Source organism: Pseudomonas sp. NY8896 (genome assembly GCF_039634505.1).
In genome coordinates this window covers 1,744,716-1,802,386 of record NZ_CP132350.1, presented here as the reverse complement: position 1 = coordinate 1,802,386, position 57,671 = coordinate 1,744,716, and the positions used below count along the sequence as shown (strand labels likewise).

At 59.3% G+C, this 57,671-nt stretch carries 47 protein-coding genes and 6 pseudogenes (2 of these 53 cut by a window edge); 21 read left to right on the top strand and 32 right to left on the bottom strand.

The annotated features are described in order from the left end of the window. The 12 genes from Q9451_RS08035 to Q9451_RS07980 form a co-directional block, all read left to right on the top strand. Positions 1 to 361: the 3' portion of a PFL_4703 family integrating conjugative element protein gene (locus tag Q9451_RS08035; protein ID WP_012205984.1), read on the top strand. 332 nt of this gene lie to the left of the window's left edge; the window shows 361 of its 693 coding nt (coding positions 333–693); its start codon lies beyond the left edge, outside the window; the stop codon is at positions 359 to 361. Between the two features lie 5 nt (positions 362 to 366). After that, on the top strand, positions 367 to 1,296 hold the full coding sequence (locus Q9451_RS08030) for a TIGR03749 family integrating conjugative element protein (protein ID WP_026383919.1): 930 nt from the start codon (positions 367 to 369) through the stop codon (positions 1,294 to 1,296). Continuing rightward, entirely contained in the window at positions 1,286 to 2,695 is a 1,410-nt protein-coding gene (locus Q9451_RS08025; RefSeq protein ID WP_012205986.1) for a TIGR03752 family integrating conjugative element protein, read from the top strand. Before Q9451_RS08030 ends, Q9451_RS08025 begins: the two co-directional genes overlap by 11 nt. Continuing rightward, positions 2,676 to 3,125 (top strand): TIGR03751 family conjugal transfer lipoprotein, encoded by a 450-nt coding sequence (locus Q9451_RS08020; RefSeq protein WP_012205987.1) that lies wholly within the window; start codon positions 2,676 to 2,678, stop codon positions 3,123 to 3,125. Before Q9451_RS08025 ends, Q9451_RS08020 begins: the two co-directional genes overlap by 20 nt. Further along, positions 3,125 to 6,034: a conjugative transfer ATPase gene (locus tag Q9451_RS08015; RefSeq protein WP_033936266.1), complete on the top strand. Its 2,910-nt coding sequence runs from the start codon at positions 3,125 to 3,127 to the stop codon at positions 6,032 to 6,034. The genes Q9451_RS08020 and Q9451_RS08015 overlap by 1 nt, the downstream gene beginning before the upstream one ends. A gap of 15 nt (positions 6,035 to 6,049) precedes the next feature. Next, a complete protein-coding gene (locus Q9451_RS08010; RefSeq protein ID WP_026383921.1) occupies positions 6,050 to 6,814 on the top strand; it encodes a thioredoxin domain-containing protein in 765 nt (254 codons plus the stop codon). 185 nt (positions 6,815 to 6,999) lie between these two features. Then, positions 7,000 to 7,494 (top strand): DNA repair protein RadC, encoded by a 495-nt coding sequence (radC, locus tag Q9451_RS08005; protein WP_026383922.1) that lies wholly within the window; start codon positions 7,000 to 7,002, stop codon positions 7,492 to 7,494. 144 nt (positions 7,495 to 7,638) lie between these two features. After that, positions 7,639 to 8,085 (top strand): TIGR03757 family integrating conjugative element protein, encoded by a 447-nt coding sequence (locus tag Q9451_RS08000; RefSeq protein WP_026383923.1) that lies wholly within the window; start codon positions 7,639 to 7,641, stop codon positions 8,083 to 8,085. Next, a complete protein-coding gene (locus Q9451_RS07995) occupies positions 8,082 to 9,029 on the top strand; it encodes a TIGR03756 family integrating conjugative element protein (RefSeq protein ID WP_026383924.1) in 948 nt (315 codons plus the stop codon). Before Q9451_RS08000 ends, Q9451_RS07995 begins: the two co-directional genes overlap by 4 nt. A gap of 10 nt (positions 9,030 to 9,039) precedes the next feature. Then, positions 9,040 to 10,458, top strand: coding sequence for an integrating conjugative element protein (locus tag Q9451_RS07990; protein ID WP_033936267.1), 1,419 nt, complete (start codon positions 9,040 to 9,042; stop codon positions 10,456 to 10,458). Continuing rightward, a complete protein-coding gene (locus tag Q9451_RS07985; RefSeq protein ID WP_014596088.1) occupies positions 10,455 to 10,826 on the top strand; it encodes a hypothetical protein in 372 nt (123 codons plus the stop codon). The genes Q9451_RS07990 and Q9451_RS07985 overlap by 4 nt, the downstream gene beginning before the upstream one ends. Positions 10,827 to 10,838: 12 nt before the next feature. Next, positions 10,839 to 12,356, top strand: a complete 1,518-nt coding sequence (locus Q9451_RS07980; RefSeq protein WP_023124768.1) for a conjugal transfer protein TraG N-terminal domain-containing protein — start codon at positions 10,839 to 10,841, stop codon at positions 12,354 to 12,356. A gap of 19 nt (positions 12,357 to 12,375) precedes the next feature. On the opposite strand, the gene Q9451_RS07975 is transcribed toward Q9451_RS07980, so the two are convergent. Genes Q9451_RS07975 through Q9451_RS07965 form a run of 3 tightly spaced genes read right to left on the bottom strand, consistent with a single transcriptional unit; the run spans position 12,376 to position 13,553 of the window. Continuing rightward, entirely contained in the window at positions 12,376 to 12,750 is a 375-nt protein-coding gene (locus Q9451_RS07975) for a DUF3742 family protein (RefSeq protein WP_014596086.1), read from the bottom strand. A gap of 27 nt (positions 12,751 to 12,777) precedes the next feature. Beyond that, complete coding sequence (locus Q9451_RS07970) at positions 12,778 to 13,236, bottom strand: type II toxin-antitoxin system YhaV family toxin (RefSeq protein ID WP_023124769.1); 459 nt, start codon at positions 13,234 to 13,236, stop codon at positions 12,778 to 12,780. Further along, the gene (locus tag Q9451_RS07965; RefSeq protein WP_014596084.1) at positions 13,236 to 13,553 is read right to left on the bottom strand and encodes a type II toxin-antitoxin system PrlF family antitoxin; all 318 of its coding nucleotides are present in this window, start codon (positions 13,551 to 13,553) and stop codon (positions 13,236 to 13,238) included. The genes Q9451_RS07970 and Q9451_RS07965 overlap by 1 nt, the downstream gene beginning before the upstream one ends. Before the next feature lie 307 nt (positions 13,554 to 13,860). On the opposite strand from Q9451_RS07965, the gene mobH reads away from it, so the two are divergent. Beyond that, complete coding sequence (gene mobH / locus Q9451_RS07960; protein WP_026383926.1) at positions 13,861 to 15,717, top strand: MobH family relaxase; 1,857 nt, start codon at positions 13,861 to 13,863, stop codon at positions 15,715 to 15,717. A 30-nt stretch (positions 15,718 to 15,747) separates the two neighbouring features. On the opposite strand, the gene Q9451_RS07955 is transcribed toward mobH, so the two are convergent. The 13 genes and pseudogenes from Q9451_RS07955 to intI1 (Q9451_RS07895) all read right to left on the bottom strand — a co-directional run. Continuing rightward, positions 15,748 to 19,083, bottom strand: coding sequence for a cold shock domain-containing protein (locus tag Q9451_RS07955; protein ID WP_026383927.1), 3,336 nt, complete (start codon positions 19,081 to 19,083; stop codon positions 15,748 to 15,750). Further along, on the bottom strand, positions 19,080 to 21,716 hold the full coding sequence (locus Q9451_RS07950) for a chromosome segregation ATPase (protein WP_008265595.1): 2,637 nt from the start codon (positions 21,714 to 21,716) through the stop codon (positions 19,080 to 19,082). The genes Q9451_RS07955 and Q9451_RS07950 overlap by 4 nt, the downstream gene beginning before the upstream one ends. A 2-nt stretch (positions 21,717 to 21,718) precedes the next feature. Beyond that, positions 21,719 to 23,659, bottom strand: a complete 1,941-nt coding sequence (locus Q9451_RS07945) for a hypothetical protein (protein WP_199870679.1) — start codon at positions 23,657 to 23,659, stop codon at positions 21,719 to 21,721. Next, complete coding sequence (locus Q9451_RS07940) at positions 23,653 to 27,009, bottom strand: ATP-binding protein (RefSeq protein WP_026383930.1); 3,357 nt, start codon at positions 27,007 to 27,009, stop codon at positions 23,653 to 23,655. The genes Q9451_RS07945 and Q9451_RS07940 overlap by 7 nt, the downstream gene beginning before the upstream one ends. Then, positions 27,006 to 28,349, bottom strand: a complete 1,344-nt coding sequence (locus Q9451_RS07935; protein ID WP_026383931.1) for a serine/threonine protein kinase — start codon at positions 28,347 to 28,349, stop codon at positions 27,006 to 27,008. Before Q9451_RS07935 ends, Q9451_RS07940 begins: the two co-directional genes overlap by 4 nt. Beyond that, positions 28,342 to 29,058, bottom strand: a complete 717-nt coding sequence (locus Q9451_RS07930; RefSeq protein ID WP_023124773.1) for a PP2C family serine/threonine-protein phosphatase — start codon at positions 29,056 to 29,058, stop codon at positions 28,342 to 28,344. Before Q9451_RS07930 ends, Q9451_RS07935 begins: the two co-directional genes overlap by 8 nt. Beyond that, positions 29,055 to 29,543, bottom strand: coding sequence for a hypothetical protein (locus Q9451_RS07925; protein ID WP_026383932.1), 489 nt, complete (start codon positions 29,541 to 29,543; stop codon positions 29,055 to 29,057). Before Q9451_RS07925 ends, Q9451_RS07930 begins: the two co-directional genes overlap by 4 nt. Beyond that, positions 29,540 to 31,303 carry a DUF1887 family CARF protein gene (locus tag Q9451_RS07920; protein ID WP_033936268.1) on the bottom strand — a complete coding sequence of 588 codons (1,764 nt, stop codon included), beginning with the start codon at positions 31,301 to 31,303 and terminating at the stop codon, positions 29,540 to 29,542. The genes Q9451_RS07925 and Q9451_RS07920 overlap by 4 nt, the downstream gene beginning before the upstream one ends. Continuing rightward, the gene (locus Q9451_RS07915; RefSeq protein ID WP_223717143.1) at positions 31,300 to 33,495 is read right to left on the bottom strand and encodes an FtsK/SpoIIIE domain-containing protein; all 2,196 of its coding nucleotides are present in this window, start codon (positions 33,493 to 33,495) and stop codon (positions 31,300 to 31,302) included. The genes Q9451_RS07920 and Q9451_RS07915 overlap by 4 nt, the downstream gene beginning before the upstream one ends. Before the next feature lie 258 nt (positions 33,496 to 33,753). Beyond that, a pseudogene (gene intI1, locus Q9451_RS07910) lies at positions 33,754 to 34,359 on the bottom strand (class 1 integron integrase IntI1); the annotation flags it as partial. Between the two features lie 245 nt (positions 34,360 to 34,604). Then, positions 34,605 to 36,089, bottom strand: a complete 1,485-nt coding sequence (locus tag Q9451_RS07905) for an IS91 family transposase (RefSeq protein ID WP_022742855.1) — start codon at positions 36,087 to 36,089, stop codon at positions 34,605 to 34,607. A gap of 274 nt (positions 36,090 to 36,363) precedes the next feature. Next, positions 36,364 to 36,714: pseudogene (locus Q9451_RS07900) on the bottom strand (TCP-1/cpn60 chaperonin family protein); the annotation flags it as partial. Positions 36,715 to 36,717: 3 nt separating this feature from the next. After that, positions 36,718 to 37,017 (bottom strand): annotated as a pseudogene (gene intI1, locus Q9451_RS07895) (class 1 integron integrase IntI1); the annotation flags it as partial. Between the two features lie 145 nt (positions 37,018 to 37,162). Here intI1 (Q9451_RS07895) and aadB point away from each other — a divergent pair. Beyond that, positions 37,163 to 37,696 (top strand): aminoglycoside nucleotidyltransferase ANT(2'')-Ia, encoded by a 534-nt coding sequence (gene aadB, locus Q9451_RS07890; protein WP_000381802.1) that lies wholly within the window; start codon positions 37,163 to 37,165, stop codon positions 37,694 to 37,696. Positions 37,697 to 37,964: 268 nt separating this feature from the next. Here the strand turns inward: aadB and Q9451_RS07885 are convergent, their stop codons facing one another. Next, positions 37,965 to 39,008, bottom strand: coding sequence for an IS110-like element ISPpu25 family transposase (locus tag Q9451_RS07885; RefSeq protein WP_076611546.1), 1,044 nt, complete (start codon positions 39,006 to 39,008; stop codon positions 37,965 to 37,967). 183 nt (positions 39,009 to 39,191) lie between these two features. Here Q9451_RS07885 and Q9451_RS07880 point away from each other — a divergent pair, with 183 nt between their 5' ends. The 5 genes and pseudogenes from Q9451_RS07880 to Q9451_RS07860 form a co-directional block, all read left to right on the top strand. Continuing rightward, positions 39,192 to 40,058 (top strand): PSE family carbenicillin-hydrolyzing class A beta-lactamase CARB-2, encoded by an 867-nt coding sequence (locus tag Q9451_RS07880; RefSeq protein ID WP_001931474.1) that lies wholly within the window; start codon positions 39,192 to 39,194, stop codon positions 40,056 to 40,058. A gap of 216 nt (positions 40,059 to 40,274) precedes the next feature. Next, complete coding sequence (locus Q9451_RS07875) at positions 40,275 to 40,622, top strand: quaternary ammonium compound efflux SMR transporter QacE delta 1 (RefSeq protein ID WP_000679427.1); 348 nt, start codon at positions 40,275 to 40,277, stop codon at positions 40,620 to 40,622. Further along, positions 40,616 to 41,455: a sulfonamide-resistant dihydropteroate synthase Sul1 gene (gene sul1, locus Q9451_RS07870; RefSeq protein ID WP_000259031.1), complete on the top strand. Its 840-nt coding sequence runs from the start codon at positions 40,616 to 40,618 to the stop codon at positions 41,453 to 41,455. Before Q9451_RS07875 ends, sul1 begins: the two co-directional genes overlap by 7 nt. Before the next feature lie 127 nt (positions 41,456 to 41,582). Then, positions 41,583 to 42,083, top strand: coding sequence for a GNAT family N-acetyltransferase (locus tag Q9451_RS07865; protein WP_026383934.1), 501 nt, complete (start codon positions 41,583 to 41,585; stop codon positions 42,081 to 42,083). A 506-nt stretch (positions 42,084 to 42,589) separates the two neighbouring features. Further along, positions 42,590 to 42,703, top strand: a pseudogene (locus tag Q9451_RS07860) (IS6 family transposase); the annotation flags it as partial. 12 nt (positions 42,704 to 42,715) lie between these two features. On the opposite strand, the gene Q9451_RS07855 reads toward Q9451_RS07860, so the two are convergent. The 8 genes from Q9451_RS07855 to Q9451_RS07820 form a co-directional block, all read right to left on the bottom strand. Beyond that, positions 42,716 to 45,685 (bottom strand): Tn3 family transposase, encoded by a 2,970-nt coding sequence (locus Q9451_RS07855; RefSeq protein WP_026383935.1) that lies wholly within the window; start codon positions 45,683 to 45,685, stop codon positions 42,716 to 42,718. A 2-nt stretch (positions 45,686 to 45,687) separates the two neighbouring features. Beyond that, positions 45,688 to 46,248, bottom strand: coding sequence for a recombinase family protein (locus Q9451_RS07850; RefSeq protein ID WP_003055107.1), 561 nt, complete (start codon positions 46,246 to 46,248; stop codon positions 45,688 to 45,690). 129 nt (positions 46,249 to 46,377) lie between these two features. Beyond that, positions 46,378 to 47,367 (bottom strand): DUF3330 domain-containing protein, encoded by a 990-nt coding sequence (locus Q9451_RS07845; protein ID WP_010792470.1) that lies wholly within the window; start codon positions 47,365 to 47,367, stop codon positions 46,378 to 46,380. Further along, positions 47,364 to 47,600 carry a broad-spectrum mercury transporter MerE gene (merE, locus tag Q9451_RS07840; protein ID WP_026383936.1) on the bottom strand — a complete coding sequence of 79 codons (237 nt, stop codon included), beginning with the start codon at positions 47,598 to 47,600 and terminating at the stop codon, positions 47,364 to 47,366. Before merE ends, Q9451_RS07845 begins: the two co-directional genes overlap by 4 nt. Further along, entirely contained in the window at positions 47,597 to 47,962 is a 366-nt protein-coding gene (gene merD / locus Q9451_RS07835; RefSeq protein ID WP_003090698.1) for a mercury resistance co-regulator MerD, read from the bottom strand. The genes merE and merD overlap by 4 nt, the downstream gene beginning before the upstream one ends. A gap of 17 nt (positions 47,963 to 47,979) precedes the next feature. Next, entirely contained in the window at positions 47,980 to 49,665 is a 1,686-nt protein-coding gene (gene merA, locus Q9451_RS07830) for a mercury(II) reductase (RefSeq protein WP_003090700.1), read from the bottom strand. Between the two features lie 71 nt (positions 49,666 to 49,736). Beyond that, a complete protein-coding gene (merP, locus tag Q9451_RS07825; protein ID WP_000732290.1) occupies positions 49,737 to 50,012 on the bottom strand; it encodes a mercury resistance system periplasmic binding protein MerP in 276 nt (91 codons plus the stop codon). Positions 50,013 to 50,027: 15 nt separating this feature from the next. Continuing rightward, complete coding sequence (locus Q9451_RS07820; protein WP_001294666.1) at positions 50,028 to 50,378, bottom strand: mercuric transport protein MerT; 351 nt, start codon at positions 50,376 to 50,378, stop codon at positions 50,028 to 50,030. A 71-nt stretch (positions 50,379 to 50,449) separates the two neighbouring features. Between Q9451_RS07820 and Q9451_RS07815 the strand changes: the two genes are divergently transcribed. After that, a complete protein-coding gene (locus Q9451_RS07815; protein WP_000414383.1) occupies positions 50,450 to 50,884 on the top strand; it encodes a mercury resistance transcriptional regulator MerR in 435 nt (144 codons plus the stop codon). 56 nt (positions 50,885 to 50,940) lie between these two features. Beyond that, positions 50,941 to 51,615: pseudogene (locus tag Q9451_RS07810) on the top strand (IS6-like element IS6100 family transposase); the annotation flags it as partial. Positions 51,616 to 51,779: 164 nt separating this feature from the next. Here Q9451_RS07810 and Q9451_RS07805 read toward each other — a convergent pair. The 7 genes and pseudogenes from Q9451_RS07805 to Q9451_RS07775 form a co-directional block, all read right to left on the bottom strand. Continuing rightward, the gene (locus tag Q9451_RS07805) at positions 51,780 to 52,250 is read right to left on the bottom strand and encodes a hypothetical protein (protein WP_242409102.1); all 471 of its coding nucleotides are present in this window, start codon (positions 52,248 to 52,250) and stop codon (positions 51,780 to 51,782) included. Further along, complete coding sequence (locus tag Q9451_RS07800; protein ID WP_033936272.1) at positions 52,247 to 52,477, bottom strand: hypothetical protein; 231 nt, start codon at positions 52,475 to 52,477, stop codon at positions 52,247 to 52,249. Before Q9451_RS07800 ends, Q9451_RS07805 begins: the two co-directional genes overlap by 4 nt. Next, positions 52,470 to 52,814: a hypothetical protein gene (locus Q9451_RS07795; RefSeq protein ID WP_026383939.1), complete on the bottom strand. Its 345-nt coding sequence runs from the start codon at positions 52,812 to 52,814 to the stop codon at positions 52,470 to 52,472. The genes Q9451_RS07800 and Q9451_RS07795 overlap by 8 nt, the downstream gene beginning before the upstream one ends. Beyond that, complete coding sequence (locus tag Q9451_RS07790; protein WP_198580730.1) at positions 52,811 to 54,076, bottom strand: hypothetical protein; 1,266 nt, start codon at positions 54,074 to 54,076, stop codon at positions 52,811 to 52,813. Before Q9451_RS07790 ends, Q9451_RS07795 begins: the two co-directional genes overlap by 4 nt. Positions 54,077 to 54,137: 61 nt before the next feature. Continuing rightward, positions 54,138 to 54,407, bottom strand: coding sequence for a WXG100 family type VII secretion target (locus Q9451_RS07785; protein ID WP_026383941.1), 270 nt, complete (start codon positions 54,405 to 54,407; stop codon positions 54,138 to 54,140). Further along, the gene (locus tag Q9451_RS07780; protein ID WP_026383942.1) at positions 54,407 to 55,141 is read right to left on the bottom strand and encodes a VWA domain-containing protein; all 735 of its coding nucleotides are present in this window, start codon (positions 55,139 to 55,141) and stop codon (positions 54,407 to 54,409) included. Before Q9451_RS07780 ends, Q9451_RS07785 begins: the two co-directional genes overlap by 1 nt. A gap of 211 nt (positions 55,142 to 55,352) precedes the next feature. Further along, positions 55,353 to 57,671, bottom strand: a pseudogene (locus Q9451_RS07775) (type I restriction endonuclease subunit R) (it continues 739 nt past the right edge of the window).

Sequence of the window (57,671 nt, the reverse complement as noted above, 5' to 3'; positions counted from 1 at the left end):
CTACGACTACCGCCGCAGCACCGGCGAACTGCGCCAGCGGGTGCGCGGCATCTACGAAATCCCCGGTCGCAGCTATGGCGACAACCCCACGGCGCGCGTGCGTGTGATCTCCGACCGCGACTGGGTGGTGACGTTGGACATCAGCGCCGACGAGTACTACGGCGCCGAGCAGGTCAAACGCGCCCTGGTGCGCTACCCCGTAAAGGTCGCGCGGGTGGACGTCGATCCCGCACGCAACCCGTTCGGCCTGGTGATCGACTGCTACGAGGGCACGCCCCAGCGCATCAGCGCACCGGAGCCGACGCGCCCGGTGCCTGGTGGCCTGACGCCGCAAGCGCCTCAAGGAGGTAATTCCCCATGAAGCCCATGAAGCATCCTGTACTCGCGCTGCTGGGGCTGCTGGCCGTGGCCGCCGCAGTGGTCGTGTCCCCCGCTGTCCAGGCGGTGGAGATCCTGCGTTGGGAGCGCATGCCGCTGGCGGTGCCGTTGAAGGTCGGCCAGGAGCGCATCGTGTTCATCGACCGAAACGTCCGCGTGGGCGTTCCCGCAGGCGTCGGTGAGCGCTTGCGCGTGCAGAGCGCGGGCGGCGCGGTGTACCTGCGCGCCAGCGAGCCGATCGAGCCCACTCGGCTGCAATTGCAGGACGCCGACACCGGCGCGCTGATCCTGCTCGACATTGCGGCGGAGCCGCCCAAGGACGGCGAAGCCGAGCTGGAACCGGTGCGAATCGTCGAGGGCAACAACTCAACAGCGCGCTATGGCGATCAGCCTGACGGTGCCGATGCGCCCCATGCACGCGCTCAGGAGCAGGCGGGCACCCGGACGGCGCGGCGCGAAACGCCAATCCCCGTCGTGCTGACACGTTTTGCTGCGCAGAACCTCTACGCACCGCTGCGCACCGTGGAAGCCTTGCCAGGCGTCATGCGGGTCAACCTGCGCCGCGACCTCGACCTCGGCACGCTGATGCCGACCTTGCCGGCACGCGCGGTCGCGCTCGCCTCGTGGCGCCTGGAAGACCAGTGGGTCACTGCCGTGCGCCTGACCAACAGTAGCAGCGACTGGATCAGCCTCGACCCGCGCGTGCTGCAAGGGGATTTCCTCACCGCCACCTTCCAGCACGAGGCGCTTGGCCCGCGCGGAACCCCCGAGGACACCACCGTCCTGTACCTGGTGACGCGCGGGCACGGCCTCGCGCAATCGCTGCTGCCGGCGATCCATCGCTTCGACCCCGCTGTGCATCTCCCGCAGCCCAAAGCAGCAGCCAGCGACGACAGGGAGGCCCGCCATGCGCAGTAACGGACTCCTGAAGTGGCTGCTGATCCCCGTGGCCCTGCTGGTGCTGTTTGTCGCCATCCGGCTGTTTTCCGGTGGCGGTGCGTCGGCACCGCCTGTCGCGGATGGCGGCGGCAGGCTTACGCCGGAAGAAATGAAGGCGCTGGGCATCGAGGGTGACACCCCGCGCGACACCGTGGCGACGCTGGTTGCCCAGGTGAAGCAGTTGCGCACCGAGCTTCAGACCGCGCTGTCCGACAACAGGTCGCAGCGTGAGGAGAACCAGCGACTGCGCCAGCGCGAGAACGCCATCGACCAACGCATCAGTTCCGCCCTCGAATCCGAGCGCTCCAACCTGCGCCGCGACCAACAGCAGGCGGCCAGCGCGCGCCAGCAGACCGAGGGGCTGCTCGCTGACCTGCAGCAGCGCCTGGACAGCATCGGCGGGCGTGGCGGCGGCCATGCCGATTTGCCGGTGGGGCTGGGCCTGCGTGACGGCGACGAGGCCGGCATGGAAGGCGGTATGCGCTGGGTGGAGCCGGATGACGCGAAACAAAGCGACGGGCGTGGCAGGTCGAATGGCGGCATAAGCTTCCCCACCAGCTTCGGTTCCGCACAGAGCACGCTGGAAACCACAGCGCAAACCGTGGCGAACGCGGGCGCACGCGCGGCAGGCGTCAAGAGCCCGACGCCCGTCTATACCGTGCCGACCAACTCGACGCTGATGGGGTCGGTGGCGATGACGGCGCTGATTGGCCGCGTGCCGATCGACGGCACGGTGAACGATCCATACCCCTTCAAGGTCTTGGTCGGGCCTGACAATTTGACCGCGAACGGCATCGACATTCCCGATGTGGCCGGGGCCGTGTTCTCCGGCACCGCATCGGGCGACTGGACGCTCTCCTGCGTGCGCGGCCAGGTGCGCAGCATCACCTTCGTGTTCCATGACGGGACCATCCGCACCATCCCCGAGGATCGTGAGGGCAACCAGCAGAACAACCAACAACGCGACGGCCTGGGCTGGATCAGCGACCCGCACGGCATTCCCTGTGTCAGCGGCGAGCGGCGCAGCAATGCGCAGCAGTACCTCGGCACCCAGGCGCTGATCACGGCGGCTGGGGCTGGCGTGGCCTCGCTGATCGAATCCGACAGTGGCAGGGCGTCCTATGTCGGCGCCGACGGCTCCATCGGCAGCGTGGGCATCAGCGGCCAGGAAGCCGTGGGCCGGATTCTCGCCAGCGGCGTCCAGGACATGTCGAGCTGGGTCAACAAGCTCTACGGCCAGGCCTTCGCTGCCGTTTATGTGCAGCCCGGTGCCAAGGTCGCCGTCCACCTCGAAAAACCGCTCGCCATCGACTTCGATCCCGAAGGCCGCAAGGTCGATCACCGCGCAGGAGAAAGCCATGCCCTCGAACTTGAATAGCTGGGCTCAGGGCCTGGCGCTGGCCTTGGCCGTCGCGCTGCTCGGTGGCTGCGCCACCAGCAAGGAAAAGCTGCTGACCCACGGCGACAGCACGATGATGAACATCTGGCAGCAGAACGCCGGCGACGGCGGCGGTGGTGCCGGCCAGGTAGCGCGCAGGCAGTTGCTCGATGCGCGCCAGAGCCTGCGCAGGCCGCTGACCGAGATGGACGTGCAGGCCGCGCCTGCCGAGCAGATGCGCTACACGCGCACGGCGCGCAACGAGGTCTACCGCCAGTTCCAGCGCCTGCCTAACCCCGATCTCGTGATGTACGTGTATCCGCATTTGGCGGGCACCGACCCAGTGCCGATTCCGGGCTATACGACCGTGTTCCCGCTGTACCAGCGCGTGCAGTACGCCATGCCAGGCGAGCGCGTGGAGGATTACTGATGCGCTGGAAACTCCCCAGACCGAAGCCGACCGCGCCGAAGCTGGCCGCATCCGATGCTGACGACGACGAGCAGCCGGACGGCTGGCAACGCCACGTCGAGGCACTGCGCCAGGTCGGCATCCCCGAACCCGGCACGGCGGTGCAAGGCCGCAGGCCGGCGACCCTGGCAGACGAGCAGGCGCTGTACGAGGTCGCGCCGTCGTTCGTGGAACTGCTGCCCTGGGTGGAGTTCCTGGCGCAGTCGAAAGCCATGTTGCTGGAGGACGGGCAATCGGTGGCGGCGTTCTACGAGCTGGTGCCGCTGGGCACCGAAGGCCGGGAACCTGGCTGGCTCGCGCAGGCCCGCGATGCCTTGGAAAACGCGCTGCAGGACAGTTTCGATGAACTGGATGAGAACCCCTGGGTGCTGCAGCTCTACGCTCAGGACGAGCCCAGTTTCGACCAGTACATGCAGACCCTGCGCGACTATGTGCAGCCGCGCGCCCGTGAGACGGCGTTCACCGAGTTCTACCTGCGCTTCTTCGGCCATCACCTGCGCGCGGTGGCCAAGCCGGGCGGTCTGTTCGAGGACACGGTGGTCACACGGCTGCGCTGGCGCGGCCAGACCCGGCGTGTGCGCATGGTGGTCTATCGCCGCGTGACCGGCCAAGGGCAAAACAGCCGCCGCGGGCAGACGCCCGAGCAGATGCTCAATATCGTTTGCGACCGCCTGTGCGGCGGACTGGCGAACGCCGGCATTCAGGCCCGGCGCATGGTGGCTGCGGATGTTCACGACTGGCTGCTGCGCTGGTTCAACCCGCGTCCCACGTTGCTTGGGCCTGGGGCCGAAGACAGGGAGCGCTTCTATGCGCTGGCGCGCTACCCCGACAGTACGGAGGCCGGCGAAGACGGCGAGATCGAATTGGCGAGCGGGCGGGATTTCAGCCAGCGGCTGTTCTTCGGCCAGCCGCGCTCCGACGTGGCGCAGGGCACCTGGCATTTCGACGGCCTGCCGCACCGCGTGCTGATCACCGACCGCCTGCGCATGCCGCCGGGCACAGGGCACCTGACCGGCGAGACACGCAAAGGCGATGCCATCAACACGCTGTTCGACCAGATGCCCGAGGACACCACCCTTTGCCTGACGATGGTCGCCACGCCGCAGGATGTCCTTGAGGCGGACTTGAACCACCTGGCCAAGAAAGCGGTCGGCGAAACCCTGGCGTCGGAGCAGACGCTCAAGGACGTGCATGAAGCCCGTTCCCTGATCGGCAGCGCGCACAAGCTCTATCGCGGCACGCTGGCGTTCTACCTGCGCGGGCGCGATGAGGCGGAACTGGACCGACGCGGCCTGGATCTGGCGAACGTCATGCTCAACGCTGGCCTGCAGCCGGTGCGCGAGGACGACGAGGTGGCACCGCTCAACAGCTACCTGCGCTGGCTGCCGTGCTGCTACAACCCCGGCCAGGATCGGCGCAAGTGGTACACCCAACTGATGTTCGCCCAGCACGCGGCGAACCTCTCGCCGGTGTGGGGCCGCGCCCAGGGTACGGGGCACCCCGGCATCACGATGTTCAACCGCGGCGGCGGGCCGATCACCTTCGACCCGCTCAACCGCCTGGACCGGCAGATGAACGCCCACCTGTTCCTGTTCGGCCCGACGGGTTCGGGCAAGTCGGCGACCCTCAACAACCTCTTGAATCAGGTCACGGCGATCTACCGACCCCGCCTGTTCATTGTCGAGGCCGGCAACAGCTTTGGCTTGTTCAGCGACTTTGCCCGGCGCCTGGGCCTGACCGTGAACCGGGTCAAGCTCGCGCCGGGCTCGGGCGTTACCCTGGCGCCGTTCGCGGATGCGCGCCGGCTGATCGAGACGCCCAGCGACGTGCAGACGCTCGACGCCGATGCCCTGGACGAAGACCTGCCGCCCGATGCTGTGGCCATGGAGGCAGATGAGCAGCGCGACGTACTGGGCGAATTGGAGATCACCGCGAGGCTGATGATCACCGGTGGCGAAGACAAGGAAGAAGCCCGGATGACGCGGGCCGACCGCTCGCTGATCCGTCAGTGCATCCTCGATGCCGCAGAACACTGCCACAGCAAGGATGGCGAGAAGCGCACCGTGCTCACGCGCGATGTGCGCAATGCGCTGCGCACGCGCAGCCAGGACCCGACGCTGCCGGAAATGCGGCGTGTGCGACTGCTGGAGATGGCCGACGCCATGGACATGTTCTGCCAAGGCACGGACGGCGAAATGTTCGACCGCGACGGTTCGCCGTGGCCCGAAGCCGACATCACCCTGGTCGATCTGGCGACCTATGCCCGCGAGGGCTACAACGCGCAGCTCTCCATTGCCTACATCAGCCTGATCAGCACGGTGAACAACATTGCCGAGCGCGATCAGTACCTGGGCCGCCCGATCATCAACGTCACCGACGAAGGGCACATCATCACCAAAAACCCGCTGCTCGCCCCCTACGTGGTGAAGATCACCAAGATGTGGCGCAAGTTGGGGGCCTGGTTCTGGCTCGCCACACAAAACATCGACGACTTGCCGCGCGCCGCAGAGCCCATGCTCAACATGATCGAGTGGTGGATCTGTCTGTCGATGCCGCCCGATGAGGTGGAGAAGATCGCCCGGTTCCGCGAACTCTCGCCTGCGCAGAAGGCGCTGATGCTTTCAGCGCGCAAAGAAGCTGGGAAGTTCACCGAGGGCGTCATCCTCTCCAAGAGCCTGGAAGTGTTGTTCCGGGCCGTGCCACCGAGCCTCTATCTCGCGCTCGCGCAGACCGAACCCGAGGAGAAAGCCGAGCGTTACCAACTCATGCAGCAGCACGGCATCAGTGAACTCGACGCGGCCTTCAAGGTGGCCGAGAAGATCGACCAGGCGCGCGGCATCGAGTCGCCAGCCTTGGGCCTGCCGCAATAGCCGCCGGAGACTGCCGTGAAACCGAAACGTCCTTCCATTCCTATGCCGGTGCAGGCGTTCCGCCGTCGGCGCTCGCGCAAGCGCTGGCCCTGGTTCTTGGCCGCTGGCTTGATCACACTGCTGCTGATCTGGCTCGTGTCCCGCACTCCCAGCGAACCCGCGTCGCTGGCTCCCGCGCCGGTCAGTGCTGCGCAGGTAGCCGGACCTCCCTGGCAGATGGGCAACCCCGAGGGCCGATTCACGCTGACGCTCTATGCCGACCTCGAATGCCCGTTCTGCCGAGCGTACTTCCCGCAGCTCAAGCGCTGGGTGGGCGCCAACGCGGACGTAGCCCTGCAATGGCAGCACCAGCCGCTGGCCGTACACGAACCAGCCGCATCCGCCGAGGCACGCCTGGCAGAGTGCGCCGCCGAAACAGGTGGGCATGCAGCCTTCTGGCAGGCCATCGAATGGGTCTATGCGCACACGCGCAGTGACGGCCTGGGATTGCCCGAGGGTCTGCGCTATCCCGGCCTCAACCCAGCCGTCGAGAAGTGTTTGGCCAGCGAGCGGCCCGTAGCGTTGATTCGCGCTCAGGCCGAGGAAGCCACGAAGGGCGGCGTAACTGCGACGCCATCGCTTCGGCTGCATGATCGTCAGACCGGCCAGGCGATCCTGCTGCAGGGGCCGATCGAAGGCGATGCACTGCTGTCGGCCATGGACATGCTGGCGGCTGAGGATTCGGTCACTTCACCCACTACCGAAATGCCTGCCGACGTCGTCGGCGACATGCCCAGGTAGCCTGCGGTCATTGAGGCTACGGCGCAGCACGCTGCGCTGACCGCTACCCGTTCGCCTCGCATCCTGCCACGAACGATCACCGCAGCAGCGGTGATGGATGCACCTTGTTCCGTTGTTCCATTCCCTGGAGGGCCTGCCCTCCAGGGGCATGTGCGCCCTCCGATTTCCCTGCCTGGAGGTTCGCCATGTCTGTCGTCATCAATGACTCCTGCCTGGAGTCGCTTTCCGATATTTCTGTTCAGAACGAGGACTGGATCGTCCAGCAAGCCATCGTGTTGCTGGAGCGACGGGTTTTCAAAGCAGGGCCACGTCTTGAGCGGCCCGCTGCGGTCAGGGACTACCTTCGCTTGAAGCTGGTCGCCGAGCCCAATGAGATATTCGTCGTCGTGTTCATGAACAGCATGCACGACGTGCTGGCCGTGGAGCCGATGTTCCATGGAACGATCAATGCGACCTCGGTTTATCCGCGTGTCGTGCTGCAGCGAGCGTTGCAACTGAACGCCGCTGCGGTCATCTTCGCCCATCAGCACCCCTCGGGCACCACCGAGCCATCCAATGCGGATCGCTTGCTGACCGAACAGTTGAAGACGGCCTTGGCGCTTATCGACGTGCGGGTACTCGACCATTTTGTGATTGGTCAGGGCGCACCGTACTCATTCGCCGAGTCTGGTCTTTTGTAATCACAGCGGGGGCTTCGGCCTCCGCTTTCTTCCATGCGGCAGCATCGAACAGGTATGCGGGGTGCCCGCGATGCGCATTGTTTGTTGGGGCGGCAGCGGGTTCGCGTTCGACTATGGCTCTGATCAACTTCCAGGGCACGCGACATGCCAGCATCTTTATTCCGCTTCGCATCCGGCTGGCGAACCCTTGGCCTGGCCGTTGCACTGCCGGCATCCTTGGCCGTTTTCAGCCCAACCACCTTCGCCGCCGATGTGGTGGTCGTCACCGACAGCCGCCACCCGGTCAAGACCATGGGTGGGGAACGGCTGATCGAGCTGGATGAAGGCCCGCGCATCGAAGCCGAGCTTTCCGCACAGCTGCCCGCCGATCCTGAGCAGGCCGCGGTCATCGTCAAGCGCCGCCTGAACAACGGCGGTGCCGACCTCCAGCGCCGCATTGCGTCGGCATACCAGGGCGTCGCCGACGCATGGAGCCTGGGTGTCACCAGCATTCCGGCGGTCCTGGTGGATCAGCGTTACGTGGTCTATGGCGAGCCGGACGTGGCCCGTGCCGTCGCGCGCATTGCGCAACACCGGAGGCCGCAGCCATGACCCGACCCTTCGAGCGGATGCGCCGCCTGCGTGCTGGCGTGGCCTCAGTGCTGCTGCTCAGCGCCACGGGCAGCTACGCCCTCAACACCGCAACCATCGTTGGCTCAGTGGCATCGCCAGACTGCCTCGAATACCGCGTCGTCGGCATCTGCTACTGGCTCTACTGCACCTGGACGGGCTGCACGGTGCGCACGTCCATCAAAGTCCGCCACTACATCCCCGATGCGGTCGTCTCCAGCTACAGCAACACCGGCGAGAACCCCTGGGTCGAAGTTCGACCGATGAGCACGCCCAACCCTTCGGCCCAGGCCGGCGGAGACGGCACCACCAACGAAGACCACGAGAACAATCTCGCCAAGTTCAAGAACGCGGATGTCATCGGCCATCCCGGCGTCGAGGTGTTCAACCAGTTCGTCTCATCGTCGGGCTACTTCTGCGAGGGCGCGGGCACGGCGTTCATGCCGTACCTGCTCAGCACCCTGGACACACTGGCCTGGCGCTACAACGTGCCCGAGATGGTCTACCCGGAGGCGCTGATTCCTGGCAGGCGCGAGGTCGGCGCGCGCACCACGATGAACCTCTGGGGCAACGTGTATCCGCGTGGCGGCTTCCTGCACCAGGCCGACGACCACAAGGCCGGCGCCGTGGTGGCCCAGCGCGCTGGCGATGTCGTCACGCGCCGTGGGCAGATTCACGTCTATCAGCCGCTGCTCGCCAACTCGCGGCCCGGCTACTGGCCTGCCGGCGCGCTGATGGAAGGCGATGCCTCGACGGGCAAGTGGCAGGAACTCACGCCCGTCCTGTCCTCGTCCTGCACGGTGTTCCCGCGCAGCGGCTTCCTGACCCAGGCGCAGCAAGGCGACTACGCCTGGGCGCTGTGGCGTCCCTATGCGTGCTGCGAACGCCGGGGGCAAATGTTCCTCGGCAGCGTCGATTTCCAATGAGGGTACGGCGATGAAGCGTCCTGAACTGATGAACCTCTCCCCAAAGGCACGCCGCCTGCTGCGCCCCATGGTATTGGCTCGGGTATCGGCTGGGCTGCTGGCTGGCGGACTCGTTCTTGGCGGCGGCCTGGCGTGGGCGCAGACCGGCTTTCAAACCGGCGGCTCCGTGATCGGCGACGAGGTGATGTATTCGATTGGCGGCGGCAGCGCAGTGTCCATGGGCCGCGCTGCCGGCATGCGCTCGATCGGCGTTGGCGTGGGCTGGAACAGCAACCTGATCTGCGGCGACATGAGCATCCAGACCACGCTGCGCAACCAGCTCAACGGCGTCACCAACGGCTTTCAGCAGATCATGAGCAACGTGATCCAGAGCGCCACCAGCGCGGTGGCATCGCTGCCTGCGCTGATCATCCAGCGCGCCGATCCCGGCCTGTACAACCTGCTGACCAACGGCGTGCTGCAGGCGCGCCTGGATTTCGACCGCTCCAAGCTGACCTGCCGTGCCATGGCCGAGAAGATGGCCGACACGGCGGGCGGACAACTCGGCTGGAGCCAGATGGCCGAAGGCATGGCACTGCGCGATGCGGTGTCGAGCACGGATGCCGTGTCGGCAATTGAACAGGCGGAGACGCGCCGCGGCAACGACGGCGTGCCTTGGGTGGGTGGTAGCAATGCGGGCGGCGCAGGCCAGTCGGCCATCCGCGTGGTCGGCGACGTCACCCGCGCAGGCTACAACCTGGTCAACGGCCGCAGCGTGACCGACACATCGTCCATCGCTGCCGCCAGTTGCGCGAGTCTGTCTTGCCAGACCTGGACCTCGCCACAGCAGGCGACCGAATGGGCCACACGGGTTCTCGGCGAACAGGTGCAGCGCACTTGCGATGCCTGCACCAAGACCGAAACGGTGCCCGGCGTCGGGCTGACGCCGCTGATCCAGGAGGAGTACGAGGCAAAGCTGGAAGCCTTGCAGGAACTGGTCTCGGGAACGCGCAACACCACCTTCGAGAACCTGCGTGCGGCTGGCAGCACCTCGCTGCCCATCACACGCGGCGTCATCGAGGCGCTGCGCGACGAGCCGGATCAAGACCTGCTGGCGCGGCGCCTGGCCTCGGAGGTCGCGCTGGCGTCGGTGCTGGAGAAGGCATTGCTGCTCCAGCGCACCCTGCTGACCGGCAAGAAGGAGCCCAACGTCGCGGCGAACCAGTTGGCGGTCGAGGCCGTGAACCACGAGAGCGACACGCTCGACCAGGAAATCCGCAACCTCAAGACCGAGCTGGAGCTGCGCCGCGAGCTGGCGAACAACTCGCCCATGGCCATCATCCAGCGCCATGGCACACGCGCGGCTGGCTCACGTGGCATCTACGAAGGCGATCCCATTCCCGACCGCCTCGACCGGCTCCAGAAGGGCAATCCGGGAGGCAACCCATGAACCCGTCGCGTGCCAGCTGGCTGCGCCCGCGCTGGCTGTTCAACCGGCGCGCGATGAAGGCGCTGCTGTGGACGGTGTTGCTCGTTGCCGCCGCTGTGGGCGCCAACATCGTCGGCATTTATCTCGTCGGCAGCGTTGCCAACTGGGAGCGGTGGCTGGCGGCCACGGCAGGCTACTTTCTAGTGTGGCGGATGTGCCTGTACGGCGCGACAGCCTACGGCTGGGTCTGGATGCGCCGCCGGCTGCTGGCGCGTGAGGCCCAACGCGGGGCTGATAGGCAGGCGCGACGGCGCCTGCTGCGCAGCGAGATCGCCGGCGTCGCCGCCATTGTGGCGCTGGAAGCCAGCCTGTTGATGCAGGCCGCTTGAAGGGGCGAGGACATGACGCTTTTCACCACCGACTACTTGGAGTACTACCTGACGCTGGTGTCGTGGATCGTCCATAACGGCATCTGGGCCGTGCTGGTGGCGAGCGGCGTATTCGCGCTGCCTTTCATTGCCATCATCGTGCAGGAATGGCTGAAGGCCCGTGCGGAGGGCGCCGACGAAGGCAACAAGGGCGTGCTCTCGGCTGCGCGCATTGAGAACCGGGTGTTCGTCGCCATCGTGGTGGTGATGTTCGCCGGCATCCCATTCATCGACGTGGATCTCAACACCATCCGCTACGACAGCTCGCGCTCGGCCCAATGCCAAGTCAGCGTGCCGCAGCCCACCGATACCGGCTGGTCGCAGTCCTTCAGCACTATCAACAACCAGTCGGCGAAGGTGCCCGTCTGGTGGGCCTTTATGCACACACTCTCGCGAGCAGTGACCGGTGCCTCTGTGGCGGCGATTCCCTGCGGCACCGACTTGCGGCAGATGCGCATGGAGATCGACGCGACGCGCATCGACGACCCGGTATTGGCTCAGGAAGTGGCGGATTTCTCGCGGGACTGCTACGGACCGGCACGCGCCAAGCTCTTCATGCAGCGCCCGGACCTCGATGAGACACAAATGCACGACGTGACCTGGATCGGCTCGCGCTTCTTCACGGACACCGGCGGCTACTACGACAGCTATCGCTCCAGCACACCACGCGATGACTGGCCCTACGACAGCAACCGTGATGCCGGGCTTGCGCAGGTGGCCAGCGGTGGCGGCTATCCGTCCTGCAGGCAGTGGTGGGCCGATGGCAGCAATGGCCTGCGCGCACGCCTGCTGGGGCAGGTAGACCCAAGCCTGCTGAATCGCCTGGCGGGCTGGGCCGGCTTTCTGAGCCGAGCCGAGGTGGACGACTCGGTAATCCGCACCATCGCCTCGCCGCGGCAGCAGAAACTGAACCAGGGCAACGTCTATACGGACTACGGCGGCCAAATCGACAAGACCCTGCCAAACATCGTGACGCGGGCCACGGGCGACGTCGGCATGGCTGTCGGCGCGATTGCCGCGTTTCCCGCCATGGACGTGGTGCGCCAAGCGCTGCCCATGGTGCTCGGCTTGCTCAAGATGGCGCTGGTCATCTGCATCCCGCTGGTGCTGGTTGTGGGCACCTATGACTTGAAGACGGTCGTTACCGTGAGCGTCGTGCAGTTCGCGCTGTTCTTCGTCGATTTCTGGTTCCAGCTCGCGCGCTGGATCGACAGCACCATCCTCGATGCGCTTTATGGCTGGGGCTTCGGCTGGAACCGGCCACACGCCAACTTCGATCCACTGGTGGGGCTGAACAACGCCTTTGGCGACCTGTTGTTGAACTTCGTTATGGGGACGATGTTCATCGTGCTGCCCACCTTTTGGATCGGTGCGCTGACCTGGGCCGGAATCCGCGCTGGAACGATCGCAAACAGTTTCTCAGCAGGTACGAGGGACGCAGGCGCTGCCGGTGGAAAAGGAGCTGGCGCAATGTCAAGGAAGTTGAAGTGACGCACGCTCAAGCCGAGTGTCAGTCATCATCCTTGTACATCTCATGAGATGTGTCGTTGTAGAGATTCGGGTCATAACCCGGTGTCTCTCGAAGTTCTTCCAAGGTGGTAGGAAACTGCAAATGGAACTCTTCGTCTGAATGGCTCTGATTTGCTGCCCATCCCACAGCCACGACACAAACCAACAGCAGTGCCAGCCAGAACGCGGAATAGAGCAGTACACCGAGCACGGCCAGCTTGACCACCCACAACAGCACGGTGGCACCAACTACCGGCACGCCCCTGTACACCAACCAGCTCGACGCCCGCCGTTCGCCACGCGCATAGGCGCGCCATCCACGGCCAAAGCTACGGCCGAGGCGTTCTGCGGTGCTGATGCGGGTCGTCGTGTTCATGGTCGTCACCTGCTATATGTGAAATCACTACTCCAGTTTGCTCCAATCCTGCTTGCTTGCCTGTACCAATGCGCTCCATTCGTCCGGCGGATTCCCGCGCCCGAGCATCTTCTCGAACACGGCATACGGGTCTGATTTGCTTCCCGAAGACCGCAGGGTCTGTTCATCGTTGACCCAGGCGTACACGATGACCTTCGCCTTCGAGTCGTAGCGGAAGAACAGCCGGTATCGCCTTCCGAGCTTGGCCCGCCGCCAGTGGCGATATGCCGGCCCCATGGTGTTGCCTTGCCGGTACTCATCGCGCGCCGGGTCACTCGGTATCACGTCTTGTATCAACTGGGTCAAGGCCCGGAAGAACTTGACGTTGGCGTTCGATCCGAACCCTTCCGGGTCGTTGCCTTGGGCGCGCAGCACAGCCGCGCGCAGCTTCATCAACTGCTCGATCAGGTTGTCGTGGAACAGCAGTGTCCAGCCATGCTGTTGCATCAGATTTCCACGTCCTCATCGAAATCATCGCCCAGGTCCACCTTGTGCCCCGCGTGCTCCAGCATTGTGCGAGCCAGATTCTCGGGCAGGCCGCGCACATTCCGACCCGCTTCAATGTCGCGGGCCAGCAAGGTCAGAAACGCGGCAATGGCCGGGTCCTCGTGCTCGGCATCGGCGCGGGTCACGACGACCTCACTGCCACGAAGCTCGAACGCAAGCTTGCTGCCGGTATCGGCCCCAAGTGCCTGTCGGATGGACTTGGGTAGCGTGATCTGGCCTTTGGAGGTCAGCGTGGCAACTTCGTGAATGGCAGGCATGGCGGCTCTCTTGATCGCAATTCCCGTATTGTAAGGAAATATCCTTACCTCGTCAATGAAAGGTCTCACCGGGGTCCTCCAGCATCCAACAATGAATCTCATCGTAGGGTGGGAACAGCCAGCCTTCCTGCATCAATCCGGCCCCGCCATACCCGCATTGACGGTGGACAACCAATGCTCACCGCTCTATATCCAAAGGCTTCTAAAGGCCAAAGGGCCGAAACGGCAAGGGAATGGGGTGCAAGGGGAAAGGCCCTACCCGAAAAGGCGAAAAGGCCGCCCGCTTGCCCGCCACCAGGACACCCACATGCTCTCTCTGTTCCAGCGGAAACGGCCTCCGGTCGCTGCCGCTCCGTCGCCTGCACCCGTCACCGATCTCCCGAAAGGGCTGCTGCAACCGGAATCGGCCGCATCGCTGCTGGCGACACCGCGCCGGCAGAAGCTGCTGGAACACATCTGGCAGCGCACCTCGCTCTCGCGCAAGCAGTTCGCCGCGCTGTACCGCACGCCGATGGAACGTTATGCCGAGCTGGTCCAGGCCTTCCCGGCCTCCGAGGCGCATCACCACGCCTACCCAGGCGGCATGCTCGACCATGGCCTGGAAATCGTCGCCTACAGCCTGAAACTGCGGCAGTCCCATCTGCTGCCCATCGGCGCCAACCCCGAGGATCAGGCTGCGCAAGCCGAAGCCTGGACCGCTGCCGTCGCCTACGCCGCACTGCTGCACGACATCGGCAAGATCGCCGTCGATCTGCACGTCGAGCTGGCCGACGGCTCGATCTGGCATCCGTGGCACGGCCCGCTGTGCCAGCCATACCGCTTCCGCTACCGAGACGATCGCGAGTACCGGCTCCACAGCGCCGCGACAGGCTTGCTCTACCGGCAACTGCTTGACCGTGAAGTCCTGGATTGGCTCAGCTGCTATCCGTCGCTGTGGGCACCGCTGCTCTACGTCCTGGCCGGGCAGTACGAGCACGCTGGCGTGCTGGGCGAATTGGTGGTGCAGGCCGACCGAGCTTCCGTGGCCCAGGAACTGGGCGGCGATCCCACACGCGCCATGGCCGCGCCCAAGCACGCACTGCAACGCAAGCTGCTCGACGGGCTGCGTTACCTGCTCAAGGAGGAGCTGAAGCTGAACCAACACGAAGCCTCGGATGGCTGGCTCACCGAGGATGGTTTGTGGCTGGTGAGCAAGACGGTCTCGGACAAGCTTCGGGCACATCTGCTGTCCCAAGGCATCGACGGCATCCCAGCGAACAACACCGCCGTGTTCAACGTGCTGCAGGATCACGGCATGTTGCAGCCCACGCCGGACGGCAAAGCGATCTGGCGTGCGACCGTGACCAGTTCCACCGGCTGGAGCCACTCGTTTACGTTGCTACGGCTGGCACCCGCGCTGATCTGGGAATCTGGTGAGCGACCGGCACCGTTCACCGGGACGTTGACGATCGACACGCCCACCGCAGTTGAAGATGTCGAAGCAGGAGCCACCCTTTCTGCGAAAGGCGCGACGTCCGCTTTGGAGAATCCAAACGCTCCGCCAGCGGAGGGTAGTGGCATCACCTCAGCCCCTCCACCCAAGGCCCAGGCCAGCCCCGACGTCATAGCGGACATGCTGGCGATGGTGGGAACGGGAAACTCGCCAACCACAGATCAGGATGTGGAAACCGTCCCGGACGAAGTACCCGCAACTCTCCCCGATGCGACCCAGCCGCCCTTGGCCGCCGCTGCGCCTTCGTCACCGGCCTTCACGTCCTCGACGACACAGCCATCCGGCGAGCACTTCATGGCGTGGCTGAAACATGGCATCGCCACGCGGCGGCTCATCATCAACGATGCGAAAGCGCTGGTGCATACCGTGAGCGACACCGCCTACCTGGTCAGCCCTGGCGTGTTCCAGCGCTATGCGCAGGAACACCCGCAGGTAGGCAAACTGGCCAAACAGGAGAACCTGCAGGATTGGCAGTGGGTGCAGAAGCGCTTCGAGCGACTGCAATTGCATCGCAAGCAACCAAGTGGCCTGAACATCTGGACTTGCGAAGTCACAGGCGCCAGAAAATCGAGGAAGCTACATGGCTATTTACTTATCAAACCAGAAATGGTTTTCGAATTTACGCCTCCAAATAACCCATATATATTTTCAATGAAATTTCCCGGCCTATGAAGATCAAGATATGAAAATCATCTATCAAAATTAAATGGTCTCATCAGTATTTCCATCAGAAACACTAGATATGTGAATAGCGTTCGCACCATCGTCACCAGTGAGGTACAGGCGCAGCGCGTAGAGCAGATCGGGGGTGCGGTCGCCTGAGGGTTTCTGGATGTTGATTTTCACACGGGAGAAGAGCTTGATGTTGGACAGTGTGACAATTTCTGTCACTCGCTCGATTTTCTTGGCCAATTCCTTGGTGATTTTTTGATGCGGCTGAAGGAGAATCTTGATTTCGGGGGTGGATGATGCACGGGTGCGAAGCAGGCCGAGCAGAAGTTCAAGCGGTTCTGTCGTGGCGCGAATCCAGTTGCGAGCAGTCCACTCGTCTTTCCGGGGCGGATATTGCTTGATGTTGAGCATGATGTTCAGAGCATTCAGAATGGACTGCAAGTTGGCGAGGCTGAATTTCTCAACAAACTGCTGCTCTCGCCAGATGGCATAGGCCAAAATACTGAGCGCGTCATTTGACGGATTCGCAACGAGCTGGGATAGCAAATCTTTCTGCCATTGCTGCGAAACATCACCAAGCGCGAAGCCGACGGCTCGCAGGTCACGAATTTTCTGACCCTCAACCTGCCCGGTTATCCACTGAACGCAATTTTCAGGCGCATCCTTGTGCATACAGGCCATTAGAAATCGAATTTCATTCTTTACTTGCTCAGGAATGCCACTCTCGTTCAGCAGGGCAACGAGGTGTTCTCCTCTGGCCTTCATTGCGTCGGCAAACCCTTTCGGACATTCACGGTCTCCAGTCGAGCGCCCATCGCGCCAAACCTGAATGACAGGAAAGTAAAGTCTCTTGCGTATACTGGCAACCAGATTTTTTGCTGATTCTTCGTCAAAGTTTTTCAGACGCACTTCATCTTTGTATCTCGGCCCTGCCACTTTCCAGCCAGAGAATTTCCCATCGCGCTCCTGAAGCTCGAATGAAATTTCTGCCCCCTCAGTGAAGTCGGCGTAGCTCAGTTCATGAACAAAACTGTTCTGATGAATGAATACAGACTCATCGGTGGATTTACATGTAGCAAAGGTAAACTGCCCGCCTATTTTGTCGGTCAGCCACTTTCTGTTTACCGTGCCAGTCGTCCTCTGTTTGGGGCGGATGTAAAAATCACGGTCAAGCTGTTCAATTGCCCTTTCCACCCAGTCCAACAGATCAGAGGTTTTATTACTGTCTTGCTTCGGAAACCGCTGCAACTCCGCCCAATTCATTGGCTGCGGATATTCCGGCGCAGGGGCATCGGTGATTTCTTCCGTGCGTCGCCAGGTAGCGCGGATGGGTGGGAAAGATTTGTCGCGCGGTGTGAAGACGAGTTTATAGGGATCATCCGCGCCGTATTCAAAGGTCAGGTTCAACTCGCAGTCAACCTTGTTTTCCAATGGGAAGGCGGGTGAATCGAGACGAGCAGAGAAACCGAAGTCGTCACCCTTATCGCCGACATAGAGCGGAAACGAGTAATGCGGCCTGCCAGCGGGCAGTGTGAAGAATTCATCAACCGGGATGGTGACGGGTTTACCCCGAATGGGTTTGACTGTCGTTCCGCGCAAAACCAGGTGGAATCGTTGCTGATGTCCATCCTTCATCACTTTGACTGAAAGCTCAGGAATCTGGTCGCGCCAAAGTGGAATATCAGCCACCTGTTGTTGTAAAGCATGTAGATGGATTCCGCCCATAACGGGGCTTTCCATCAAATTGATGCAGAACGCGAAATTCCCGATGTTTGGAATACGCTTCAGGTGTGCTGCCTCAATGAATGGGGGCTTTGCCGGGCGGATCGCATCGTGCCACCGCCCGTTGGCATCCAGCGTGATGATGTCGTAGCCGCTGCCACCTAGCCTTTCTGCTTCCTCGCCAGGGATAACAACCGGCGGGCAACGCTCCCAATAAAAGCCTTTGGTGATGGGAAGACGTTTCGCCAGGTCTTTGTCGCGCTTGGCGATGAGCTTGGTGGCGGTCGTCTTGCCGCCAATGGAATCAACGACGATGATGGCGTAACCCTCGCCCGTGATTTTGGCCGGGTCAGCTTGAGCGAACACGGCCGCCACACTTCGCGGCAACGGCTCGGCATTCGGGAAACGCGCGTTGAGGTTGCGACGGATGACTTCAAGCTCGAAATCGTTGAGAAAGTCAGGCGCAAGCCAGATGAGTGTATCGTTCTTGAACTCTTCGCGTAGCCGAGTAGTGAACGCGCGGGCGGCGGGGTCAAAAAGCTCAGTGGCGTTGTCTTTGGCGAAAAACAGATCTGGCGCAGAAATGGTGGTCGCATCGGGATTCAGCCAAACGGCATCGGAACCAAAGAGTTCGATGTCAACGGTTTCATTTTCGCGCTGCCACCTCTGCCAAAGAAAGGGGGCCGCCAGCGACTGCGCTCCTTTTCCGTCACCACTGGCATAGCGGGGATGCAGGGCTGTGATATCAACACAAATTGGTTCGGCACTCGCGCTTTGTCGCAAATGCCGGGGCATCTTGTACTTCACTTCCTTGAACAAAGGTGGCTTGGAAGTCCACGGAAGAATCTCAAACTTTTCATAATCGAATAGTAACGGTATCTCAGCAAAAAGATGCTTTCCATCAAGCCACATTTGCGCGCATTGCTGCCAAAGGCGCATGGTTTTCTCGCGGACATCCAGTTGAGAAAGGTCGCTGGTGATGTCCTCATCGAGGGTTTGCAGCCAGCGCCATGCATCCCACACGTGACGGTAATCTCGGTGTGCTAGTAGCGTGTTGTTAGGTGGCAGATTTTCCCAATTGCCGATGGCTTGCGCCTCATCAGAACGCAACCATAAGTAGATTTTTGATAGAAGCTCATCCTCTTGACCGAGACAATCACCGCGTAAATCAAGCATTTCCGCAAGGCGAATGGCAAAGGCTTTCAGCAAGCGATTTTCCGGCAGGTCGACGGATTGAAAACGACGCACAGCCTGTATGTAGGGGTTACCTGCCAGTTTTTCCCGAATGGTACGACCCGGACGATTACTCAGCTTAATAAAACTGTTGGCATCCAGTTCACGCACAGCATGAACAGGCAGTAGAGCGTGTTCGCGGCGAGGACTTTCGTTGAGAGAATGAAATAATCGCTCGACAGAAGCGCGGCAGTGTTCCGTTATGCGCCAAAGGCGGTCACGGGTTATCTCACTCGCTTCTGGCTGTGCGACTTTGGCGAGGAACCCTGACAAGGATTTCGGCAGAGCCGCGCCGGTCTTAGGATCGAAATCCGTGATTGAACCAAACCAATTCATTTGCTCAAGCAGTTTTTTGGCAAGTTTTTCTTTGGCACGGAAGTCGGTATAGATTTTTTCCAGAGTAATACTCATTGCTTGGCGTGAATCCTTCCTGCTCTGGCATTTTCTTCAAGTTTCACGCGCAGCTCATCTCGTTGCTCTGGTGTCTTTAAGTTCCACATTTTATGACGCTTGTCTGAATCTGGTTCATCTTTCATAAAAAGGGAGTGTGGCAATTCAGCATTGTCCGAGTCTCGACTGGCCGTGGATCTATCATTGGTTTCCGTGTCACCGACGTTTAGGTAATTTGCCGATTGCCAAATAAACTGACCATAGCCAAGATCACAGGCAAGGTCGAAATCCTCTGTCAGATTGAATGAGTTACTGCCGATTCCTGTAACGAGTTGTCCACGAATCCTGTCCAGGCACTCTGTCTTGCTCTTGCCGCGTGTATCAATACCCCGCAATTTGGGCATGACCTTCTGCACGAGTTGATCCTCGAAGGCGACATGCATAGCTCTGGCAAGCGCATCTTTATCGCGTGCAGCACGGACATCCGGGTAATTGGCCATGTAGTATTCAATGGATTGCCAAACGCGGTGACCGAGGGCACGGCCTGTAACCGCTAAAGAAGCATTGATTGCTTCAATGAATTTTTTGAACGGGCTGACTTGATCGTCGGAGAAGTTGCTGCCCTGTGCTAGCCAACTCTGCCACGACGTTTTGTGTAGCGCCGGGCCTCGATTTTTGTCATCAAGTGGAGCAAGCTTCAGGCGGCGTTTGAGTTCCGTCGGGCGCGGAAAGTTGATGATGATGGAACGGTCAAGCACCTTGTCCGAAAGGGACTTGGTGGTTTCGTCCTGGTTCATCGTCCCTGTCCAGAGTACATTACGACCGAGGGGAAGCTTATAGGGTTCCATGCCGGCGCCAATTTTCACCGGTATGAACGGAACATCATCACCCTTTCTGCCACGCCGCAGTTCTAGCTTGCTCAAAAACTCTGCAAAATAAAGCTCAGGGTGTGCCAGATTCATCTCATCAAGCAGAACAAGACACACTGCGTCCTGCAATCCTGGATAATCTGCTTGTTTCAACGCTTCAATCAGCTCTTTGTCCTTCTCAGGGTCAAGTGCTATTTGCTGATCTGGCGACATACTCTGCCAACGTCTAATGCGCTGTTCATATTGTTCGCGGCCTGATATCTGACTTTGCGCGAGAAAACGCAGCACCGGCTGTGCATCGAATTTATTGTCTATGGAATTGAAAAAGCCCAGCATGGATTCCTGCGAATCCCAATTAGGCTGGACAGACAGCGGCTCGAAATAAATTCCGCCAAAGTGCGAGTAGAGGCGCGGCAGTTCGGATTTTCCGGTTCCGGAAACCCCTGCCAGGACAGTGAGCGGCGACCATTCCGCTGTTTTGAGAGCTGTATGAAAAGCTTTCAAAATACGTGGATTGAAATGTAGTCCGTATGTATCGCAAGCATTACCAATCCCAGTGAGCCAAGTTAGCTCATCGATCTCGTGCTGCACCGGCTGCTTGACCTTATCCACACTGATGTGCGGCATCTCAATTTCTTTGTAGCGAGCGGTAACTTCAGCAGGGCGCTCATAAGCTGCACGCAAACGCTTGAGTTCGGCTTGCGCTTCGTTGGCTGCTCCCTCGAAGATGGATGCCCTTTGCGCCAGAGATTTGTTTTCGGCGTTGAGCTCCGAGCCTTGACGGCGCAGCTCGCCAATTTCAGCGACCGCAGCCTCATTGGTGGAAAGTTGCCGTTCTAACTGGTCTGCCCGTGTTTTCTGATTTTTGGCTTCTGATTCAAGGGCTTGATACCGCTCGCGCATTTCCTCAGTAGGTCGGGTAGCAAGCTCCTCTCGTAGGCGTTTGAGTTCGTCGGCCTGGCTGTTCAGCGCACGCAGAATTTCAGCAGGGTCTTTGCCACCAAGTTGCAACTTTAACTGTTCGAACGCGCCGAGAAGTTCGTCTTGAGTTTTAAACGCCTCGCGCAGTCGAATGTTTTCCTCTTTGGCAGATTGCAGAGCAGCCTCTAGCGATTTTCGGCGATCCTCAACACGCCTCTCAACCTCATCGTCCAGTTGCTCGCTGCGCCTCTGGTTCTGCTGTTCCAGCCGTTGTTCTTTGCGTTCGAGTGTCCGCTCTGAAGTCTCAAGCTCTGCCTGTCTTCCTTCGACTTCGCTTTGCAAGGCGGAGAGTGCGCCTTTTTGTTTCTCAAATTCCGTGCGCTCTGCATTCAACTGCTTTCGAGCGTCACCCTGTTGTTTTGTCCATGCATCGCGCTCTTGGGCGATTTCTGTCCGAATGCGCTCCCGTTCGGCGTTTTCGGCATGGGCAACCGCACCCAGTCGCTTTGCTTTCAGCTCGGAAATTTCAACCTCCAACGCTGAAAGGTTTTTCTCTCGCATCTCGGCAATTGCTCTTTCGCCCTGGGCGCGCTTTTCACGCAGCTCATCATTCAGCGCGGCTCGTTCATCGGCAAAACCTGCATCACACTTTTGCTCAGCCTGCGTGACGGCCTGCTCGCGCTGCGCCAGCTTGGCCTTGTCTTGCTCGATGACTTGACGCTCTGCAGTCGCATCCCTTTCACGTGTAGCCACGGCGGTTTCACGGCTGGCGATTTCGCTTTCCTTGGTGTTTATCCAGCTCTCACGCGCGTTCAAATCGGCAAGCCGCTGGGCTTCGGTGTCGGGTTGGACGGGGCTGTTCATTTTCAAGATTCCATAAGTGTTCTGATAGTTGTGAAAGCAGCTTTGCGAAGCTGTGCGATGTTCTCTTTGGGCAATGGCAGCGGCTCGTTGCCATGCCCACGCCGAGCGATAAGGTTTGCCATATCGCCGATCAAGGACGGCTGCGTGTCATGAATTGCGGCAAGTTCATCAGCATCGCTCACCAGCAACCATGCAAGAACGCAAGCTCCGAGTGTTTGGCTGCCGCCTTGCAGTGTCTGACGCACAGCCGACGTTTTGACGGTGCGCAGGCTCTCAGGTAAGCCCTCGCAGAAACCAGCCTCAGCAGCTTTACTTTCAGCCATGTCTTTGATCTGCCCTTCACAGGTATCAGGCGGCAGCCTGCCTGCCAAAGCTCTCGCAAATGATGACTGGATTGCGGCATAAAGATCGCGAACATAGGCCAAAGAGTCATCCCCGTCATGACACGACTGGAAAAAACGCTCCGCGTGAACCAGCCGGTCTTGCAGGTTTGCGCCCAGGCGGTTGAACAGCTGGTGGCCGAACTCCTCTTGAATGCTGGTACGGGCATCCAGCAGTGCATCACCCTGCTCGTCCTTGTTTGGCGCGGTAGGAGGCGTGTCGGTAAACATGATGTCTGGCACAAGCGCATGAACGACTTCGCGCATGAACGAATCGTCAGTTAGTGCCTGCTGCGGGGCGTCCGCGCCGCCCTTGCCGTGGCCCTTCTCGTTACGTTTGGCGTTGATGGCAAGAAGGCGGTTAATGAGGTCTGAATACGCGACCACAACACGGCGCAAGGGATGCAACGCATCGTCTTGCGCTTGAAGCAGAGCGATCGCGAGAACCGTCTCTTGGAACGCACCACCGTCCTCAAATTCCCGCAGCTTACCTTCCCGAATCGGTCTGAAGCCGTTCGGCGGCGGCTCAAGACCGACGGTTTTCGCGGCCTGCTCAAGCAGGGCGGCGTGCTGGTCTTGCGCAGTGAATTTCAGCCTTTTAATGACGGAATCAACCGGCCGGCGGCAACTGGCATAAAACAGTGCCCATTCGATGGCGGCATGGATTTGGGCGATGGAGCGGAACGGGCTATTCCGCAAGGGGCGCAAATTAGCGACGAGCTTCGGGTAACTTTGCCAGTTGGCGTCGTTGTCGAACGGCTCTTTGACCGTGGCATCCTGCTTTTCTGGACGAGGAGTGCTCAATGACTGCTTCCAACCATGCAGCCACGTGGTCAGGCTTTCCTCCTGCTCAAGCAACTGTTCGAACGATTTTTCGAGAATCAAGGAAAAACCGTTGCCGAATGGGTCGGCGATGCGGAATTCGCCATCGCTTTTCTGGATGGCGATAGGGCAGTCAAGGTGAAGCAGGTCGGGCTCGGCGACTATCGTGATCTGCTGGACTACGGGCATCTTGGTGTCCTTGCCGAACGCAGACGAGCGCTTTTTCATTGCGCGCAAAGTTCTGATTACATCACGCGGCGCGGGTATCGCTTTTCTTTGGACACCATCCCAGCGGATTATCCGGAAGTCTTTGTCCTCGTTTTCCTTTTTCCGCATGGGGTTTGTGTCGTCCAGCCAATGCAGGAAGGGCAGAATTTTTCCAGTGGCGAGTTCGCGGAACAAAAGCGCGGTAACGAATGCCGGGGCACATTCTTCTTCGCGCTCCCGCTCAATGATGGCATGGTGGTCGTCAATCAAGTCCTTGTCTTGCAAACGGAGCAGAACGCTCTTGACCAAATCGACTGGAATGCGGGTTTCATCCGCCAGCGCATCGGCGTTCATCAAGCCGACAGTTTCAAGCAGTTTCAGGATGACGCGTTCAAATGCGTTCAAGCCATCGCCATCGTCAAGAACTCTGGGCAAGGTCACGCGGTATACGTTCACCGGCCACGCGAGGTGGCGAGGCCTGCCGATGATCCCTCCGAAGGGGGCAGGTTTACCGTAATCAAGGAGCTTCAGCATGGCAGCACCACTCCTTGCTCGCGGCATAGTCGAAGGAAATCCACCAGTCCCGGCACAAAGTCCGCCGCGAGTTCACTTTGCAGCAAACCCGTATCGCCAACGACCACCAGTAGCTTCTTCTGACGACTCATCGAGACATTCAGGCGGTTGTAAAGGCAAAGGTGTCCGAACAACCCTGTGGCCTGCTTTTCACGGTCATCGCTCTTGGATTTCCAGTTATGCGGCAGGGTTCGCACCATTGAGAGGAAGACGACATCGAACTCCATGCCCTGGAATGAGTCCACCGTGCCGACGCGGAGTTTTCTCTCGTCGTCCGCGATGCTGCCGAGTTGTCTCTTGATGAGTTCGGCCTGCGCCTTGTAGAACGAAATCACGCCGAACGAGAGGTCTTTGCCTGCATCTGAACTCATCCACGCCTGCAATTGGCGGGCAATAACGGTGGCCTCTGCCGGGCGCGTCCAACTGGTTCCGCTGCGCTGGTGTCTGCCTTTCGCCGCTGGCACGTCCAGCCACACAGCAGGTTTACCGTTTATGCCGGGCAGGTTGTGGGCGAAATCGCTTTCAGGCCGTCCAGAGCCGAATTGTTCCGTCGGATCGAAGCGTTCATAAAAATTGCGGCTGATAAAGCTGCCGAGCAGTGGGTGCATCCGATACTGCTTGTCGAGCGTGACACGGCGGGAGATACCGTCGCCGTCTTCCAGCGTTTTCAAGCGGGTGGCGAACAGATACTGGAACATGGATTTCTTGAGCCAGTCAGTTTCATTCTGTGCCGGTTCGTCGGCCGATGCTGCCTCGCCAGCCTCCATTTGGCGTGCTACCTCCTCATCAATGATATGCGGCAACTGCCGATGGTCGCCCACCAGAATGATGCGCTTGCCTTGCGCCATCGGAACCATCAGGTCGCGGGGTGAAACGCGAGCGGCTTCATCCACGATGACATATTCGTATTCCATGCCTTTCTGGTTTTCATTGACGTCGCGCCCGACAAGCCCTTTGCGCTTTTGCATATCACGATTGACGCTCTGTTGGCTGGTGGCGGCAAAGGCAAAACTGTATTCGGACAGGGCATCTACCATGCCATAGGGGTTGCCTTCCAGTTCGGCCAGAAACTCGGCCAGCGCAGCAGATTTTTTATCCTTAGCCGAATACTCGGCGTTTTTGATGCGTTGTATGGCGAATTCTGCCAATGCAAGCACTGCGTCGTTCTGCTTTTCCACGCGAAAAATCGGTGGAGCGGTGAACCGGGCGAAGAGCCTCTTTTTCAACGCGACCAGGTTGTCCAAAAATGGCGCTGGGCCATCTTCATTGCGCCACAGACTGGCTTTGTCCAGCAGTTTGCGTTCGTCTTCTTCAAGCACATCACGCAGGTCATCCAGTGCGTCCATCGCCCTTTCTGGCCCGTCGTCAGAAAAGCTTTCATGGCGAACACGCAGACGGCGCGCTGCATCAAGCCATTGGGTGGAGCCATCGTTGAGGTTTTCCTCGTGCGCGAGCTTTTTCGCCAAATTCGCCGACCGCCGAGCGCCGTCTTCGCCAAGAATTACACTGCCGAGCGCTGTGATTTTCCCAGCAAGGTTGGCGGCGAGCGCGCGTGACGGGGCTTGGACATATTGCAGGCACAGGTTTTTTATTTCCCGCTCCTGCTCGGCTTCCGCAATCTGGGGATTGCGCTCGCGCAGTTCGGTGGCAAGCGAGCTGCACCAGGCTTCAAGATTGCGCTCGAAGGTGCTGAGATCGTCTTCCGTCGCGCCAGACCGTTTGCCGAATTTCGGCACGGGCAGGCTGTTGAGCGAGAGCCGCTCGATCATGTTTTCCACCGCATCGTGCTGAAAGCCGGTCAGCAGCACTTGGCCTTTGATGTTCGCGCCGCGCTTGTCGGCCATCTCGTTCAGCCGCTCCAGAATGGCGGCGATGACGGTGGTTTTTCCCGTTCCCGGCGGCCCCTGAATAAGCGCGAGATCTGGCGTATTCAGCGCAACCTCAATAGCCCTTTCCTGCATGACGGTTGGCGGATTGCGAAAGACCTTGTTGCGAACGAATGCGGTGAGTGACTGGACTTTTTGCGGCGGGCGGACTTGTGTGATTTGCCCCTGTTCCTCAATCAATAGCCCAAGCTGTGGATTGGCGGAACGGCCTTCCAGAATGGCTTGACGGGCCGCCATACGCCGTTTGATCTGGGTGGTTTCACCGGCCAGCGACAGGATGAGCGTGCCGGATTCCTTGGGCAGAGCCTCGATTTTGAGCGTAAGCACACGGGTTTCCTGGTCAAACCCGACGACATCAAGGTAGGTCTTTCCTTCACGTTGCTCGCGATTTCCGTCGCCCTGCTTGATCTTCTCCGCTTGCTCAATTCCACTTGCAAAATCCTTGAAGCTCAAGCGTTCATATTTCAAATAGTCCGGCAGTTCATCCACCAACTCGACTTCAGGTACGGCACCGTTCCTCAGCGCTTTCAATGCAGAGTCAAGTGCCTGTGAAATGCGAACCGTGACGGTTCCATCCCGCTCCTGAGCCATCTCTGTGAATTGTAAAGCCCCCACTTCGCGCGCTTGCTTGAGCAGCAATTCGCCCTCCATGTCACCAAATTCATCCCACTTTTTCAGGTAGCTGTTGTCGTCTTGGGTAAGAGCGCGCATTTGCGCTTTGGCAAGAGTTTGCACTTGCCCTGCTTGTGTCCAATCGGCAAAACGCAGCCGGCCTTTGGCGAGGCGCAGGGCGCGGTCGGGTTCTTTTTTGGTCCTGGTTATGCGTGTGGCGATGTAGATGGTTTGGCCGCCTGGCATTGCTTTTTCGGTGGCAATGAAGCGGATACCTTCGCCAGTAACACAGAAAGCGTTTATTCGGGTCGGCTCCGCAGCTGCATCGCGTGGCGTGTCCTCGCCGACAGGTTTCAGTTCTTCATCAATCGCCGGGCCAGCAGTCAGGAAGAAAAATGCGTCGTTTCCCTGTTGGAAGCAGCAAAGTTCGCCCAGCCTCTTGTAAAGTGCCTCGCCCTTCGTCCGCATCTTTTCTTGCACATACTCATCCACACCGATTTCAACATCGCCCATTTCCATGCAGACGCCGGTGAAAAAACCGATCTTCAACTCGATGCTGCCATCGGCGGCAGGGTTTTCAAGTTGTGCAAGCAGGGAACGCCCACTGGCAAGTTCAGCGTTGAGGCGGCGGATGTCAACAGCCGCGACGGGGCGAACGAAAACAACCGCGTCTCTCAGGCGGATTTCAAATTCATCTGCGCGGGATAGGCTGGCCTCTACCGAGAATACTGGCTGCTCTTGCAGGGCTTCGACATTGTCAGACCGCTTGATGCGGACAGTTATGATGTTGACAGGAATGTCCTGAAACTTCATTTGCAGGCCTCCACGAACTCAAAGGTGAGGTTGTCCGGGAAAGGCAGCGTGCCCCGCACGGGGACTGCGGTTTTGGCCGCGAAGTTCAGCATGGCTTCGTATGCTGTGTTATCGAAATACTCGAATGAAAACGGGTGAAAAAGCCGCTGCGGAAATCTGAACTCCGTGGCACCACCAGGAATCAGGATTTCCCAACGTGGCGTTTTGACGCGAATGAAAGCCGGGCGCGCCGCGCCACAATACGGGCATTGCGCGTATTCATCGGCGAAATGGCTCATGCCACATTCGAGGCAATCCAGCGACTGGTCCGCCGCCCTCGCAAGCTCCAATATCCAGAACGCCATTGTCGGGCGGCGGTGCGGCAGTTCACGTCCTGCACCGAAAGTTTCCTGAAACAGGCGGCGTAATCCTTCTGTTGCGACTAATACACGGGGCAGGCCTCCAACTCCTTCGTTGGAATCGTCATTTTCGTCATCCACGAAAGGCAAGAAACCAGCGAATGCCTGTTCGTTCAGATCGGTGGCAGTGCCATTGGGCGCAGGGTCGGCATCCCAGCCGTCTTCTTCATCTTCGGGCTCCAGTACTTTCTTGCCAATGAAAGGGTGGCAAAGCGCCAGTAGCTTGAATGTCATCACAGCGAAAGCCCAGCAGTCGGTTCGCGGGCGGGATTGGTCACGGCCCTGCACTACCTCCGGTGCACCGTAGCCCGGCGTATAGACGGACACGCCGCCGCTGGGTAACTCCAGGCGCATATTGTCGGCATCTATGAGCCAGACATCGGTGGTGTCGTCTTCGCCAATGAAAGCGTTGTTGGTGGAAATGTCGCCATAGACCAGTCCCGCGCTGTGCAGGCGGGCGAGGATGGCAGCGCACTTGGCAAGCGCGAGCGAACGGCGGCGGGTGGAGCCAGTTTGTGCGTAATGCAGCAGTCGCAGCGCCAGGTCCTTGTCAGGAATCTTCGTCAGCCATTGGGGCAAGGCTTGGCTTTGATCTTCCAGCTTCTTTTTGCTTCTGCCGTCCAAATCGAAACTGGCGAAGGGCTTCATGCCGCTCAACAGACGCATCACATAGCCCGGCTCGTCGCGCAGGTTGGCGAGTGGCAGGGAAACGGGGATGCGCCGTGGTATGGGCAACAGGCGGACGTGCTGGAAGCGCTCGCGCAGATTGGCGTTTTTGTCCGGCTGGCCGGCTGCGTCCAGCGGCTGCTTGACGGCCAAATCCGCATCCTTGGTGCGATAGACCACGCCTTGTCCACCGCGCGCAAGCTCATCGGCCATCTGATGAACATTGTCGTATTCATCCACAAGTGGCTTCAGAGCCTGGTGTTCGGCGTTACTCATCTGCAACCTCCTCACTGCACAGGCAGGCGAGGGTTTTATCGTCGCTGTGCTTGGGCGTGGGCCAGTTTTCGAGCATCTCGTGGATGCGCCGGTTGGCACTTACCGGCGCGAGGGTTCGATGCGTTTCGGCGAAACTGCTCACAAACCCGTCAGCGTTATCCAAATCGTCAGCCACCCCATCAGTGCAGAGCAATACTGCGATGCACTGCTCCCCCGGCAGCGACAAATACTGCCAGTCTTTGGCGGAGACCTTGGAGGACAGCGCAATGGTGATATTGGAGAAGCCTTGTGTCTTGTTTTCCGACAGCGAAACGACTGATCCATCGGACTTGGCAATAGCGGCAAGTCCGTCGCCAAGCATCCCTAGGTGGATTACGCCATCCAGGCGTAGTGCGAAAAGACAGGTGGCCGCGCAATCGCGAGGTTCCAGCGGAGCAACAAGCCTCAGCCAGTTAGCTTGGATGTTGCTAAACAGCGCGTTGTGTTCGATTTCACCACTGGTGCAACAAGCCCGGGCTGCGAACTCGACGGCGAGACAGGCAGCATGGCTGCCGAAGCTGGAGAAGGGCTTGGAGCCAACCCCGTCGGACACGACGATGCCATCACCCCAAACATGGTGAAACTTCGCCCATGCATCCTGATTTGGCAAACCTTCGGCGATATGGCTCGGGCCGCGAACGCTTGCCCCAAAACTTTTCCAAAGCGTCATGCCCATTCCTCATCCGCCTGCAGCCAGTTATCGAGTACGGCGAGCACTTCTTCTGCGGCAAACACCTTTGCGCCTTTGAGCCCCTTGGAAAGATGCGGGTTGGCATCCGCGCCGATTTGGATGACGCGCAGCGTATCCGGCGGTAGGCCTTCCTGCCAGCGGCTCAGAGTCTTCACGTCGTCTCTTGTCCAGAATCCATCCGTGAGAATCAGAACCTTTCCATCCGGCTCGCTACCCAACAGTTGAACCAGCGCCTCGCCATTGGTGCTTCCATGGCAAACCAGCATTTCCACCGGGAGATCGTCCGTGACGCTCCAGTTCGGGATGCTGCGTGCCTCGCTGCTCCAAGCACAAAGGCGGATTTCCGCCTGTCCATACCCATGCCGCACCCATTGCGCCACGGTCGTGGCCAAGGTTCGCAGGATGAAGGGCTTGCCTCCTTCACTCATGCTGCCGGAGATGTCGCAAACCAAATGGAGCATCATGGCGTTGCCTCACTCGCTTCAGCCCGCTCAGTGATGCTGTTCATCATTGCCGTTATCTGCTCAGAAAGTGATGCACCACTCCAAAGCATCAGCCTGGCATCTTTTATTTTTTTCTTGACCGACTCAGTATTTGGGAGAACACAGCAGGCAACGATACCGCGACCTTCAATTCCTCCGTAGAAGCGCACAAGGTTCTGCAGCTTCATAATCTGCTCTTGCGTTACATTGCCCGCCTTGCATTCCACGATATAAAGCGAATAACCGTCGGTGAATGTGATGTCCAGCTCGTTGTATTCAACACCGAAGCTCGAATAGCCTTTTGACTCTTCTAAATTCAAGTTCAGCTTGACATTGATGCGCAAGTCTTGAATGACTCCAGCATCCTCGTAGGGTTTGCACTGCAAATAAATAAACTCCTCGAACCAGCCGCCAGATAGGTATTTGGCGAAATCAGGCCATTTCTCAAATCTCAGATCTAATCCGTAGCCCTGGACGGATACTGCCTCCATGTCATCCAGCTTGAAATTGAAGCCGTCACGACAAATCTCGAATGGCCTGAATGCATTGTTATAGTCGGTCAGTTCTCTATAAAATCTACGCACCTTGTCACGATGCAGCCAAAGGGTCTCGGTCAGAAGTTGGCGATTTGGCGATATATCCTTCATGAAGGAACTGCCTGCAATCTCCAAACCATCGCTATTCAGGTGCAAAAATGTCTCGATTGAATCAATCTGCCTGATTTTTTCGCGCCGAACACTGTCAATGAATGTGACGCGACGATTCTTGCTGTCAAAATAAAACGGAACAGCGCCCAGTTCACGTGCAGCAGAGAGCGCGCCAGCAAACATCAATTTTGTGCCGCCAGTTAAATTGATTCCAATTCGTGTTTTTTCTGGAAATTGCTTTGCCAGCTCGGTGATTTGTTCGTGAACAGCGCTATCATCCCAGGGGTCAACGGTAAGTTCATGCAGGTCCCGAGAGCCAATAAAGGTTCGCATACATGCAGCAGGGAAGTCTTTTGAGTTGACAAAAATGTGATGCGCCGACTCAAATTGCCGGATGCTCAACAAGGCAGGCATCCGTTGCTCACCAAAAAGATGGAATGTCACATCGAACCCGTTGGAGATGCCTCGGATCGCAGCCTGTTTTGAGCTGTGTCGCTCAAGCCACTCGGCAGGCAACGCTATGACTTCGGGTGCTTTGCCAATGATGGACGATGCTATGAGTCTTTTTTTGAGTTCAGGGTAGCTCAGCGCCGCGAGCGCCCAGACAAAGGCCATCACCGGAGTTCCTGGGCTGAGATAGAGCGTGACGAGCTTTTCACCTGGCTCCTGTTCAACCCCATCCAGCGCCCGCATTGCGCTAGCGTAAATACCTTCGGTGTCGTTGAGCTGGTAAAGTTTCTCGCTATTTAAACGGATCCTTGCGTTGCAGCCCAGGGCGGCGGCTTTCTTTTTCAGCCAGGCTTCAAAATGTTCATGTGCGACAGAGGTATTAGCGAACCTGGAGACAAACTGATTAGTAAGCTTCCAGTCTTTCTCTTGCCCCATGCTTCGTATTGACGCCAATTCAAGCGTGAACGTCTTCTGCGCCTCGATCAATTCGCAGGCATCATTATCCGTCCGGGTGTAACCCAGGATAATGATGTCCGAGTAGGACGCACCCGCAAGGGCGCTCGCAATAGGGCCGTCGGTATTCTCAAACCCCAGAGACGCGCGAAAATCGGTGATTCCATACCACGTGAGCAGAAACCTCTTCATTGAGTGCTTTCCTGAACATATGGCCGGAACCATGTGATGTCATTCGTCATTTTGTTTACGAATACAGCTCGGCTCGGTTTTTCAATACCTTTGAACTTACCAACACCGCCACTCACAAGCGATCCGGCATCGTCTTCGTTCATGCAGTACGCCACGCGCAATTCGAAAAAGGAGAAAAGGTCTTTGCTGGCACTGGCACAGCGCTGCCAACGGTCAACAAAAATAAATACAAACGTCCCCTTTCTTGGGCCGTCCTCGGCGAGACGCTTTAACAAGTCAGCCGGGGTAGGTGGTTCGCCAGGCTTGAGCGATCTAAACGCTGGGGCTGGCTGTAGTGCTTTCTCGGAATCCAGGCCATCGATAATCAATGCTACGCGGCGATTCCCAATATCGTCTGATATCGCTTGAAGTGGTAGCTCGGATATATCGTCGAATATCTTGAGGCGTGCACCGAGCATCTGCGCTGCGGCTGAGAATCCTCCTCCTGGGGGGACCCCGCGCGCGTTGAAGTACACGATTTCATCAAAGCCATCGACGAAAGTCAGACTAAAAAGCGTAGCGGACAGGAGTCCATCGTGAATGTGGTCGTTGTAGCCGCTGAATAGAACATTGAACGCGGATCGACGAGTAAGTGATACCGTCAACGGTTTTGAATCGAATGCGAGATTTTCGCCCAAAAGAAGAGCTTCTTCATGCGCACAAGCTGTCTGATATTCAAAGGGAGACGGCATCTGCGGAAGGAATGCTCCGCTGAAGATTTTGGTTTTTGCAGCCTCCCCAGAAAAAGATGTACGCACTATCAAATTCGTCAACAAATCACGGCGATGCTCGCTTTCTCCGGCGAATGGAATCATGAACTTCACATTGCCGGATTTGGCACCGTTAGCATTGTTGATGATGCCTTCAGGTGGGCTGCGCAGCTCTGCGGCTGCCCAGTTCCCGCCCCCGAGGATCATTGCGGAGTCTTCCTGCCCACAAGCCAGTGCGATACGGCATCCCAACTGGGTGATGATGCTTCCGATTGACTGCGCGTTGATGCCTTTCAAAGTCTGAGTAGCCAGGAGGATGTGAATACCGAACGAGCGCCCCTGTTTCAAGAGCTTCGACAGCAGCTGCTCAGCAGCTTCTGCCACCTGGCGACTTTCTGAGAACAGAATTTGGAACTCATCTATGACTAGCAGAACGCGGGGCAACCGTACCCCGCTTGATTTACGGTATTCGCTGAAATCGTTGACATTTTTTGACTTGAATATGCGTGCACGCGTTTCCAGTTCATCCACAAGATGCCTTAATACAGTGACGCCATATTCAGGGTCACTTTCCGTAGCGACAAGGCGGGCCTGTGGGACTGGGGGCGTTGCGTAAATATTGAACTCAGTCGATTCCTTGTAATCCAGTAGATAAAGATCAAGCTCCTCGGTCGGATATTTCTCGCATAACGTGTGAATCAAAACATGGAGCAGATTGGATTTTCCCGAGCCTGTCTTCCCCGCAAGCAGTACATGATGCTCGGAGTCCGTCGCGCCCAGTCTCAGGGTCGCGAAGTCGCCTGCGGTCGTCCAGCCAATGGGAATATCAAAGCCACCAAGAGTCGTCTCCCCCTTGCCGAAGCTCGTCCAGAGATCAGGCATCGTTTTCTTGAAGCGCGTCTTGGCAGCACAATCTTCAACGAGCTTTGCGAGAAAGCCATCCAGCACATCCTGTCGCGGCCATTGCTCCGGCTGGTATGTGAATGACAGCTCGCCAGCCCCAGCGCGTTGCAACAGATCATTCAGTTGCGTGGTTGAGTTTTTCAGCGTGGCGTTGAGCTTTTCATATCGCCGGTCTTCCATGCGCTGCTCATCAATTGCAATGATGGGCAGCACACCGCAGCGTGGACCGTTTTCGCAAATGCGTCCAAGGAACCAAAGAGATTTTTCCGATATTTGCTCTGGCACATCAAAGAGCAGTACTACCTTGTAAGGCAACGGGGCATCGGGTTGAACTGCGTTGTATTGTGACCAGTTGGATGCCTTGTCATTGAACCGCTGCTGGATCAACTCCTCGATTTCGTCCGTCAGCTTGCCGAGCGCGGCTTCGATTTCGTCCGAACGAGTAAGAACATGACCTTGCGGCACCAATTGCTCAACCTTCAGCAATGGCAGGAATGGCTCGACCGATTGCCCCTGCTGCAGGGGGTCAATCAGTGTCAACTCTATTTGACCTACTGGCAAAGCCTGCAGCAACCGTAACAAGAGACAATGCACGATGTCGTTTTCAGAAGACGGCTGCACTGAACGTCAGAAGCCGACTGCACTATAGCAGCGGAGGGGTTGGATCCATCAGGCAACGACGGGCTGCTGCCGGCCATCAGCGGACGCAGGGAGGACTTTCCGCAACCGGCCGTTCGATGCGGCACCGATGGCCTTCGCGCAGGGGTAGTGAATCCGCCAGGATTGACTTGCGCTGCCCTACCTCTCACTAGTGAGGGGCGGCAGCGCATCAAGCGGTGAGCGCACTCCGGCACCGCCAACTTTCAGCACATGCGTGTAAATCATCGTCGTAGAGACGTCGGAATGGCCGAGCAGATCCTGCACGGTTCGAATGTCGTAACCGCTGCGGAGCAAGGCCGTCGCGAACGAGTGGCGGAGGGTGTGCGGTGTGGCGGGCTTCGTGATGCCTGCTTGTTCTACGGCACGTTTGAAGGCGCGCTGAAAGGTCTGGTCATACATGTGATGGCGACGCACGACACCGCTCCGTGGATCGGTCGAATGCGTGTGCTGCGCAAAAACCCAGAACCACGGCCAGGAATGCCCGGCGCGCGGATACTTCCGCTCAAGGGCGTCGGGAAGCGCAACGCCGCTGCGGCCCTCGGCCTGGTCCTTCAGCCACCATGCCCGTGCACGCGACAGCTGCTCGCGCAGGCTGGGTGCCAAGCTCTCGGGTAACATCAAGGCCCGATCCTTGGAGCCCTTGCCCTCCCGCACGATGATCGTGCCGTGATCGAAATCCAGATCCTTGACCCGCAGTTGCAAACCCTCACTGATCCGCATGCCCGTTCCATACAGAAGCTGGGCGGCGTATAGGAAGTTCAAACGCCCTTTTCGGGCAGTCTGCTGGGTAGGCGGCGGTCGCGCAAGCCCCGTTTTGGGCACGGATCGGACGTCTGTGAGTGGGATTTCGGCATCGCGGGGCCACGCAGCGGCGTTGTCAGCAGCCATGCTTCGCTGATTCCCGACAGCGGGCCGAGCGCCGCCCTGCGGATCGTGGCCGCATCGGCTCGGATTCCGGTTTCGCCGTCGGCTGTGCAGCCGGCAGATCGTCACGCGGCTTGCACTGGCGGCGCGCGCGCTGCGGGCCTGTAGTGCGCTTCTTCCCGCGCGCCGTGCTTCTCGAAGTGGGCGAGGATGGCGCGGATGGCGGTGGGTTCCTCGATGCTGGCGACGATCCGCACGGTGCCACCGCAGTGGACGCAGGCGGTGACGTCGATGGAAAAGACCCGCTTGAGCCGTTGCGCCCAGCTCATCGCACGGCGCTTCTCCTCGGGGCTGCGCGGCGCGTCGTGGGCGCTGACGTCCACTGGCGCCGCATCGCCCGCAGGCCGCTTGCCGCGCCCCGAGGGCGTCAGCTGCGCACGCAGGTTTGCATTCGGGGCGAATACGCCGTGGAAGCGGGTGAGATGCGCGCGAGGTGGCGGGACCAGCGCCGCCAGCTTGGCGATGAAATCCACCGGATCCCATTCCACATGCGTGGTGCCATTGCGCCACGGGGTCTTGAGCTGGTAACGCACCCTGCCCTGGAGCGCTATCGACAGCCGCTTCTCGCTGATCGCCGGGCGCGTGATGTAGCGGCACAGCTTTTCCAGCTTGTGGCTTTCGTGTGCTTCGGCCGCCACGCCGGCATGCAGTGAGAAGCCGCCGACCTTGCCGGCTTCGCCCTCCAGCGAACCGGCGTCACCGGGCAGCGTTTGCAGCGTGACGACCTTGCAGCCAGCGTCGCGGCCGGTGGCGATGCGGTAGGTGATCGAACTCATCCGCAGCCCATCCATGCTGTCGTCGCCTGCAGCGCTGTCTGCCAGGAAGGCCGATTCGCCCTCCCCTTCGAGCCAGCCTTTGCGCGTCAGGTGCCGACACACCCGGTGCGCGATGGTAGCTGCCAGCTGGGTCAACTGCGCGGTGGTGGGCGCACGGGCGCGGTGCAGGCGCAGTTCGCGCCGCGGCAGCTCGGTGGCTTCCACGTACACGCCGTCGAGCCACAGCATGTGGAAGTGGATGTTCAGGTTCAGCGCGCTGCCGAAACGCTGGATCAGCGTCACCGCGCCGCACTGGGCGCTGGCGCGGTCGATGCCGGCTTGATCGGCCAACCAGCCGGCGATCACGCGCTGCACGATGCCCAGCACCGGGCCAATGGCTTCTGGCTTGCTGGCGAACAGGAAACGCAAGGGGTACGGAAAGCTCAGCACCCATTGCCGCACAGGCCGCGGGCCGAACACCTCCTCGACCAGGTGCCGCGCACTCTCGGCCATGCGTCGCGCGCCGCAACTCGGGCAGAACCCGCGCTTCTTGCAGGAGAAGGCCACCAGCCTCTCTGCACGGCAGTGCTCGCACACCACCCGCAGGAAGCCGTGCTCGAGTACGCCGCAACGCAGGTAGGCATCGAACGCCTCGCGGACATACCCGGGCAGCGAGCGGCCCTCCGCTTCGATCCGTGCAATGAAGTCCGGGTAGTGCGCCTCTACCAACGCGTACAGCAGCGTGCGCTCGGGCGCGTGGCGCGCGTACCGCGAACCGGTGTGGGCGGACGGCAGTGGCGCGCATCCCGCGGCTTGCCGCCGGGATGTGGCGAGGCGCGGCACGCAGCGCTCCGGTGCGGGGACGGCTGCTCAGTGTTGCGCCTGTGTTCGCACGTTCGTATCGGTGCGTTCTGATCTTCGCGTCAGACATTGCCGCGGCGCGGGCACAACAAAAAGCCCGGCATCGCTGCCGGGCTCCGGCCCCGTCCTTGGGGCCTTGATGTCGGGTCGTTGCCGGGATCGGACCGCGCTGGCGCGGTCCGGTTCCCTGACGACCGGGCCAACCGGATCAGAAATCCATGCCGCCCATGCCGCCCATACCGCCAGCACCCGGCATGGCCGGCTCTTCCTTCTTCGGCACTTCGGCCACGACCACTTCGGTCGTGATCGCAAGGCCGGCGACGGAAGCGGCGTGCTGCAGGGCCGAGCGGGTCACCTTGGTCGGGTCCAGGATGCCCATGGCGATCATGTCGCCGAACTCGCCGGTGGCGGCGTTGTAGCCGTAGCTGCCTTCGCCGGCCTTGACGTTGGCCACGATCACGCTCGGTTCTTCACCGGCGTTGGCCACGATGGCGCGCAGCGGGGCTTCCAGCGCACGGCGGGTGATGGCGATGCCCAGGTTCTGGTCTTCGTTGATGCCCTGCCAGGGCAGATCCGTGCACAGCACCTTGCCGTAGAAGAACAGCAAGGCCGCCAATGCCTGACGATGCGTGGAGACCGAAACCTTGCGCTCGTTCGCCAGCCAGGACAGAAATGCCTCGACTTCGCTGCTGCCCAAGGTTGCCGGGTGACGCACACCGTGGAAACGGATGAAGGCACGAACCCAGTGGACATAAGCCTGTTCGGTTGGTAAGCTGTAATGCAAGTAGCGTATGCGCTCACGCAACTGGTCCAGAACCTTGACCGAACGCAGCGGTGGTAACGGCGCAGTGGCGGTTTTCATGGCTTGTTATGACTGTTTTTTTGTACAGTCTATGCCTCGGGCATCCAAGCAGCAAGCGCGTTACGCCGTGGGTCGATGTTTGATGTTATGGAGCAGCAACGATGTTACGCAGCAGGGCAGTCGCCCTAAAACAAAGTTAGGCCGCATGGACACAACGCAGGTCACATTGATACACAAAATTCTAGCTGCGGCAGATGAGCGAAATCTGCCGCTCTGGATCGGTGGGGGCTGGGCGATCGATGCACGGCTAGGGCGTGTAACACGCAAGCACGATGATATTGATCTGACGTTTCCCGGCGAGAGGCGCGGCGAGCTCGAGGCAATAGTTGAAATGCTCGGCGGGCGCGTCATGGAGGAGTTGGACTATGGATTCTTAGCGGAGATCGGGGATGAGTTACTTGACTGCGAACCTGCTTGGTGGGCAGACGAAGCGTATGAAATCGCGGAGGCTCCGCAGGGCTCGTGCCCAGAGGCGGCTGAGGGCGTCATCGCCGGGCGGCCAGTCCGTTGTAACAGCTGGGAGGCGATCATCTGGGATTACTTTTACTATGCCGATGAAGTACCACCAGTGGACTGGCCTACAAAGCACATAGAGTCCTACAGGCTCGCATGCACCTCACTCGGGGCGGAAAAGGTTGAGGTCTTGCGTGCCGCTTTCAGGTCGCGATATGCGGCCTAACAATTCGTATATGGACTCTCCCCACAAGTAGTGAGCAAAGCTTTCCTAACCCTGTCGTCAGCGCGGTTGCATTCGTATATCCGGCCTATTTTGGGCTTTACTGCCCTGGCCACTCTGTAGTTCGCGCAGCGGGGGCCAAGCGTTCAATCGATCACGAAGATCATGATTGTTATCGGCCTTATTCCGTTGCAGGACTCGCCTGTTTCGACAGTGTTGCTGCTCACCACAACCACAAGAAAATCATCACATCTTGCTGATTGCTCCGCCGTCAGGCGGGCTTTACGCTTTGCCAGTCACCACTGAAACGCCGCTCGTTGCACCACACAGCCCAGCAAATCCTTACCAATTTATTGGCCAGCGCCACAGCTGCTTTGTTGTGGCCGATACGTGCCGCTGTCTCGACGGCCCAGCGTTGTAACTGGGTCAGTTTCTCCGGCGTGCGGGCCTGACATCGCTGTGCCGCCAGCAAGGCCGCTCGCGAACCGTGGATCAATAAGGTGCGCACATAGACGTTGCCCTGTCGGCTGATGTGGCCCAGTTTACGTCGGTCGCCGCTGCTGAATTCACGCGGTGTCATGCCCAACCAAGCGCTGAGTTGGCGGCCATTAGTAAAACGCTCGGGCTTGCCTACTGCGGTTTTCAGGGCGCTGGCGGTCAGCAGACCAATACCGCTGACCTCATCGAGTTTACGTACCACTTCATCGTCGGCATGCCAGCGCTTGAGTTGCTGTTCGCACTCGACCATGCACTGTTCGTGCAGGTTGATTTCCGCCAGGACGATATGCAGTTGATGACTCAAGGGCGCGATCTCTGGGCGATCAACTAATTCATGGGCGGCACGGATAAACGCGGCAGTGGCGGTTGGGGCTTCGATACCCGCCTCGCGCAAAATACCGCGCAGCAGGTTGATGCGCTGGGTACGGCTCTTCTTCCAGGTTTCGCGCATACCGTGAAGTTGCTGTAACAGCTGTTGCTCCTGGGTTTTCACCGGGACTGGATGAATATCGTTGCAACGCGAGGCTTCTAGCATGGCATCGCAGTCGTTACGGTCGGTTTTGTTGCGACGACGATAGGGCCGTACATAGCGAGGATGGATCAGTTTTACCCGGTGGCCCAGCGCTTGCGCGACACGCCCCCAGTAGTGAGCCGTGCCACAGGCTTCCATCACCCACTCGACCGGCTCGGCTTGCTCCTGTATATATCGCCTAAACGCCTCTCGGTTCAGCCGCTTGCGCTGCACCACCTGGCCGGAACGGACACTCTCGGCAACTTGGTAAACGGACTTGGCCAGATCAACCGCAATTCGCTTCATAACGTCTCTCCCAATGATAAGCCACCGCAGTTCTAGGTATAGAACCGTGGCGCGGGGAGAGTCCATTACAGCATCCAAGCCGACGCCGCTTCGCGGCGCGGCTTAACTCAGGTGTTAGCCATATTATGGAGCCTCATGCTTTTATATAAAATGTGTGACAATCAAAATTATGGGGTTACTTACATGAAGTTTTTATTGGCATTTTCGCTTTTAATACCATCCGTGGTTTTTGCAAGTAGTTCAAAGTTTCAGCAAGTTGAACAAGACGTTAAGGCAATTGAAGTTTCTCTTTCTGCTCGTATAGGTGTTTCCGTTCTTGATACTCAAAATGGAGAATATTGGGATTACAATGGCAATCAGCGCTTCCCGTTAACAAGTACTTTTAAAACAATAGCTTGCGCTAAATTACTATATGATGCTGAGCAAGGAAAAGTTAATCCCAATAGTACAGTCGAGATTAAGAAAGCAGATCTTGTGACCTATTCCCCTGTAATAGAAAAGCAAGTAGGGCAGGCAATCACACTCGATGATGCGTGCTTCGCAACTATGACTACAAGTGATAATACTGCGGCAAATATCATCCTAAGTGCTGTAGGTGGCCCCAAAGGCGTTACTGATTTTTTAAGACAAATTGGGGACAAAGAGACTCGTCTAGACCGTATTGAGCCTGATTTAAATGAAGGTAAGCTCGGTGATTTGAGGGATACGACAACTCCTAAGGCAATAGCCAGTACTTTGAATAAATTTTTATTTGGTTCCGCGCTATCTGAAATGAACCAGAAAAAATTAGAGTCTTGGATGGTGAACAATCAAGTCACTGGTAATTTACTACGTTCAGTATTGCCGGCGGGATGGAACATTGCGGATCGCTCAGGTGCTGGCGGATTTGGTGCTCGGAGTATTACAGCAGTTGTGTGGAGTGAGCATCAAGCCCCAATTATTGTGAGCATCTATCTAGCTCAAACACAGGCTTCAATGGCAGAGCGAAATGATGCGATTGTTAAAATTGGTCATTCAATTTTTGACGTTTATACATCACAGTCGCGCTGATAAGGCTAACAAGGCCATCAAGTTGACGGCTTTTCCGTCGCTTGTTTTGTGGTTTAACGCTACGCTACCACAAAACAATCAACTCCAAAGCCGCAACTTATGGCGGCGTTAGATGCACTAAGCACATAATTGCTCACAGCCAAACTATCAGGTCAAGTCTGCTTTTATTATTTTTAAGCGTGCATAATAAGCCCTACACAAATTGGGAGATATATCATGAAAGGCTGGCTTTTTCTTGTTATCGCAATAGTTGGCGAAGTAATCGCAACATCCGCATTAAAATCTAGCGAGGGCTTTACTAAGCTTGCCCCTTCCGCCGTTGTCATAATCGGTTATGGCATCGCATTTTATTTTCTTTCTCTGGTTCTGAAATCCATCCCTGTCGGTGTTGCTTATGCAGTCTGGTCGGGACTCGGCGTCGTCATAATTACAGCCATTGCCTGGTTGCTTCATGGGCAAAAGCTTGATGCGTGGGGCTTTGTAGGTATGGGGCTCATAATTGCTGCCTTTTTGCTCGCCCGATCCCCATCGTGGAAGTCGCTGCGGAGGCCGACGCCATGGTGACGGTGTTCGGCATTCTGAATCTCACCGAGGACTCCTTCTTCGATGAGAGCCGGCGGCTAGACCCCGCCGGCGCTGTCACCGCGGCGATCGAAATGCTGCGAGTCGGATCAGACGTCGTGGATGTCGGACCGGCCGCCAGCCATCCGGACGCGAGGCCTGTATCGCCGGCCGATGAGATCAGACGTATTGCGCCGCTCTTAGACGCCCTGTCCGATCAGATGCACCGTGTTTCAATCGACAGCTTCCAACCGGAAACCCAGCGCTATGCGCTCAAGCGCGGCGTGGGCTACCTGAACGATATCCAAGGATTTCCTGACCCTGCGCTCTATCCCGATATTGCTGAGGCGGACTGCAGGCTGGTGGTTATGCACTCAGCGCAGCGGGATGGCATCGCCACCCGCACCGGTCACCTTCGACCCGAAGACGCGCTCGACGAGATTGTGCGGTTCTTCGAGGCGCGGGTTTCCGCCTTGCGACGGAGCGGGGTCGCTGCCGACCGGCTCATCCTCGATCCGGGGATGGGATTTTTCTTGAGCCCCGCACCGGAAACATCGCTGCACGTGCTGTCGAACCTTCAAAAGCTGAAGTCGGCGTTGGGGCTTCCGCTATTGGTCTCGGTGTCGCGGAAATCCTTCTTGGGCGCCACCGTTGGCCTTCCTGTAAAGGATCTGGGTCCAGCGAGCCTTGCGGCGGAACTTCACGCGATCGGCAATGGCGCTGACTACGTCCGCACCCACGCGCCTGGAGATCTGCGAAGCGCAATCACCTTCTCGGAAACCCTCGCGAAATTTCGCAGTCGCGACGCCAGAGACCGAGGGTTAGATCATGCCTAGCATTCACCTTCCGGCCGCCCGCTAGCGGACCCTGGTCAGGTTCCGCGAAGGTGGGCGCAGACATGCTGGGCTCGTCAGGATCAAACTGCACTATGAGGCGGTGGTTCATACCGCGCCAGGGGAGCGAATGGACAGCGAGGAGCCTCCGAACGTTCGGATCGCCTGCTCGGGTGATATCGACGAGGTTGTGCGGCTGATGCACGACGCTGCGGCGTGGATGTCCGCCAAGGGAACGCCCGCCTGGGACGTCGCGCGGATCGACCGGACATTCGCGGAGACCTTCGTCCTGAGATCCGAGCTCCTAGTCGCGAGTTGCAGCGACGGCATCGTCGGCTGTTGCACCTTGTCGGCCGAGGATCCCGAGTTCTGGCCCGACGCCCTCAAGGGGGAGGCCGCATATCTGCACAAGCTCGCGGTGCGACGGACACATGCGGGCCGGGGTGTCAGCTCCGCGCTGATCGAGGCTTGCCGCCATGCCGCGCGAACGCAGGGGTGCGCCAAGCTGCGGCTCGACTGCCACCCGAACCTGCGTGGCCTATACGAGCGGCTCGGATTCACCCACGTCGACACTTTCAATCCCGGCTGGGATCCAACCTTCATCGCAGAACGCCTAGAACTCGAAATCTAACGTCCGTTCGGGCATCGAGGTCCATGTCGGGGTGGGACGGGCCCGTGGCTTCAAGATCACTTGCAGTCCGACCGCGATGTCTTGGTTGCGCGAGAGGTTGTCGATATCCTCCACTTCCATCATCAACCCTGGATAATGCCGCCGCCGTCATCGCCGCCGACGCCCGTGCCGGGCTTTTCGGGCCTGTCAGGCTTGCTCGGCCTTCAGCCTGCCTGGGCGAGATCTCCGGCGGACGGATTAACGGCGGAGCTTCGCCGCCTTTCGTGCGTGTGAAGGCCGAAGATAGTTCTCTCAAAAACATCCGTTTATGAGAGATACCAAATGTCATTTTCAGAAGACGACTGCACCAGTTGATTGGGCGTAATGGCTGTTGTGCAGCCAGCTCCTGACAGTTCAATATCAGAAGTGATCTGCACCAATCTCGACTATGCTCAATACTCGTGTGGGCTCTGTTGCAAAAATCGTGAAGCTTGAGCATGCTTGGCGGAGATTGGACGGACGGAACGATGACGGATTTCAAGTGGCGCCATTTCCAGGGTGATGTGATCCTGTGGGCGGTGCGCTGGTATTGTCGCTATCCGATCAGCTATCGCGACCTTGGGGTCGCCTCAGAAAACGGAAAATAAAGCACGCTAAGCCGGTTGCAACGGTCGTAGCGGCCTGAACTTGCCCGCGCCGATCTTGGCGCTGCTGCGCCAGAGGTAATCGCCGGTCAGGTTGATGTGTTCCCAGCCGAGCGGCGACAGGTATTGCAATAGCGCGTCATCGACAGCATGCCCGTTGCCACGCAACGCATGTGCTGCGCGCTCCAGATAGACCGTGTTCCACAACACGACGGCCGCCGTCACCAGGTTGAGGCCGCTGGCCCGGTAGCGCTGCTGCTCGAAGCTGCGGTCGCGGATTTCGCCCAGACGGTTGAAGAATACGGCGCGGGCCAGCGCGTTGCGCGCTTCGCCCTTGTTCAGTCCAGCGTGGACGCGGCGGCGCAGCTCCACGCTTTGCAACCAGTCCAGGATGAACAGCGTGCGTTCGATGCGCCCCAGCTCGCGCAGGGCGATGGCTAAGCCGTTCTGGCGCGGATAGCTGCCGAGTTTCCGAAGCATCAGCGAGGCTGTCACCGTGCCCTGCTTGATCGAGGTCGCCAGCCGCAGAATTTCATCCCAGTGGGCACGAATAGCCTTGATGTTCAGCCTGTCGCTGCTAATCATCGGTTTGAGCGCGTCATAGGCGGTATCCCCCTTGGGGATGAACAGCTTGGTGTCGCCCAGGTCACGGATGCGCGGCGCAAAGCGGAAGCCCAGGAGATGCATCAGGGCAAAGACGTGATCGGTGAAGCCTGCCGTGTCGGTGTAGTGTTCCTCGATGCGCAGGTCGGACTCGTGGTACAGCAGGCCGTCAAGTACATAGGTCGAGTCGCGCACGCCGACATTGACCACCTTGGTGTGGAACGGCGCGTACTGGTCGGATATATGGGTGTAGAAGGTTCGCCCAGGGCTGCTGCCATATTTCGGGTTGATGTGACCGGTACTCTCGGCCTTGCTCCCGGTTCGGAAGTTCTGGCCGTCCGACGATGACGTGGTGCCGTCGCCCCAGTGTTCGGCGAAGGGATGCCGGAATTGGGCGTTCACCAACTCGGCCAGCGCTGTCGAATAGGTTTCGTCGCGGGTATGCCAGGCTTGTAGCCAGGCGAGCTTGGCGTAGGTCGTGCCGGGGCAGGACTCGGCCATCTTGGTCAGGCCCAGGTTGATCGCGTCGGCCAGGATGGTGGTCAACAGCAGATTTTTGTCCTTGGCCAGATCGCCCGATTTCAGGTGCGTGAAGTGGCGGGTGAAGCCCGTCCACTCATCGACTTCGAGCAGCAGTTCGGTGATCTTGACGTGTGGCAGGATCATGGCTGTCTGGTCGATCAGCGCCTGCGCGGTGTCGGGTACCGCCGCATCCAGCGGCGTGATCTTCAGGCCCGACTCGGTGATGATCGCATTCGGCAGGTCGTTGGCCGCTGCCATGCGGTTGACCGTGGCAAGCTGCGCTTCAAGCAGCGTCAGGCGGTCGTGCAGGTACTGGTCGCAGTCGGTGGCCACGGCCAGCGGCAATGCGCTGGACTGCTTGAGGCTGGCGAACTTCGCGGGCGGCACCAGGTAGTCCTCGAAGTCCTTGAACTGGCGCGATCCCTGCACCCAGATGTCGCCCGAGCGCAGCGAGTTCTTCAGCTCGGACAGCGCGCACAGCTCGTAGTAGCGCCGGTCGATACCCGCGTCAGTCATCACCAGCTTCTGCCAGCGCGGCTTGATGAAGTCGGTCGGGGCATCGGCAGGCACTTTGCGGGCGTTGTCGGTGTTCATGCCACGCAGTACCTCGATGGCATCGAGCACGTTCTTGGCGGCGGGTGCGGCCCGCAGCTTGAGCACGGCAAGGAATTCCGGCGCGTAGCGGCGCAAGGTGGCGTAACTTTCGCCGATGCGGTGCAGGAAATCGAAGTCATCGGGCTGAGCGAGCTTCTGCGCCTCGGTGACGCTTTCGGCGAAGGCATCCCAGGACATGACGGCCTCGATGGCGGCGAACGGATCGCGGCCAGCTTGCTTGGCCTCGATCAGCGCCTGGCCGATGCGCCCGAACAGCCGCACCTTGGCGTTGATCGCCTTGCCGGATGCCTGAAACTGCTGCTGATGCTTGTTTTTGGCGGCGTTGAACAGCTTGCCCAGGATGCGGTCGTGCAAGTCGATGATTTCGTCGGTGACCGTGGCCATGCCCTCGATGGCCAGCGCCACGAGGGTGGCGTAGCGCCGTTGCGGCTCGAACTTGGCTAAGTCGGCGGGCGTCATCTGGCCACCCTCACGGGCGATCTTGAGCAGGCGGTTCTGGTGCACCGACCGCTCGATACCGGAAGGCAGATCGAGCGCCTGCCACGCCTTGAGGCGTTCGATGTGTTCCAGCATGTGCCGCGAGTTCGGTTTAACCGGCGACTGGCGCAGCCAGGCCAGCCAGGTCGTCTTGCCGTTGTCCCGGCGCCTGAGCAGATCGTCGAGGCGGCGGCGATGCGTGTCCGACAGTGGTTCGGCCAAGGCGTCATAGATGCGCCGGTTGGCGCGAGTGATGGCCTCGGCGCTAGCGCGCTCGATGGCGTTGAGCGCGGGCAGGATGATCGACTGTCGCCGCAGATGCTCAACCAAGGTGCTAGCCAGCACGATGCCTTTGTCGGTTTGCATGGCCAGGTCGGTCAGCGTGTGCACGGCCTGCCGGTAGTGGCTCATGGTGAACGGCTGGAAGCCAAACACCGTTTGCAGCTCGACCAGGTGCTCGCGCCGGGTCTGCTCCCGCTGCCCGTAGTCGTCCCAGCTTTCGACGCCGACCTTGAGCTGGTCGGCGACCAGTTTCAGTAGGGGCAAAGACGGCGCCTGATCGACACCAAGGAAGATTCCGGGAAAGCGCAGGTAGCAGAGCTGCACGGCAAAGCCCAAGCGATTCGCAGGCCCGCGCCGCTGGCGGATGATGGAGAGATCGGTATCGCTGAACGTGTAATGTCGAATTAGGTCGTCCTTGGTGTCCGGCAACGCCAACAGGCTTTCCCGCTCGGCGGCGGACAGTATGGAACGACGAGGCATATTTATTGATCCAATTTCAAGTATTGATACAGGGTCTCCCGGCTGACACCAAATTCACGGGCCAGCTTCGCTTTTTGCTCGCCCGCCGTGACGCGCCGTTTCAGTTCAGCAATCTGTTCACCGCTCAGAGACTTCTTTCGGCCTCGGTAGGCTCCGCGTTGCTTAGCGAGCGCGATGCCTTCGCGCTGCCGCTCACGGATCAAGGCCCGCTCGAATTCGGCGAATGCCCCCATGACCGACAGCATCAGGTTCGCCATCGGTGAATCCTCGCCGGTGAAGGTCAGGCTTTCCTTGACGAACTCGATGCGCACGCCGCGCTTGGTCAGCTTTTGTACGAGGCGGCGCAAGTCATCGAGGTTGCGCGCCAAGCGATCCATGCTGTGAACCACCACGGTGTCGCCTTCGCGCACGAAGGCCAGCAGCGAATCAAGCTCGGGCCGCTGGGTGTCCTTGCCCGACGCCTTGTCGGTGAACACCCTGCCGACTTCGACATGCTCCAGTTGCCGCTCCGGGTTCTGGTCGAAGCTGCTGACCCGGACGTAGCCGATGCGTTGACCCTGCAAGATACCTCCAAATACGAAAGTGTCAGGAAGAAATCTATGACCTTTCGCCGCAGGTGTCAAGAAACACAAAAGTTAACTCTATTCTGACGTTGCTGGGTGGCTTCTCCTGACATCAGGATAGGGTATGCCTCAGTCTGACAGTGATGAGTCGCAGGCGTTCGGATCGGCATCGGTTTCGCTCCCGGTCTTGGCGCGCGCCTGGAAGCGCTGATAGCACTCCAGCCCGCAGAAGTGCTCGACGTATTCCGCGCCTTCCGGGGTGAAGGCGGCATCGAGCGGGATTTCCTTGCAGCACACGCAGCAACTGGTGGCAGTCGGATCATTTGCATTCATGGTGGCACCCCTCCATTGACTGACGAAGACGGCGAATGCCGCCGCCGGCATCGGCTTGGCGAACAGGAAGCCTTGTCCTGTGTCGCAGTCCGCTTGTCGCAACAAATCAAGACTCGCCGATGTTTCCACGCCTTCGGCCACTACTTCCATGCCAAGCCCATGCGCAAGCTGAATCACGGTGCGCACGATGGTCTGGTCGCGGTGGTCGTTGGCGAGTCCGGCGACAAACGATTGGTCGATCTTGAGCGTGCTGATGGGGCAGCATTTCAGGTGTTGCAGGCAGGAATAGCCGGTGCCGAAGTCGTCGGCGGCGAAGCGCACACCGATCTGTCGCAAAGCTTCCAGGGCGGGGAAGATCGCCGGATCACCGAACGCAACCGATTCGGTCAGCTCAATTTCAAGATACGCGGCGGGCAACCCGGCATCGGCCAGCACGCCCTTTACCCACTTGTCGAAATCTGGCCCCACTTGGCTCGCCGCAACATTGACGGCCAGCCGGAACGGTTGCCATGCCAGCACCCGCCAGTCGCGCATTTGACGGCAGGCTGCGCCCAGCACCCATGCGCCGATTTCCGGCATCAGGCCGGACGATTCGATCACGGGCAGGAACTGGCCCGGCGGCAACAGTCCGAGCGTCGGATGACGCCAGCGCAACAGGGCTTCCGCGCCGACAATCTGCTCACTGCGCAAATCGACAATCGGCTGGTAGTGCAGCTCAAGCTGCCCGCGCTCGACCGCCTGCGCCAGTTGCGCCACTGTCCATTCAATTGGCTGGGAAGCGCTCATGATCGACCTCTGAAGGCCCGCAGCAGCCGCGTCACAGACAGGACAAACAAGCCGCTCAGCGTGAGGGCTGCAATACCCCAGTGCTCGCCGATGAACGCGCCGGCCGTCGTGCCGGCCAGCACAATGGCGAGAATCGGCAAATGACAGGGACAGGTGAGCACCGCCAGCGCACCCCACAGGTAGCCGGTGAACGGCTTGTGTGTCTCGGTCGGCAAGCGCTCGGGGCTGTTCATGGCAGACTCTCCGCTTGCTGGGCCGGCGCGGTCGGCATCGCGGCCAACTGCACTTCCAGATCGGCCAACGCTTCGCGTCGGCGTTCGACGAACTGACTCAGTACGGCAAGCTGTGCGGCTGTTTCATCGCAGTCCGCCGCATCCAGCGCCCGGCACAACCGCGCCAATGCGTCCAGGCCGATGCCCGCCTCAAAAGCGGCCCGCACAAAGCACAGCCGCTGCAAGGCGGCGTCATCGAACAAGCCGTAGCCGCCCGTGGTGCAGGCGACTGGCCGCAGCAATCCGCGCAGCAGGTAGTCGCGCACGATATGCACGCTCACCCCGGCCTCAAGGGCCAGTCGGGACACTGTGTAGGCGTTCATCGAACACCTCCTTTTCCTTATCCGGCGCAGCAGGACAGTTGCTTCACGTCCTTGCTGAAGGTCTGCGCCGCGAGCTTCAAGCCCTCGACCATCGTTAGGTAGGGGAACAACTGGTCGGCTAGTTCCTGCACCGTCATGCGGTTGCGAATGGCGAGAACAGCCGTCTGGATCAGTTCGCCCGCTTCCGGGGCCACCACCTGTACGCCAATCAGCCGTCCGCTGCCTTCCTCGATGACCAGCTTGATGAAGCCGCGGGTATCGAAGTTGGCGAGCGCACGCGGCACGTTGTCGAGCGTCAGCGTGCGGCTGTCGGTTTCGATGCCATCGTGGTGCGCTTCCGCCTCGCTGTAGCCCACGGTCGCCACTTGCGGGTCGGTGAACACCACGGCCGGCATCGCGGTCAGATTGATGGCGGCGTCGCCGCCGGTCATGTTAATGGCCGCACGAGTGCCGGCCGCTGCCGCCACATAGACGAACTGCGGCTGGTCGGTGCAGTCGCCGGCCGCGTAGATGTTCGGGCTACTGGTGCGCATGCCCTTGTCGATGACGATGGCCCCCTGCGCATTGACGGCTACCCCCGCCGCTTCCAATGCCAGGCTGCGCGTGTTCGGTGTCCGGCCGGTGGCGACCAGCAGCTTGTCGGCGCGCACTTCGCCCTGTCCAGTGGTCAGCACGAATTCGCCGTCCACATGGGCGACTTGGCTGGCTTGCGTATGTTCCAGTACCTTGATTCCTTCGGCACGGAAGGCGGCTGTGACGGCCTCGCCGATGGCAGGGTCTTCGCGGAAGAACAGCGTGCTGCGCGCAAGGATCGTGACCTGGCTACCCAGCCGGGCGAAGGCTTGCGCCAGTTCCAGCGCCACCACCGACGAGCCGATGACGGCCAGGCGTTCGGGAATGGTGTCGCTGACCAAGGCCTCGGTCGAAGTCCAGTAGGGTGACTCTTTCAGGCCCGGAATCGGCGGCATGGCCGGACTGGCACCCGTGGCGACCAGGCAGCGGTCGAACATCACGACGCGCTCACCACCCTCGTTCAAACTAACGATAAGGCTCTGGTCGTCCTTGAAACGCGCTTCACCGTGCAGAACGGTGATGGCTGAATTGCCGTCCAGGATGCCTTCGTACTTGGCATGACGGAGTTCTTCGACACGGGCCTGCTGCTGGGCCAGCAGCCGCTCGCGCAAGATCGTCGGCGGTGTGGGTGGCATGCCGCCGTCGAATGGGCTTTCCCGGCGCAGATGGGCGATGTGGGCGGCGCGGATCATGATCTTGGACGGCACACAACCGACGTTGACGCAGGTGCCGCCGATGGTGCCGCGCTCAATCAGCGTGACCTGCGCGCCTTGCTCGACGGCCTTCAGTGCTGCCGCCATCGCGGCTCCACCGCTGCCGATCACGGCGACTTGCAACGGGCGCTCGCCGCCGCTGCCCTTGTCGGCGGCACCCATCCAGCCGCGCACCTTGTCGAACAGCCCAGTGCGGTTGTCGGTCGGCGGGGCATCGGCGAGCATCGCTTTGTAGCCCAGGCCAGCCACGGCGGCGGTCAGTGCGTCCGGCGCTGTGCCTGGATCAAGGGCGAGCTGGGCCGCGCCCTTGGCATAGGACACTATGGCAGATTGGACGCCGGGTACTTTTTCCAGCGCTTCCTTGACGTGCGCCGCGCACGAGTCGCAGGTCATGCCGGTGATTTTTAGATGGGTCATGCGACAGATCCTTTTTCGTTTGTGGTAGCAGACAAGGGCGTCAGATGTGCTGCGCTGCCGTTTTCAGTGCCTCACTTCTTGACGCTGGACGGATAGCCTGCGTCTTCGGTGGCCTTGGTCAGCTTCTGCACGCTGGTCTTGGCATCATCGAAGGTGACAACCGCTTCGCGTGTCTCGAAGGTCACGTTAACTTTGCTGACGCCTTCGACCTTGGAAATCGCCTTCTTGACGGTGATCGGACAAGCGGAGCAGGTCATGCCCGGTACGGACAGCGTGACGGTCTGGGTGGCGGCCCACACGGGGGCAACAACGGCAGCGATGGCGAGAGAGGCAAACAGTTTTTTCATGATGAACTCCTGTGATTAATAGAAAAATGGCATGACGTAGGGAAATCCGAGCGCGACCAGAACCAGCGCGGCCACGACCCAGAAAATGAGCTTGTAAGTAGCGCGCACTTGGGGAATCGCACACACATCCCCTGGTTTGCAGGCTTGCGCCGGTCGGTAGATGCGCCGCCAGGCGAAAAACAGCGCCACCAACGCCGCGCCGATGAAGATCGGGCGATAAGGTTCCAACACCGTCAAGTTGCCGATCCAAGCGCCGCTGAACCCCAGGGCGATCAGAACCAGCGGCCCCAGGCAGCAAGCCGAGGCGAGGATGGCGGCTAGCCCGCCAGTGAAGAGCGCCCCGCGCCCGTTTTGAGGTTCAGACATACGCTTGTCCTTTCAAATCTGGATTGGATAGCTTAAGCTTACTTCCGTACCAATGTACGGAGTCAAGCGATATGGAAAAAAATTTGGAGAATCTGACTATTGGCGTTTTCGCCAAGGCGGCCGGGGTCAACGTGGAAACAATCCGGTTCTATCAGCGCAAGGGCTTGTTGCCGGAGCCGGACAAGCCCTATGGCAGCATCCGCCGCTATGGCGAGGCGGATGTGACGCGGGTGCGCTTCGTGAAATCAGCCCAGCGGCTCGGATTCAGCCTCGACGAGATCGCAGAGCTGCTGAGGCTGGATGACGGCACCCACTGCGAGGAAGCCAGCAGCCTGGCCGAGCACAAGCTTCAGGACGTGCGCGAAAAAATGACCGACCTGGCGCGCATGGAAACCGTGCTATCCGAACTTGTGTTCGCCTGCCATGCGCGGCAAGGGAACGTTTCTTGCCCGCTGATTGCTTCGCTGCAAGGGGAGAAAGAGCCGCGTGGTGCCGACGCGGTGTAGCCGAGGGTAGTTACGCCTTAGCGTGCTTTATTTTCCGTTTTCTGAGACGACCCCACCTTGAGGAAATGCTGGCGGAACGCGGCATTTCGGTCGACCATACGACGATCTATCGCTGGGTCCAGTGCTACGCCCCGGAGATGGAGAAGCGGCTGCGCTGGTTCTGGCGGCGTGGCTTTGATCCGAGCTGGCGCCTGGATGAAACCTACGTCAAGGTGCGGGGCAAGTGGACCTACCTGTACCGGGCAGTCGACAAGCGGGGCGACACGATCGATTTCTACCTGTCGCCGACCCGCAGCGCCAAGGCAGCGAAGCGGTTCCTGGGCAAGGCCCTGCGAGGCCTGAAGCACTGGGAAAAGCCTGCCACGCTCAATACCGACAAAGCGCCGAGCTATGGTGCAGCGATCACCGAATTGAAGCGCGAAGGAAAGCTGGACCGGGAGACGGCCCACCGGCAGGTGAAGTATCTCAATAACGTGATCGAGGCCGATCACGGAAAGCTCAAGATACTGATCAAGCCGGTGCGCGGTTTCAAATCGATCCCCACGGCCTATGCCACGATCAAGGGATTCGAAGTCATGCGAGCCCTGCGCAAAGGACAGGCTCGCCCCTGGTGCCTGCAGCCCGGCATCAGGGGCGAGGTGCGCCTTGTGGAGAGAGCTTTTGGCATTGGGCCCTCGGCGCTGACGGAGGCCATGGGCATGCTCAACCACCATTTCGCAGCAGCCGCCTGATCGGCGCAGAGCGACAGCCTACCTCTGACTGCCGCCAATCTTTGCAACAGAGCCTCCGTCGCCATGCTCACCTCGCTTTGGTGCACACGAGTATTGAGCATAGTCGAGATTGGTGCAGATCACTTCTGATATTGAACTGTCAGGAGCTGGCTGCACAACAGCCATTACGCCCAATCAACTGGTGCAGTCGTCTTCTGAAAATGACACACGAGGTGTTTCTGCTCTGCATCGCCTTGTGGAAAAATAAGAGCGCTGGAGAAGGGAAATGAGATGACTTTTGAGGCATGACAAGAGAGCTTCTCAAAAGAGACTTGCTCCGAGCCAAGCACAAGACCTGCTGGAATTTCCGATGCCATCAATGGCTTGTCTACGACAAAATCCACGAAGGCAGGCTGATGTTGTCTAAGCTGCGAACTTGCGTTCGCTATAGCAGTTGCATTTCTTTCCCACTCTTTGGCAAAGCCTGCCTGCCAATTCGACTTCCTTATGCTCCGATTGCGCTCCTGATCTTCGTTTAATGCTTTTTTAGTGGTATCGAATTCGCGGTCGATGCGCGCACAACCTTCTTGATAGTCCGCAATTGCCTTGTGTAGCTTGGAAATTACGCTCTGAATATCCTTCGCGCTTCGACTCATTGATTCCACCCACTGTCTTTGAACTGCAGCTCGCGCGCATCATTCAAGGTTCGATCAATGGCGAACGCTTGCTGCTTGAAAGCAGCATTGAGAATGCGGAGTGAATCGACTTCCTTGAGAATCGGATCAAGTACATCGGCAACAATGGATGCGCCGAACGTATCACGCACTCCCTCGCGAAATTTTCCAGTACACATCGCAGTCATTCCAAAGGCCTCATCAAACATTAGCTTCCTCCTCTTCCATATCACCATCGATTGGAAGTTCGAGAACATAGTCGTCAGCTACCGAGAGCTTTGGAAATAGGGGGGCGCAAATAGTCCCAGGCAAAAGGTAGCTCGATTCGAACTCGGGGTTCTTGACCCTGATTTCGTTTAGAAATGCGCGCCACTCTTGCTCGGACAACTCAATCGATCTGCAATTAACTGTCAGCTCCAAGAGGCGTGTGGTGGACGCATCCACGCCATCCATATCTCCGACATTGACTGCACGCAGGAGGACGTCAACTTCAGCTCGAACTTGCGCGAGAAGGTCATGGCTAATAATTGCGAAACGTATTTTCATGGTTGCTCCTCCTCGTTTTGGCGGATGAAATCAAGACAGGACTGATCTATTTCATTTTTCCTTGGCAACATTCCCACCATCGGTGAGCCAGCTTCGCGCAGGGCATCGCGCAGTTCTTTCTGTTTTTCTTCTGGCAAATCGTGGATGTCTCGTGAGCAAAGAGTGCATTGCGCGTCTGCTTGCTTGTGCCCTTCGGCCTGAAAAATCATGTGATCTTTCTGCGAATAGAGGTATTCCGCCTTGCCGCATTTCACTTCGAATGCCATCGAGCCTCCCACAGGAGCCCCCATGCCCTCACCACGCCCCAGAATGACCGGAACCCGCAAGTCAGTGACTATCAAATCTGTTTTTGTGTAGCGTCCGTTATCGCCCACAAAGGTTCGCCCTTGCGTCTCGATCCGGCCGCCAAGTGGCGCAAGTGCGTGCCGAACTATCTGCTCCCCGAATTCACCGCTCAGGTGTATCCGTGCCTTACGTGCGACGATGTTTCGCTCTGCATCACCCTTGGCGGCTACCCATTGGTTCCGAAATTTATCGACCTGCTTGCGATACGCTGGATCACGGTCGTAAAGATATTCCTGAAGCAATCGTCTCTGCTCTGACGATAGGTTCATGCGGTCTCGCAACATATCCGGAGTCACAGGGCGGCCATCTTTGGCAGGGTCCCATTTCAACCATGCATGGAATTGCGCAGCGGACGGGTTTGTCGCGAGATAGGCATCCAGTGCCTGTTGCGCGGATATCAAGCGCGCAGTGCCAACTTCAATCGCCTGACCGACAGTTGCCAAGTGCGTATTGCATGCTTGTAGGGCCTGCTCCAGGGCATGTTCGGCCATCGCCTGGGCCTGCTTCGCAAGATCCATGCGCTGCTCCATGGAGATGCGATCTCCTGTCGCCACCTCAAGCTCTGCTCTTGCTTGTTCCAGCATGCTCTGAGCCTGCTCAACAGCGGTTTCTGCTTCGGTGACGGCAGAGTCCTCGCCGGAGCAGTCTGGGCAACGTCCATCGTCATCGTGCGGCTGAGCAAGGCAAGTAGATAGCGAAGACTGGGCGGAAGAAAGCGAGCTCTGACTGCTATCAAGCGCTTGTTCAGCGCCATCGACATTTTGCGTGGCGGCTTGCTCCTGCTCGATGGCGCTTTCCAACATGCTTGCGCTGCTCTGCGCTTCTTCACGAGCCTCTGCACATTTCTGCTCCGCAACAGCAATTTGTTCGCGACATGCGGCCTCTAGCGCCTCGCGCACTGACTGCAGCTCGCGCACGAGGTCTTCCAGATTCTCCACTTGCCCAATTGAAACTTGTGCCACTGCGACCTCGCTGCCCTTAGCTTTGCAAATAATCTCGCAGGCGCGACGCGAGCGCTGCCAGATATGGAACCTGCTCGGACGCGTTGTCGTTGAAGTGCTGCAACTGCTGAACGAGCGCGTTGTAATCCTCCTCAAATCGCGCCCGCTTTTCGTCTTGCCAGGTGTCTCCGAGTGAAGCAAAGGCACCGTTAAGGTTGCCTACTGCATCGTTGAGCGAATCGACAAACTGTTGTAACGAATAGGCGAAGCGCTCTAGCTCTTCTGGATCGCCAATTGCTTGCGCCATTACCAATACCCTCCATCTTCTGTCGAAGAACTTTGTGTCGCAGAGTTCTGTTTATCCTGACGTGCTTCGATTGTGGCGGGCTGGATGTCAATGGCGCTCGCTTCAGGCACATTGTTTGGCGTCTGTGACTTCGTGCGGATGGTCACCGACATGGTGACAAACTTGAAGAAGTCACGTAGCTGCTTGGCATTCTCTGCGTAGAAGAGGCGATTAGAGGTGCCTTCGATAAATTTCCCAAGTACTGCCTCGTCAGCATCAGCGCCTATCGCCATTGCCAAACGGTCACATTTTGCAGAGCGACCATCGCTAATGAATGCGTTCAGAGGCTTTTCCCACGCATCATTCGGCCCGCCATCAGAAACCAATACGACCGTCGGACGATACGCACGCGAAGGGACGACATCTTTGTCCTCGATCATCGCTTTGGCCATTTGCAATGCCGTGCCAAGCGGGGTCATGCCGCCAGCAGAAAGATCCTGCCAATGAATATCGCTGGCGCTGGCAAGCGGCTGATGCAGCACTACCTGAGAGCCGAAAGTGATGATCGCCACATGGATTTCAGTTTCACCGTTCTCGGTGTCGCTGAACGTATCCAACATATCGCGAACAGCATCATTCACATTGCGGATTTTTTCTCCACTCATGCTGCCGCTGACATCGAGCAGGAGAATTACCGGCAGTGGTTTGGCTTTCGGCGCGGTAAATTTCGACGGATCGAATGGGGTGTTGCTCATAGACAGGACTCCTTGAAATTAGAGAAATGATTTCCTAGACCCGCGTGACGAGGCGCTCGCATAGAACCACCCCGATTTGCGCGATATTCTTGGCAATTTGATGCTTGCACTTGCGGCGACCTGTCGGGCGTGGAACTTCTCGCCCGGCCGAGCCTTTAGGTAATCGACAACCACCTTCACCAAATTCAGCTTCATCGCTTTTTCCCCTCCGTCACAGGCGCGCCCCAGCCTGCGGTGGTACCTTCAGTGGCACCGCAGCCGGGTGATACGTCGAGTCAAAGACCATATCGGTCAGCCAGCGCTTGAAGCTGGGGTTATCGCTGAACTGTTTGAACAGCTCCGTTGTGGTCGGAGATCAGCTCCAGCACCACGCGATTCAGCGCCTTGTCGTGCTCCAGCTTCGCGTTCTGCTTGTCGGAGTTGGCCTGTGCGTTCTGGTAGGCCTTGTCCTGCGCCACGCGCGCCGGAATTTCCTCGGTGATGACCTTTCGAATCTTGTCGCCGTCCTTCCACTCGATGTTGCCGAACATATCGTTGAAGGCCTTGATGATGTTCGATAGCTTGTCGATATCGGGCGTGCCGCCACCTCCGCCACCACCGGGCGGGGGCGGTTCGATGAAGGCGTCGGCATTGTCCATCGACATCTTCAGCGATGCCTGTGCCTCCACGCGGTAGCTGTCCATGTCGATGGCTTCCAGCACTCCCTTGGAGAGGTCTTCCTCCTTCGGCGCGGGGAGCTTCGGAATCAGGAAGTTCAGGAAGATCGCCAGCTTTTCCCAGGCCGGGTGACCGTAAGTCAGGATCGCCGCGAGGAAGCCATAGCTGCGCACGAAGGACTTGGCCTTGCCCTTGAACTCGACTTGGCCGTCTTCGTCCAATTTGTCGATGTACTCGGCCACGCAGGCATCGAGGATGGGGTCTAGCTTGTCGCGGTCTGCGCCTGTGACGTAGAGCGCCACCAAATCCTCAACCTGCTGCCAGCTGTACACCTGCTTCGCATCGAGGTCGTTTTTCAGGTCGTGCAGCTTGTTGGCGTCGGTTTCGCCGGTCTGGATCGTGGCGCGGTAGTAGTCCTGGAAGGCCACCTTCACCGGCTCGGCGTTGTCGGCAAAGTCGAGCACGAAGGTGTCGCGCTTCTGCGGGTGTGCCCGATTCAGCCTTGAGAGCGTCTGCACCGCCAGCACGCCCGCCAGCGGCTTGTCCACGTACATCGTGTGCAGCAGCGGCTCGTCGAAACCCGTGACGAACTTGTTGGCGACGATCAGGAAGCGATACGGGTCTTGTTTGAGCTTGGACGGAATGTCCTTGCTCGGGAAGTCGTTGAGGTCGGCCTCGGTCTTCTTCACCCCGCCAATCTCGAAGTCGCCCGAATACGCCACGATGGCCTTGAATGGACTCTTGATCGTGGCGAGGTAATCCGACACCTCGCGCCAGTAGTCGATGGCCCGCGCGATGCCGTTGCAGACAATCATGGCCCGTGCCTTGCCGCCGATCTTGTGCTTGCCCGCCACCTGCGCGTTGAAGTGATCGACCATGATCTCGGCCTTCTTGCGGATTGCCTTGTCGTGGGATTCGACGTAGTGGCGAATCTTCTTCAGCGCCTTCACCTTGTCGAAATCCGGGTCGTCCTCCACCGTCTTGGCGACGTGATAGAAGCTGTCCACCGAGGTGTAGTTCGCAATCACGTCGAGGATGAAACCCTCCTGGATCGCCTGCTTGGTGGTGTAGGTCAACTCCTCCGGCGAACGGTAGCGCGCTTCGCTGCCCTCCACGTAGCGCTCGCCGAACAACTCCAGCGTCCGGTTTTTCGGCGTGGCCGTGAAAGCGAAGTAGCTGGCGTTCGCCAGCATCTTGCGCGACTCGATCAGCTTGTTGACAGCGTCCTCAACGGATTCGTCGTCATCCTCATCGTCGCCAGCAGCGCCAGACAGGGCCATGTGCATCTTGGCCGTGGTCTTGCCGCCCTGGCTGGAATGCGCCTCGTCGATCAGCAGAGCGAATTTCTTGTCCCCGAGGTCGCCCAGCTCATCGAGGATGAACGGGAACTTCTGCACCGTCGTCACGATGATCTTCTTGCCCTTGCGCAGGAAGGTGCGCAACTCGGCAGCGTCCTCGGAATGGCCGAAGATCGACGCCACGTGGTCGTAGCTCTTGATGGTGCGGGCGATCTGGGTATCCAGCGCGCGCCGGTCGGTGATGACAATGACCGAATCGAACTGGGCCAGCATCGCATCGGCAGCGGTCTTGAGCTCCACCAACTGATGGGCCAGCCACGCAATGGTGTTGCTCTTGCCGCTGCCCGCCGAGTGCTGAATCAGATAGCGCTTGCCGACCCCGTCCTCGCGGGAGCGGTGCAGTAAGGCGCGGACGGTACGTAGTTGGTGAAAACGCGGGAACACCTGCTTGCGCCGCTTCTTGCCCTTTTCGTCTTCCTCGTCCACCACCTGCGTGAAGTTCTCGATGATGTTGGCCAGCGAGTCCTTCTGCAGCACCTGCTTCCACAGGTAATCGGTTTTCAGGCCGTGCGGGT

Bases quoted from the DNA above. Each gene is read 5' to 3' on its own strand.
- Q9451_RS08015 (WP_033936266.1), top strand. From the start codon at position 3,125: ATGCGCTGGAAACTCCCCAGACCGAAGCCGACCGCGCCGAAGCTGGCC.
- Q9451_RS07795 (WP_026383939.1), bottom strand. From the start codon at position 52,814: ATGAAAATACGTTTCGCAATTATTAGCCATGACCTTCTCGCGCAAGTT.
- Q9451_RS07945 (WP_199870679.1), bottom strand. From the start codon at position 23,659: ATGCTGAAGCTCCTTGATTACGGTAAACCTGCCCCCTTCGGAGGGATC.
- Q9451_RS07930 (WP_023124773.1), bottom strand. From the start codon at position 29,058: ATGACGCTTTGGAAAAGTTTTGGGGCAAGCGTTCGCGGCCCGAGCCAT.
- Q9451_RS07925 (WP_026383932.1), bottom strand. From the start codon at position 29,543: ATGATGCTCCATTTGGTTTGCGACATCTCCGGCAGCATGAGTGAAGGA.
- Q9451_RS08030 (WP_026383919.1), top strand. From the start codon at position 367: ATGAAGCATCCTGTACTCGCGCTGCTGGGGCTGCTGGCCGTGGCCGCC.
- Q9451_RS07800 (WP_033936272.1), bottom strand. From the start codon at position 52,477: ATGTTTGATGAGGCCTTTGGAATGACTGCGATGTGTACTGGAAAATTT.
- Q9451_RS07845 (WP_010792470.1), bottom strand. From the start codon at position 47,367: ATGAGCGCTTCCCAGCCAATTGAATGGACAGTGGCGCAACTGGCGCAG.
- Q9451_RS07885 (WP_076611546.1), bottom strand. From the start codon at position 39,008: ATGAAGCGAATTGCGGTTGATCTGGCCAAGTCCGTTTACCAAGTTGCC.
- Q9451_RS07875 (WP_000679427.1), top strand. From the start codon at position 40,275: ATGAAAGGCTGGCTTTTTCTTGTTATCGCAATAGTTGGCGAAGTAATC.
- merA (WP_003090700.1), bottom strand. From the start codon at position 49,665: ATGACCCATCTAAAAATCACCGGCATGACCTGCGACTCGTGCGCGGCG.
- merE (WP_026383936.1), bottom strand. From the start codon at position 47,600: ATGAACAGCCCCGAGCGCTTGCCGACCGAGACACACAAGCCGTTCACC.
- Q9451_RS08025 (WP_012205986.1), top strand. From the start codon at position 1,286: ATGCGCAGTAACGGACTCCTGAAGTGGCTGCTGATCCCCGTGGCCCTG.
- Q9451_RS07975 (WP_014596086.1), bottom strand. From the start codon at position 12,750: ATGAACACGACGACCCGCATCAGCACCGCAGAACGCCTCGGCCGTAGC.
- Q9451_RS07815 (WP_000414383.1), top strand. From the start codon at position 50,450: ATGGAAAAAAATTTGGAGAATCTGACTATTGGCGTTTTCGCCAAGGCG.
- sul1 (WP_000259031.1), top strand. From the start codon at position 40,616: ATGGTGACGGTGTTCGGCATTCTGAATCTCACCGAGGACTCCTTCTTC.
- Q9451_RS07820 (WP_001294666.1), bottom strand. From the start codon at position 50,378: ATGTCTGAACCTCAAAACGGGCGCGGGGCGCTCTTCACTGGCGGGCTA.
- Q9451_RS07935 (WP_026383931.1), bottom strand. From the start codon at position 28,349: ATGAGTAACGCCGAACACCAGGCTCTGAAGCCACTTGTGGATGAATAC.
- Q9451_RS08000 (WP_026383923.1), top strand. From the start codon at position 7,639: ATGCCAGCATCTTTATTCCGCTTCGCATCCGGCTGGCGAACCCTTGGC.
- Q9451_RS07970 (WP_023124769.1), bottom strand. From the start codon at position 13,236: ATGCAACAGCATGGCTGGACACTGCTGTTCCACGACAACCTGATCGAG.
- Q9451_RS07990 (WP_033936267.1), top strand. From the start codon at position 9,040: ATGAAGCGTCCTGAACTGATGAACCTCTCCCCAAAGGCACGCCGCCTG.
- Q9451_RS07980 (WP_023124768.1), top strand. From the start codon at position 10,839: ATGACGCTTTTCACCACCGACTACTTGGAGTACTACCTGACGCTGGTG.
- Q9451_RS07865 (WP_026383934.1), top strand. From the start codon at position 41,583: ATGGACAGCGAGGAGCCTCCGAACGTTCGGATCGCCTGCTCGGGTGAT.
- Q9451_RS07880 (WP_001931474.1), top strand. From the start codon at position 39,192: ATGAAGTTTTTATTGGCATTTTCGCTTTTAATACCATCCGTGGTTTTT.
- aadB (WP_000381802.1), top strand. From the start codon at position 37,163: ATGGACACAACGCAGGTCACATTGATACACAAAATTCTAGCTGCGGCA.
- Q9451_RS07780 (WP_026383942.1), bottom strand. From the start codon at position 55,141: ATGAGCAACACCCCATTCGATCCGTCGAAATTTACCGCGCCGAAAGCC.
- Q9451_RS07995 (WP_026383924.1), top strand. From the start codon at position 8,082: ATGACCCGACCCTTCGAGCGGATGCGCCGCCTGCGTGCTGGCGTGGCC.
- radC (WP_026383922.1), top strand. From the start codon at position 7,000: ATGTCTGTCGTCATCAATGACTCCTGCCTGGAGTCGCTTTCCGATATT.
- Q9451_RS08020 (WP_012205987.1), top strand. From the start codon at position 2,676: ATGCCCTCGAACTTGAATAGCTGGGCTCAGGGCCTGGCGCTGGCCTTG.
- Q9451_RS07965 (WP_014596084.1), bottom strand. From the start codon at position 13,553: ATGCCTGCCATTCACGAAGTTGCCACGCTGACCTCCAAAGGCCAGATC.
- Q9451_RS07855 (WP_026383935.1), bottom strand. From the start codon at position 45,685: ATGCCTCGTCGTTCCATACTGTCCGCCGCCGAGCGGGAAAGCCTGTTG.
- Q9451_RS07940 (WP_026383930.1), bottom strand. From the start codon at position 27,009: ATGAAGTTTCAGGACATTCCTGTCAACATCATAACTGTCCGCATCAAG.
- Q9451_RS07985 (WP_014596088.1), top strand. From the start codon at position 10,455: ATGAACCCGTCGCGTGCCAGCTGGCTGCGCCCGCGCTGGCTGTTCAAC.
- Q9451_RS07955 (WP_026383927.1), bottom strand. From the start codon at position 19,083: ATGAGTATTACTCTGGAAAAAATCTATACCGACTTCCGTGCCAAAGAA.
- Q9451_RS07920 (WP_033936268.1), bottom strand. From the start codon at position 31,303: ATGAAGAGGTTTCTGCTCACGTGGTATGGAATCACCGATTTTCGCGCG.
- merP (WP_000732290.1), bottom strand. From the start codon at position 50,012: ATGAAAAAACTGTTTGCCTCTCTCGCCATCGCTGCCGTTGTTGCCCCC.
- mobH (WP_026383926.1), top strand. From the start codon at position 13,861: ATGCTCTCTCTGTTCCAGCGGAAACGGCCTCCGGTCGCTGCCGCTCCG.
- merD (WP_003090698.1), bottom strand. From the start codon at position 47,962: ATGAACGCCTACACAGTGTCCCGACTGGCCCTTGAGGCCGGGGTGAGC.
- Q9451_RS07950 (WP_008265595.1), bottom strand. From the start codon at position 21,716: ATGAACAGCCCCGTCCAACCCGACACCGAAGCCCAGCGGCTTGCCGAT.
- Q9451_RS07805 (WP_242409102.1), bottom strand. From the start codon at position 52,250: ATGAGTCGAAGCGCGAAGGATATTCAGAGCGTAATTTCCAAGCTACAC.
- Q9451_RS07785 (WP_026383941.1), bottom strand. From the start codon at position 54,407: ATGGCGCAAGCAATTGGCGATCCAGAAGAGCTAGAGCGCTTCGCCTAT.